The sequence below is a fragment of the Streptomyces sp. SID13726 genome, assembly GCF_010548375.1.
Taxonomy (GTDB): Bacteria; Actinomycetota; Actinomycetes; order Streptomycetales; family Streptomycetaceae; genus Streptomyces.
The window spans coordinates 57,672-115,342 of the sequence record NZ_JAAGLY010000004.1 but is presented as its reverse complement, the minus strand read 5'-3'; the positions used below and the strand labels follow the sequence as shown (position 1 = coordinate 115,342).

Below are 57,671 nucleotides of genomic sequence, written 5' to 3'. Positions count from 1 at the left end.
CGGAGGGGCCGCAGAGCAGCACGACTCGCGTCGGTATGGGCGGTTGGGGACTCACGGGACACCAGTGTGAGGCATTCACCTGCTGTTCATCGACCCCGCGGGTCGGCTTTGAAGCGCGCGTCACACTTCAACTACCCTTCGTGCCGACTCGATTACCCCCTGTACGGATAGGTGGCAGAAACGATGGCCCGATACGAGAACCCGACCGCTCAGCGCGCGCTCGTCGCCCTGGCGACGGCGGGAGTGGCGCTCGGCGCCGGAGCGGTGACGGCGTCCGCCGCGGAACCGGTCGTCGACGTGGTGCGCACCCGGCCCACCTCGCTGGGGAGCGTCGACCCCCAGGCCGGGTTGCAGGGCCTCACGTCGACCGTCGGTTACGTCACCGGGCCGGTCTCCGGTCTCAAGCCGAACCCGCTGGCGGGGACGGGCGTCGACCCGCTGGACAACGGCGTAGGCACGCAGCTCGCCGACTTCCAGCCCCTGGCCACGCAGGCGTTGACGGGTCCGGTGGCTCAGGCGCAGTCGATCGGGTCCATGCCGGTGGTGGGGCAGGTGGCGGGGTTGCTGAACGGTTGATGGCGGGGCGGGTGGAGGGCCGCGCCTTCCGGGTGGCGGAGGTGCGGCCCTCGGTCTCGATCAGGCGGTGCGGCCGAGAGGGGTGGCCATGATGCGGATCACGTCGTCGTCGATGATGTACAGGACTCGGCAGTCGCCCACGTACAGGCGGCGGACATCCCGTGATCCGTACGGCACCGACGTCGCCGGATGCGGATTGTGGGCCAGCTCGTCGATGGCGTCGAGGACCATGGCCAGGCCGCCCGGATCCTCCTTGAGAAACCGCGGCCCCGCGTCCAGGGCTCGCGGCTCGAAGACGATCTCGTAGGTCACTTCTTCTCGAACCCCAGCCGCCGTCGTACCTCGTCCATGGGGATCCCCGGCTCAAGCGTCCCCTCCGCCTTGCGGCGCTGGTGGTCGGCCAGCGCCAGGGCGTCTTCGAGGTCCTCTATCACCTGCGGTGACACGAGAAGCGCGGCCACGTGTCCGTGGTCGGTGAGGGCGATGGTCTCGCGGCCGTGGGCGGCGTGGCGGACCAGGTCGCCGAGCTGGGCACGGGCGGCGCTGATGGCGATCTTGGCCATGCCGGAAGGGTTGCACTAGGTGCATCCAGTGGTCAATTTATCGAACTGGTGAGCCGCGCCCACCCTGAAAGTGGGTGGGCGCGGCTCATGGCCTGCACGGGATCAGTAGGACGAACCCGACGCGCCCAGCGAACCCGTCGGGTGCCACACCGTCTTCGTCTCCAGGAAGGCCGTCATGCGGTCCGTGCCCGGGGTCTCCGTCCAGTTGTCCACAGGCTGTGGACGCAGGACTCGCTTCAGGTTGTCCGCCGCCGCGATCTCCAGTTCCTTGGCGAGGATCTCGTCGGCGCCGGCCAGGTCGATCGCGTTGACGTCCTGGTGGGAGGCGAGCGTGGTGGCGATCTCGGACGTGCGGCCCGAGAGGACGTTGACCACGCCTCCGGGGACGTCCGAGGTGGCCAGGACCTCGCCCAGGGACAGGGCGGGGAGGGGGGACTTCTCCGAGGCCACCAGGACCGCCGTGTTGCCCGTGGCGATGACCGGGGCCAGTACCGAGACCAGGCCGAGGAACGACGACTCCTGTGGGGCCAGGACGGCCACCACGCCGGTCGGTTCGGGGGAGGAGAGGTTGAAGTACGGGCCCGCGACCGGGTTGCCGCCGCCGACCACCTGGGCGATCTTGTCGGTCCAGCCCGCGTACCAGACCCAGCGGTCGATGGTCGCGTCCACCTGCTCGGCGGCCTTCGACTTCGACAGACCCTCCGCGTCGGCGACCTCCGACACGAACTGCGCCCTGCGGCCCTCCAGCATCTCCGCCACGCGGTAGAGGACCTGGCCGCGGTTGTAGGCGGTCGCGCCGGCCCAGCTGCCGAACGCCTTGCGCGCGGCGACGACCGCGTCCCGGGCGTCCTTGCGGCTCGACTGCGGTGCGTTCGCCAGCCACTTGCCCTTTGCGTCGGTCACCTCGTACACCCGGCCGCTCTCGGAACGCGGGAACTTCCCGCCGACGTACAGCTTGTAGGTCTTGAAGACAGACAGGCGATCAGACATCGAGGTATGCCTCCAGGCCGTGGCGACCGCCCTCGCGGCCGAAGCCCGACTCCTTGTAGCCGCCGAAGGGCGAGGTCGGGTCGAACTTGTTGAACGTGTTGGACCAGATCACGCCCGCGCGGAGCTTGTTCGCCACCGCGAGGATCCGTGAGCCCTTCTCGGTCCAGATGCCCGCCGACAGGCCGTACTGGGTGTTGTTGGCCTTGGCGACCGCCTCGTCCGGGGTGCGGAAGGTCAGGACCGACAGCACCGGGCCGAAGATCTCGTCGCGGGCGATGGTGTGCGCCTGGGTGACGTTGGTGAAGAGCGTCGGGGCGAACCAGTAGCCGGAGGAGGGGAGTTCGCACTCCGGGGACCAGGGCTCGGCGCCCTCGGCCGTGCCCTTCTCGACGAGCGAGGTGATCCGCGCGAGCTGCTCGGCGGAGTTGATCGCGCCGATGTCGGTGTTCTTGTCGAGCGGGTCGCCGAGGCGGAGGGTGGCGAGGCGGCGCTTGAGGGAGTCCAGCAGCTCGTCCTGGATCGACTCCTGGACGAGGAGGCGGGAGCCCGCGCAGCAGACCTGGCCCTGGTTGAAGAAGATGCCGGTGACGATCCCCTCGACGGCCTGGTCGATCGGGGCGTCGTCGAAGACGATGTTGGCGCCCTTGCCGCCCAGTTCGAGGGTGAGCTTCTTGCGGGTGCCCGCGACCGTGCGCGCGATCTCCTTGCCGACCGCCGTGGAGCCGGTGAACGCCACCTTGTTGACGTCCGGGTGCGCGACGAGTGCGGCGCCCGAATCGCCGTAGCCCGGAAGGATGTTGACGACACCCTTGGGCAGGCCCGCCTGGCGGCAGATGTCCGCGAAGAACAGGGCGGACAGGGGGGTCGTCTCGGCGGGCTTCAGGACGACGGTGTTGCCCGTCGCGAGCGCCGGGGCGATCTTCCACGCGAGCATCAGCAGCGGGAAGTTCCACGGGATGACCTGGCCGGCCACGCCGAGGGGCTTCGGCGAGGCGCCGAACCCGGCGTGCTCCAGCTTGTCGGCCCAGCCCGCGTAGTAGAAGAAGTGCGCGGCGACCAGGGGGAGGTCGGCGTCGCGGGTCTCCTTGATGGGCTTGCCGTTGTCCAGGGTCTCCAGGACGGCCAGCTCGCGGCTGCGCTCCTGGATGATCCGGGCGATGCGGAACAGGTACTTGGCGCGCTCGGAGCCGGGTAGTGCCGACCACTTCTCGAAGGCCTTGCGGGCGGCCTTCACCGCGCGGTCGACGTCCGCCTCGCCCGCCTGGGCGATCTCGGACAGGACCTCTTCGGTGGACGGGGAGACGGTCTTGAAGACCTTGCCCTCGGCCGCCTCCACGAACTCGCCGTCGATGAACAGGCCGTAGGAGGGGGCGATGTCGACGACCGAGCGGGACTCGGGTGCGGGCGCGTAATCGAATGCCGATGCCATGGTGATCAGTCCACCGTCACGTAGTCGGGGCCGGAGTAGCGGCCGGTGGCCAGCTTCTGACGCTGCATCAGCAGGTCGTTCAGGAGCGAGGAGGCGCCGAAGCGGAACCAGTGGTTGTCCAGCCAGTCCTCGCCGGCGGTCTCGTTGACCAGTACGAGAAACTTGATCGCGTCCTTGGTCGTACGGATGCCGCCGGCCGGCTTCACGCCCACCTGTACGCCGGTCTGGGCGCGGAAGTCACGCACCGCCTCCAGCATGAGGAGGGTGTTCGCCGGGGTGGCGTTCACCGCGACCTTGCCGGTGGACGTCTTGATGAAGTCCGCGCCGGCGAGCATGCCGAGCCAGGAGGCCCGGCGGATGTTGTCGTACGTCGACAGCTCGCCGGTCTCGAAGATGACCTTGAGCCGGGCGGCGGTCCCGCAGGTCTCGCGGACGGCGACGATCTCGTCGTACACCTTCATGTAGTGGCCCGCGAGGAACGCCCCGCGGTCGATGACCATGTCGACCTCGTCGGCACCGGCGGCCACGGCGTCGCGCACGTCGGCCAGCTTCACGTCGAGGGCGGCGCGGCCGGCCGGGAAGGCGGTGGCGACGGAGGCGACCTTGACGGCGGAGCCGGCGACGGCCTCCTTGGCGACGGCCACCATGTCGGGATAGACGCAGACCGCGGCCGTCGCGGGGGTCGTGCGGTCGGTCGGGTCGGGGCGGACCGCCTTGGCGCCGAGCGCCCGGACCTTGCCGGGGGTGTCCGCGCCTTCCAGCGTCGTCAGGTCGACCATCGAGATGGCGAGGTCGATGGCGTACGCCTTCGCGGTGGTCTTGATGGAACGGGTGCCGAGCGAGGCGGCGCGCGCCTCCAGGCCGACCGCGTCCACGCCGGGCAGCCCGTGGAGGAACCGGCGCAGCGAGCTGTCGGACGCGGTCACGTCCGTGAGCGGATGTGCGGCTGATGCAGTGGTGGGCATGGTCACCAGACGAGCATATCTACGCGCGTAGCGGCTGTACAGGGGGCCCGTGCGCCCACATCGGGGGGTGCGGAGCCGCACCCACACGTGAAGGGGGCCCCTGCGGCGCTTAGGATCGCGGGCATGACGTCCGCACCCCCCGAGTCCAGGGACCGCATCTACCGCTCACCCATGGCACTGATCGGCGGCTTCCTCCTCCTCGTCATCATCGGCTGGCTCGGCGTCGACGCAGTCGTCTCCGGCTCCGGGCGCACCCCGTGGCTCGCCCTCGCCGCCCTGATCCTGCTCGTGCCCCTGGTCTCCGCCTTCACCCTGCGCCCGGCCGTCTTCGCGAACAACGACCGCCTGCGCATCCGCAACCCCTTCCGGGTGATCGTGGTGCCCTGGGGCGAGGTCGAGACCCTCCGGTCCGGTTACTCCAACGAGGTGCTCAGCAAGGCCGGCGTCAAGTACCAGCTGTGGGCGATCCCGGTCTCCCTGCGCGGCCGCAAGAAGGCGGCCCGGCAGACGGCCCGGCAGGCCTCGGGCCGCGGGCGGGGGTCCAGCCGGGGGCTCGGGCTGTTCGGCGGCGGGATGCACACCGACGCCCTCGGCGGCCGCACCCCGCTCCCGGAGGGCCCCACCCGGGCCGAGACGGACAAGATCATGGACGATCTGCGCGAACTGCTGGAGGCCCGCACCAAGGCGGAGACCTCTCAGGGCGAGGTGACCGTGCGCTGGGCGTACGAGATCGCCGGGCCCGCGGTGGCCGGTGCGGTGCTGCTGGCGATCCTGCTCGCGGTCGGGTGACGTCCGGCGGGTGCCGCACCTCGCCGTCCGGCGGCCGCGGGCCCGTCGCGGCCGGTCGCGCCCACGCGGCGGTGGCCGCGGACCGGAACGGCCCCGCGGCCCCTGGAGGCTCCTACGGCGGGCCTGTCCATACGAGTGTCATGTAGGCGCCCCAGTACGCCGAGCCCAGTACCGCAGCGGCCAGCGCGAACCTGCGGTAGCGGGCCGTCGCCCTCGTCAGGCGTACGGCGATCGGGAGCAGGAGAGGGAACGCCGGCAGCAGGTAGCGGGCCCGGGGGAAGTAGACGCCCCCGCTGGCCAGCACGATCAGCAGGGTGACGGCCGTGAACACCAGCAGCGGCAAGGGCTGGCGGTCCCGGGCCGACAGGGCCCACAGGGCCGTCGACGCCAGCAGGGTCGCCGTCACCAGGAGCAGGAAGAGTTCCGGTGTCGAGTCGTAGAGCAGCAGGCTCCTGAACTGGCGCAGGGTCTCCAAGCCACCGTCCAACTCGTTCCGCCAGGTCCGCTGTACGGCGAAGTAGCCGTCCCAGCGGCCCAGGCGCAGGCCCACCCAGCCGACGTACGCGCACCAGCCGAGCGGGGCGAGGGCGGCGGCCGCCAGGGCGCGGGGGCGGCGCCAGGACAGCAGGCAGGTGAGGGAGACCGCGGCGGCCACCGCGATGCCCGTCGGGCGGGTCAGGCCGGCCAGGACCGCGAGCCAGGCCGCGGTGAGGGGGCGGTCGGCGAGCAGGGCGTACAGCGCCCAGGCCGCGAGCGCCGTGAACAGGGACTCGGTGTAGCCCATCCACTGGACCAGGCCGACCGGGAGGGCCGCCCACAGGACCGTCAGCAGGACGCCGACGCGCGGGCCGTGCAGCCGGGCGCCGACCGCGTAGACACCCCAGGCCGCGAGCAGGGAGGCGGCGACCGCCAGGCACAGGCCCGTGCTGGCGCGGGTGCCCGGGGTGACGGCGGCGACGGCCTTGACGAGGACCGGGTACAGCGGGAAGAAGACCAGGTTGTTGCCGCCGTCCATGCCGCCGAGGTGGTGCGCGTAGCCGTGGTCGGCGATGCCCAGGTAGTACTCGGCGTCCCACTGGGTGGCCAGAACCGGCCAGACGCCGTGGTGTTGACGGTGGGCCCAGAGCGTGAGGACCACCAGGCCCAGGGCGCGGACGCCGATGTGGGCGAGCAGGGCCCGCGCGAGGGGCGGGACGCGGTGGCGGGGTGCCTCCGGGGCGGTGGCCGCACGGTTCGGTGGCGGCCGGAGGGCGGTCGAGGACACGGTGAGGGGGCTCCAGGGCTGGCTCGGGGGCGCTTCCCGTCCACCGTTGCCCGGGGGCCGGGGCGGGACGCGGAACCAAGGTCAACATCCATCCCTAAATCACCCGATGGGGTGCTCCCGACCAGTACATGGGTCAACCCAGAGGTCCAGTCCAGTCGCCATTCACCGGGCGCTGTCAGTTTTCGGCCATGAACGCACCCCTGAACACCCCGCGCATGGGCATCCCCGCGCGGCTCGCGGACACCCTGAGCATGCCGGAGCGGCACGAATACCTCCGGCGGTCCCTGTCCCGGCGCGGTCTCCTCGCCGCGAGCGCGGTCGCCGGCGCGGCCGGCCTCGCCGCGAGCGGTACGGCCGCGGCGGCGACCCCCGACCTCGTCACCCGCTCGGCCACCGAGCACGTCGACGGCGCGCTCGTCGCCCCGTTCGGCCGCCACCTCGCCTACGGCGCCGACCCGCGCACCCAGATGCGGGTGTCCTGGCAGGTGCCGCTGCCCGTCCGCAACCCCTTCCTGCGGATCGGCCTGAGCCCGCTGGACCTCGGACACCGCGTCCACGCCGAGATCCGCGACCTGTTCACCCCGGCCGGGGTCGGCAAGAGCGCCGACATCGACCAGTACTACGTGCACGCGGCCCTCGACAACCTGCGGCCCGGGACGACGTACTACTACGGCGTCGGCCACGACGGCTTCGACCCGGCCCACGCCGGTGCCGCGCACACCGTCTACTCCTTCACCACCGCCCCCGACACCCACACCCGCAGGCCCTTCGCCTTCACCGCGTTCGGCGACCAGAACCCGAGCTACACCTCCATCGGGCTCAACGCCCTTGTCCAGGCCCAGAATCCGGCCTTCCACCTGCACGCGGGCGACATCTGCTACGCCGAGGAGACCGGCCACGGCCTGCCCGCCGACAGCAGCAACTACGACGCCCGGCAGTGGGACCAGTTCCTCGCCCAGATCGAACCGACGGCCAGCCGGGTGCCGTGGATGGTGGCGTTCGGCAACCACGACATGGAGGCCTGGTACTCGCCCAACGGGTACGGCGGCAACGAGGCCCGCTTCACGCTGCCGGGCAACGGGTTCGATCCGGAGAAGGCACCGGGTGTGTACTCGTTCGTGCACGGCAACGTGGCCGTCGTCTCGGTCGACGCCAACGACGTGTCGTACGAGATCCCCGCGAACCGCGGTTACACGGACGGTCGTCAGACCGCCTGGCTCGACAAGCGGCTGGGTCAGCTGCGGCGGACGCCCGGGGTCGATTTCATCGTGGTGTTCCACCACCACTGCGCCTACTCCACCACCAGCTCGCACGCCTCCGAGGGCGGGGTGCGCGAGCAGTGGGTGCCGCTGTACGAGAAGCACCAGGTGGATCTCGTCGTCAACGGGCACAACCACGTCTACGAGCGCACCGACCCGGTGGTGCGGGACAAGGCCGTGCGCGAACTGCCCATCGGGGGCACGCACGAGCCGGCCCGGGGCGGTGTCGTGTACGTGACCGCGGGGGCGGGCGGGGAGAGCGTGTACAGCTTCCCCGTGGCCGACAGCTACGAGGGGCACGAGGACGAGGTCGGTCCGGTGCCGACGTACTACACGGGGGCGAGCGGTCAGGTCACCGAGAGCGTGGACTGGTCGCGGGTGCGGTACACCGGGTACTCGTTCATCCGCGTCGATGTGAAGCCGGCTTCCGCGGGGCGGACTTCGACGCTGACCGTGCGGGCGCTGGCGGCGACCGGGGTCGAGGTGGACCGGTTCGTCGTGGCGCGGAAGGCGCGCTGAGGAGAGTTGAGGAGAGGGGTGAGGGGCGGCCCGGACGGGGGCCGCCCCTCGGTTCTGGTGCCGGTTCGGGTCAGGTGCCGGTTCGGTCAGATGCCTGCCGCCGTCGACAGGTCGTGCTTGAGGGCGGTCAGCAGGCCGGTCGCGGTGATGTGCGCCGCCGGGAGGTCGGCGTGGGTCGCGACCGGGACGACCACCTCCAGGTAGCACTTCAGCTTCGGCTCGGTGCCGCTCGGGCGGACGATGACCCGGGCGCCGGTGAGGGTGTAGCGCAGGCCGTCGGTGGGGGGCAGCCTGTCGGTGCCCCGCGTCAGGTCCTCCGCCTTGGTGATGGGCAGTCCCGCGAGCTCCGTCGGGGGGTGCTCGCGCAGCCGCTCCATCGCCCTCGCGATGACCGACAGGTCCTCCACGCGGACCGAGAGCTGGTCCGTCGCGTGCAGACCGTGCTCCACGGCCAGGTCGTCGAGGAGGTCGAGGAGCGTGCGGTTCTCCTCCTTGAGCGCGGAGGCGAGTTCCGTGATGAGGAGGGCCGCGGTGATGCCGTCCTTGTCGCGCACGCCCTCGGGGTCCACGCAGTAGCCGAGGGCCTCCTCGTAGCCGTAGCGCAGGCCCTCGACGCGGGCGATCCACTTGAAGCCGGTGAGGGTCTCCTCGTAGGGCAGACCCGCCTTCTCGGCGATCCGGCCGAGGAGGGAGGAGGAGACGATCGACTCGGCGAACGTGCCCTGTGCTCCGCGGGTCACCAGGTGGGCGGCGAGGAGGGCGCCCACCTCGTCGCCACGGAGCATGTGCCAGTCGCCGTTCTCGGGTACGGCCACCGCGCAGCGGTCCGCGTCCGGGTCGTTCGCGATGATCAGGTCGGGGTGCGTCTCCCGGGCCTTCGCGAAGGCCAGGTCCATCGCGCCGGGCTCCTCCGGGTTGGGGAAGGCGACGGTCGGGAAGTCCGGGTCGGGCTCGGCCTGTTCCGCGACGAGGTCGGGCGTCGGGAAGCCGGCCCTCGCGAAGGCCGCCAGGAGGGTGTCCTTGCCCACTCCGTGCATCGCCGTGTACACCGTGCGGGCGGTGCGGGGGGAGTTCTTCGCGAGTACGGCGTCCGTGCGGGCCAGGTAGGCGTCGAGGACGCTGTCGTCGAGGGTCCGCCAGCCGGTGGTGGGGCGGGGGACGTCGTGCAGGGAGACGATCGCGTCGATCTCCGCGGCGATGTCCGCGTCGGCGGGCGGGACGATCTGGGAGCCGTCGCCGAGGTACACCTTGTAGCCGTTGTCCCGGGGCGGGTTGTGGCTGGCGGTGACCTCCACGCCGGCCACCGCGCCCAAGTGCCTTATCGCGTACGCGAGTACGGGGGTGGGGAGGGGGGGGGGGAGGACGGCCGCGGTGAGGCCGGCGCCGGTCATCACCGCGGCGGTGTCGCGGGCGAAGTCCTCGGACTTGTGGCGGGCGTCGTAGCCGATCACCACGAGGCCGTCGGTGCTGCCGTGCTTCTTCAGGTACGCGGCCAGGCCGGCGGCGGCGCGGATGACCACGGCGCGGTTCATGCGCAGGGGGCCGGCGCCGAGTTCACCGCGGAGGCCTGCGGTGCCGAACTGGAGTGTGCCGCTGAAGCGGGCGGTGATTTCTGTGGTGTCTTCGGCTTCGATCAGCTGCGCGAGTTCGGTGCGGGTGTCTGGGTCGGGGTCCTCGGCGAGCCAGGTCCTGGCACGGGCGATGAGGTCGTCGTGCACGGTTGCGTCAGCCTCTCGTTGTCGGTCGGGTGCGTGTCTGCGTCTGCGGCTGCGGGTTCGGTGGGGGCGGGCGTTTTGCGCAGTTCCCCGCGCCCCTGAGGCCTGCGGCGGCCCGCTCGGCCTCGGTGGGGGCTTGTGTAGCGCGTTGCGTTCGGTGGGTGGGTCGGGGCCGGGGTGGGGGGTATCCGTCCTCGGTCCGGCGGCTCGGTCGATCTGAGAAGGGCCCTGTAACGGACGCCGGCCGCTGCGGGCGGACACCCCCCACCCCGTCCCCTGCGCGCCGTCGGCGGCTGACAGCCCGTCGTGGTGCAGGTCCGCTGCAGGTAGTCAGGGGCGCGGGGAACTGCGCGACCAGCCACGACGCACCCGCAGCCGCCATCCAACCGAACCCGGCACCCCCTACCGCGTTCCCTCAGAGGCGGTCGAGGACCTGGCCCAGTAGGGAACCCATTCGGGTCGCGCTGTCTCGGCCGGCCTGGAGGACCTCTTCGTGGTTCAGGGGCTCGCCCGTCATGCCTGCCGCGAGGTTCGTGACCAGGGAGATGCCCAGGACCTCGGCGCCGGCCTCGCGGGCGGCGATCGCTTCGAGGACTGTGGACATGCCGACCAGGTCCGCTCCGATGACGCGGGCCATACGGATCTCGGCCGGGGTCTCGTAGTGGGGGCCGGGGAACTGGGCGTAGACGCCCTCCTCCAGGGAAGGGTCGATCTCCTTGCAGAGGGCGCGGAGGCGGGGGGAGTAGAGGTCGGTGAGGTCGACGAAGTTCGCGCCGACGATCGGGGACGTGGCCGTGAGGTTGATGTGGTCGCTGATCAGGACCGGCTGGCCGGGACGCATGCCTTCGCGGAGACCGCCGCAGCCGTTGGTGAGGACGATGGTCTTGCAGCCGGCGGCCACGGCGGTGCGGACGCCGTGGGCGACGGCGGCGACACCGCGGCCCTCGTAGTAGTGCGTGCGGCCCAGGAAGACCAGTGCCCGCTTCTCGCCGATCTTGTACGAGCGGATCTTGCCGCCGTGTCCCTCCACCGCCGGCGGCGGGAAGCCGGGCAGCTCGGTGACCTGGAACTCGGCGTCCGGGGCGCCGAGGGCGTCCACGGCCGGTGCCCAGCCGGAGCCCATCACGAGGGCGACGTCGTGGGTCTCGGCGCCGGTCAGTTCGCGCAGGCGCGCGGCGGCGGCGTCGGCGGCGCCGTGCGGGTCGCCCTGGATGTCGTCCGGAAGAAGAGATGCGTTCACGCGGATGAGCGTAGCCGGTCGGAGCCTACGCGCGTAGATGACGGAGCTGACGGGATGGCGATCGTTGTCTTGTCGTTTCCAACCAATCGCGCCGTCGGCGCCTTTCTCAGCAGGGGCGCTTGCGCAGTTCCATCACGTAGTCGTGGGGCGCGCCCGCCGATTCCGCCGCGTCGGCCACCTCGCCCAGGTAGCGAGCCGAGGGGAGGCCGCCCTCGTAGCCGTTCAGGACGTACGTCCAGGCCTGCTCCTCGCCCTCCAGGGTGTGGACCCGGACACGGGTGCGGCGGTAGATGTCGAGCCCTACGCCCTCCCAGCGGTCCAGTGAGTCGTCGTCGGCCGGAGCGATGTCGTAGAGCGCCACGAAGACCTGGGAGAGCGGGTCCTCGACGAGCGTCGCCAGTGCCCCTTCCCAGCCCATGTGCTCGCCCCCGAAGGTCAGCCGCCACCCGTTCAGCCACCCCGTGGCGCGCATCGGCGAGTGCGGGGCACGGCGGGTCATCAGCCGCGCGTCGAGGTTGCCGGCGTAGGCGGCGTAGAGCGACATGCGTCGAGGGTACGGCAGGCTTCTCCGGTGTCTCTCCCGTAACAGAGGTATCTCGGGGCGGCCCCCAGGCCGTGGCACGCCGGGGCGTGCGGGACAATGGAGCATGTGACTCGGATCGTGATCATCGGTGGCGGACCCGGCGGATACGAGGCGGCCCTGGTGGCCGCCCAGCTCGGCGCGGAGGTGACCGTCGTCGACTGCGACGGTCTGGGCGGGGCGTCGGTGCTGACCGACTGCGTGCCGTCGAAGACCCTTATCGCGACGGCTGAGGTCATGACGACCTTCGACTCGTCCTATGAGGAGCTGGGGATCATCGTCGCCGACGACACCCCGCCGCTGGAGCAGGCCGCCCGGGTGGTGGGCGTCGATCTGGGGAAGGTCAACCGGCGTGTGAAGCGGCTCGCCCTTGCCCAGTCGCATGACATCACCGCCTCCGTGACGCGGGCCGGCGCCCGGGTGCTGCGGGGGCGTGGGCGGCTTGAGGGGATGCAGGCTCTCGACGGGTCGCGGAAGGTCGTGGTGCGGGCCGCCGACGGGAGTGAGGAGACCCTCGTCGCGGATGCCGTGCTCATTGCCACCGGCGGGCATCCGCGTGAGCTGGCCGACGCCCAGCCCGACGGGGAGCGCATCCTCAACTGGACCCAGGTCTACGACCTCACCGAGCTGCCCGAAGAGCTCATCGTCGTCGGGTCCGGTGTCACCGGTGCCGAGTTCGCCGGTGCCTATCAGGCGCTCGGGTCCAAGGTGACGCTCGTGTCGTCCCGGGACCGGGTGCTGCCCGGGGAGGACCCGGACGCGGCCGCGGTGCTGGAGGACGTCTTCCGGCGGCGTGGCATGAACGTCATGGCCCGGTCCCGTGCCCAGTCCGCCAAGCGGGTCGGCGACCGGGTCGAGGTCACGCTCGCGGACGGTCGTGTCATCAGCGGGTCGCACTGTCTGATGGCCGTCGGTGCCATTCCCAACAGCGAGGGGATGGGGCTTGAGGAGGCCGGCGTCCGGGTGCGGGAGTCCGGGCACATCTGGACCGACAAGGTGTCCAGGACCTCGGCTCCCGGTGTGTACGCCGCCGGTGACGTGACCGGGGTGTTCGCGCTCGCCTCGGTCGCCGCCATGCAGGGGCGTATCGCCATGTACCACTTCCTCGGGGACGCGGTCGCTCCGCTGAACCTGAAGACGGTGTCGTCGAACGTCTTCACCGACCCCGAGATCGCCACCGTCGGGTACTCCCAGGCCGATGTCGACGGCGGCAAGATCGACGCCCGGGTCGTGAAGCTGCCGTTGCTCCGGAATCCGCGCGCCAAGATGCAGGGCATCCGCGACGGCTTCGTCAAGATCTTCTGCCGGCCCGGTACCGGAATCGTCGTCGGCGGTGTCGTGGTGGCGCCCCGTGCCTCGGAACTGATCCATCCGATCTCGATCGCCGTCGACAACAATCTGACCGTCGAACAGATCGCGAACGCGTTCACCGTTTACCCGTCCCTTTCGGGGTCGATCGCCGAGGTCGCACGGCAGTTGCACACGCGCAAGGAGACCGGCGAAGCCTGACGGCCGAAAGCGATTCCTGCCTGGTCACGGGGAGTTGTCGACCATTCGTGCGGCATAGGCGGGGAGATTAGGCCCTATACCACTTCCCGTCCTACTGTGCGAACAACTTCGGTAATTCGGCGCAAACTGCTGAAACCAGACGGTCGTTGGGGTTACTGTCAGTTTCGTGTTCGCTGCAGAACGTCGCCAATTGATCCTCGAAATGGTGCGGGCCAACGGAGCCGTGTCGCTCCGTGAGCTCGCCCGCGTCGTCCAGACCTCCGAAGTGACCGTACGGCGGGACGTGCGCGCACTGGAGGCAGAAGGACTCCTCGACCGCCGACATGGCGGTGCGGTATTGCCGGGCGGGTTCACGCGGGAGTCCGGCTTTCCGCAGAAATCGCATCTCGCGACCGCCGAGAAGACGGCCATCGCCGATCTCGCCGCGGGACTCGTCGAAGAAGGCGAGGCCATTGTGGTGGGGGCCGGTACCACCACACAGGAACTGGCCCGCCGGCTCGCCCGGGTACCCGGGCTGACCGTCGTGACCAACTCCCTTCTGGTGGCACAGGCGTTGGCCCATGCCAACCGGGTGGAAGTCGTGATGACCGGCGGCACCCTGCGCGGTTCCAACTACGCCCTGGTGGGCTCCGGTGCGGAACAGTCGCTCCAGGGCCTGCGGGTCTCGCGCGCCTTCCTCTCCGGGAGCGGGCTCACCGCCGAGCGCGGGCTCTCCACGTCCAACATGCTGTCGGCGTCCGTCGACCGGGCGCTGGTGCAGGTCGCCGCCGAGGTCGTCGTCCTCGCCGACCACACCAAGCTCGGTACGGACACCATGTTCCAGACCGTGCCCACGGACGTGATCACCCGCCTGGTCACCGACGAGCCCCCGGCCCACGACGACCGGGCCGGCACCGAACTCCAGGCGCTCGCCGACCAGGGGGTGCAGATCGCCGTGGCCGGCGCGTCCGGAGCGCCGGGGGGTGATCAGGTCCCGGCGCGCCGCCAAGAGCGTCGGGACGTGCCCCTTCCCGGGCCCCGCCGCGGTCAGGTCCCGGGCGCGAGCCCGACCCTGCGCACCGCCGCGGTCCTCGGCGATCCCTCGCCGGGCGCGGAGCGGGCACGGGTGGCGGACCTGCGGCGCCGCTGAGGCCTCCGGAGGCTCCGGGGGCTCCGGGGGTGCGTCCCGGACCGGGCTTCGCCGCCCGGTCCCGCGCCCTCGTACGTCGACTCAAGCGAAGGCCCCGACGGACGTCTCTGGCGGGAGCGGCGCCGGGAGAGTGCCAGGGAGATCAGCGGGGCGGACGCGCGTCGTGTGGTGGAGCTGGGGCGGGAACCGGCGGACGCCGTCCGCCCGGAGGAGTTGTGGGAGCGGGCGCTGACGGTGCTGATGGGGCTGGTGCCCGCCGACGCCGGACAGTGGTACCGGCTGCCGCTCGCCGCCGCGTCGCGCCTCGCCGAGGATTACGGCTGCGGAGTCGCGGCCCTCGACGACACCGGCCGCCCCCGACCCCGTACGGCGACCCAGACCGCCCGCCGGATGGGGCTGTCACCCGCGACCGTGCGCGGCTACGTCGCCGCCCCGCACCGCAAGCTGGAGGCGGCCGGACACACCGCGGCCCTGCTGCGTCGGGGCCGTGAACTGGGCCTGCTCATCGACCGGTACGGAGCGAGGCGCCCCGCGGACTGACTGATCCAGTCCGCGGGGCGCCTCGAAATGCCGTACGGCGCAAGGCCGTTCAGAGGTCAGTCCTTGATCTCGCAGATCGCCGCACCGGAGGTGATCGACGCACCGACCTCCGCGGACAGGCCCTTGATGGTGCCGGACTTGTGCGCGTTCAGGGGCTGTTCCATCTTCATGGCCTCCAGGACGACGACGAGGTCGCCCTCCTTGACCTCCTGGCCCTCCTCGACGGCGATCTTGACGATCGTGCCCTGCATCGGGGAGGCGAGGGTGTCGCCGGAGGCCACCGGGCCGGACTTCTTGGCCGCGCGGCGCTTGGGCTTGGCGCCCGCCGCGAGACCGGTGCGGGCCAGCGACATGCCGAGCGAGGACGGGAGGGAGACCTCCAGGCGCTTGCCGCCGACCTCGACGACGATCGTCTCGCGGTCCGCGTCGTCCTCGGCCTCGGTGTCGGCCGGGGCCGCGAAGGCCGGGATGTCGTTGACGAACTCGGTCTCGATCCAGCGGGTGTGGACCGTGAACGGGTCGGCGCTGCCGGTCAGTTCGGGGGCGAACGCCGGGTCCTTGACCACCGCGCGGTGGAAGGGGATCGCGGTGGCCATGCCCTCGACCTGGAACTCCGCCAGGGCCCGCGCGGCCCGCTGGAGGGCCTGCTCGCGGGTGGCGCCGGTGACGATCAGCTTGGCCAGCAGGGAGTCCCAGGCCGGGCCGATGACCGAGCCGGACTCGACGCCCGCGTCCAGGCGGACGCCCGGTCCCGACGGGGGCGCGAAGGTGGTCACCGTGCCCGGGGCGGGCAGGAAGTTGCGGCCCGGGTCCTCGCCGTTGATGCGGAACTCGAAGGAGTGGCCGCGCAGTTCGGGGTCGCCGTAGCCGAGCTCCTCGCCGTCGGCGATGCGGAACATCTCGCGCACCAGGTCGATGCCGGCGACCTCCTCGGTGACCGGGTGCTCCACCTGGAGACGGGTGTTGACCTCCAGGAAGGAGATCGTGCCGTCCATGCCGACGAGGAACTCGACGGTGCCGGCGCCGACGTAGCCGGCCTCCTTGAGGATGGCCTTCGAGGAGGCGTACAGCTCGGCGACCTGCTCGTCGGAGAGGAACGGCGCCGGGGCCTCCTCGACCAGCTTCTGGTGGCGGCGCTGGAGCGAGCAGTCACGGGTCGAGACGACCACGACATTGCCGTGGGTGTCGGCCAGGCACTGGGTCTCCACATGCCGCGGCTTGTCCAGGTAGCGCTCGACGAAGCACTCGCCCCGGCCGAAGGCGGCGACCGCCTCGCGGACCGCGGAGTCGTAGAGCTCGGGCACCTCTTCGAGATTCCGGGCGACCTTCAGACCGCGGCCACCGCCACCGAAGGCGGCCTTGATGGCGATCGGCAGGCCGTGCTGCTCGGCGAAGGCGACGACCTCCTCGGCACCGGAGACCGGGTCGGGCGTACCGGCGACCAGGGGCGCGCCCGCGCGCTGGGCGATGTGCCGGGCGGCCACCTTGTCGCCCAGGTCGCGGATGGCCTGCGGCGGCGGGCCGATCCAGATCAGGTCCGCGTCCAGGACCGCCTGCGCGAAGTCGGCGTTCTCGGAGAGGAAGCCGTATCCCGGGTGGACCGCGTCGGCGCCGGACTCCCGCGCGGCGTTCAGCACCTTCTCGATGTCGAGGTAGCTGGTCGCGGGAGTGTCACCGCCCAGGGCGAACGCCTCATCCGCGGCACGGACATGCAGAGCGTCCCGGTCCGGGTCGGCGTACACGGCCACGCTCGCGATACCGGCATCCCGGCAGGCCCGGGCAACGCGGACAGCGATTTCGCCACGGTTGGCGATGAGCACCTTGCGCACGATTGAGGCTCCCTCCTTGAAACAAGCCGAGTTTAGGGACAGCCGACACGACTCATCGACCCGTCCCCTGTGGTGAGCTTGCCCACACGGAGCGTGATACGAGGCTCGCTCGACCCGCGAAATCCCTTGTCGCACCTCGGTACGCAGGACTCCTCCCGAAAACCCTAGCCCTCCTCTGTGGTCAAGGTCTCTGTGAGAGCGTGCTGCGGACCACTCCGTTTCTTTGTGGAGTCCCTACGAATGGCCCAACGATTCTTTGCCTCCGGCCGAACCCTTGTCCCGCGGTTTACCCGTTAGTAGCGTTCGAGTCGTATTGAAGGTACTTCGGGTAACAAGGGCGCGGCTCGAGAGTGGGTGGGGACCGGTGGTGCGCAGACCGGTGGCGTGGATCGTGGCGGTCGTGCTCTTCGTCGAGGCGCTCGGAGTGGCGCTGCTGAACTGGGTGCTGGGCAACCTCGTCGACGCGCAGAACATGTCCCTGGCCGGTCTGGACCCGGACGCGATGTCGCTGGGCTCGAAGATCGGCGGGATCGTCTTCGGCCTCTACTTCGCGCTGTGCGCGCTGGTCGCCCTGCTGGTGGCGATACGCGACCGGCAGCCCGCCGGGCTCGGCCGGGTCCTGCTGATCAGCGCGGCCGTGGTGCACGGCCTGCTGGGCGCGGTCGCCTGGTCGTTGATCGGCCGGGGCCAGTTCCTCTTCATGATGGTGATGCTCGCGCTGCTCGTGGTGCTGCTGGTCAGCTACGACAGCCCGCGCGGTCCGGCCGCGGCGGGACCGCGGGACACCGGGGGCCCGGAAGGACCCGAGGAGCCCGCGGACTCCGAGCGGCCGAAGGAGCCCCAGGGCAACGGCGGTTCGCCGCTCACGCCTCCGCCGGCGCCCACAACTCCGTGATGCCGACGCCGAGTTCGGCCAGCAGCCGGCGCAGCAGGGGCAGGCTGAGGCCGATCACATTGCCGTGGTCGCCGTCGATGCCCTCGATGAACGGGGCGGAACGGCCGTCCAGGGTGAACGCCCCGGCGACGTAGAGGGGTTCACCGGAGGCGACGTACGCGGCGATCTCCGCGTCGGTCGGCTCGCCGAAGCGCACGACCGTCGAGGCGACGCCGGAGACATACCGGCCGCTCGTGGTGTCGTAGACGCAGTGGCCGGTCTGGAGCGTCCCCGCGCGTCCGCGCATGGCCTTCCAGCGGGCCGTCGCCTCCTCGGCGTCGGCGGGCTTGCCGAGCGCCTGGCCGTCCAGGTCGAGGACCGAGTCGCAGCCGATCACCAGGGCGGGGGCCGCCTGCGGCAGCGCGGCGACCACTGATGCCTTGGCCTCCGCGAGGGCGAGGGCCAGTTCGGCGGGGGTGGGGGCGGTGACGGCGTCCTCGTCGACCCCGCTGACGATGACCTCGGGGGCCAGGCCCGCCTGGCGCAGGAGGTTCAGCCGGGCGGGGGACTGGGAGGCGAGGATGAGGCGGCGGCGCGGCTGATCGGTCATGCGGTCAGCGTAGTCCGACCACAATCATCGCGAGCACCATGGCCAGGGCCATGAAGATGCCCAGCCGCCGAAGCATCTCCTGCATGTCGCGCAGTTCCTTCGGCGGTTCGTTCTCGGGGTCGGACCACAACATGTCACCAGCGTGCGGCTCGGCCGTCGCGGGGCGCCTGAGTACGGGTACTCAAATGGCGCCCTGAGTTGTGGCCGGGGGCGCGGTTCCGCGCCCCCGGGGAGCCTCACCCGGGCCAGTAGGAACGTGCCCAGGACGTCGGGCCAGGCTGGGGGAGGCGGTGGGCGGCGATCCTCGACGGGTCGTTCCACGCGTCCTTCGGCTGTTCCGCGCCGGACGGCTCCGATGCCGTCGCGGCGCGGGCTCGGACCACCGCCAGGGCGGCGGCCAGTTCCTCCGGGGTGGGGTTGCCCCGTACGACCTTGATGTTCACAACGCCTCCTCAGAGGGGGATGTTGCCGTGCTTCTTGGGGGGCAGGGACTCGCGCTTGGTGCGGAGTTGGCGCAGGCCCCGGACCACGTGGCGGCGGGTGTCCGACGGCATGATCACGGAGTCGACGTAGCCGCGTTCGGCCGCGATGTAGGGGTTGAGGAGGGTGTCCTCGTACTCCTGGATCAGACGGGCGCGGACGGCCTCCAGGTCCTCCCCGTTGGCCTCGGCCTCCGCGATCGTGCGGCGGTGCAGGATGTTGACCGCGCCCTGGGCGCCCATCACGGCGATCTGGGCGGTGGGCCAGGCGAGGTTGATGTCCGCGCCGAGGTGCTTGGAGCCCATGACGTCGTACGCGCCGCCGAAGGCCTTGCGGGTGATCACCGTGATCAGCGGGACCGTCGCCTCCGCGTAGGCGTAGATCAGCTTGGCGCCCCTGCGGATGATGCCGTCGTGCTCCTGGTCGACGCCCGGGAGGAAGCCCGGCACGTCCACGAAGGTGAGCACCGGGATGTTGAAGGCGTCGCAGGTGCGGACGAAGCGGGCCGCCTTCTCGGACGCGGTGATGTCGAGGCAACCCGCGAACTGCATCGGCTGGTTGGCGACGATGCCGACCGGGCGGCCCTCCACCCGGCCGTACCCGGTGAGGATGTTGGGCGCGTACAGCGGCTGCGTCTCGAAGAACTCGGCGTCGTCCAGGACGTGTTCGATCACCGTGTGCATGTCGTACGGCTGGTTCGCGCTGTCGGGGACCAGCGTGTCCAGCTCGCGGTCCTCGTCGGTGAGGGCGAGGTCCGCCTCCTCCGGGAAGACCGGCGGCTCGGAGAGGTTGTTGGACGGCAGGTACGACAGCAGCTGCTTGACGTACTCGATGGCGTCCTTCTCGTCCCCGGCCATGTGATGGGCCACGCCGGACACCGCGTTGTGGGTGCGGGCGCCGCCCAGTTCCTCGAAGCCGACGTCCTCGCCGGTGACCGTCTTGATGACGTCCGGGCCGGTGATGAACATGTGCGAGGTCTGGTCGACCATGACCGTGAAGTCGGTGATCGCCGGGGAGTAGACCGCGCCGCCCGCGCACGGGCCGACGACCAGGCTGATCTGCGGGATGACACCGCTCGCGTGGGTGTTGCGGCGGAAGATCTCGCCGTACGCCCCGAGGGAGGCCACGCCTTCCTGGATACGGGCGCCGCCGGAGTCGTTGATGCCGATGACCGGGCAGCCGGTCTTCAGCGCGAAGTCCATCACCTTGACGATCTTCTGGCCGTAGACCTCGCCCAGGGCGCCGCCGAAGACCGTGAAGTCCTGGGAGAACACGGCGATCGGGCGGCCGTCGACCGTGCCGTACCCGGTGACGACGCCGTCGCCGTACGGGCGGTTGTTCTCCAGGCCGAAGTTGGTCGAGCGGTGCCGGGCGAACTCGTCCAGCTCCACGAACGAGCCCTCGTCCAGGAGGAGTTCGATGCGCTCACGGGCCGTCAGCTTGCCCTTGGCGTGCTGCTTCTCGACGGCGCGTGCGGAGCCGGCGTGCGTCGCCTCGTCAATACGACGCTGGAGATCCGCGAGCTTGCCCGCGGTGGTGTGAATGTCGGTCGCTTCCGGCTCGGACATCGGGATCGCGGCTCCCTGCCTGCTCAAAAGGGGGGACGGTTACTCATCCGTAGAGTAGTGGGGCCCCTACGAATCAGCAGTGCGGCGTTTCACACACCTAGGGTGGCTTGCATGACGCCGCGAGATGTTTCAGGAGACAACAGCCGTTGGTCGGACCTGGACCGGCCGCCCCTCAACACCGCCGCGCTGCGCCGCGGGCTGGTGCGGGAGGGCGGGCTGTGGTCCGGGGTCGAGGTGGTGCCCAGTACCGGCTCCACCAACTCCGACCTGGTCGCCCGCGCCACCGCGGGCAAGGCCGCCGAGGGCGCGGTCCTCGTCGCCGAGGAGCAGACCGCGGGCCGGGGCCGCCTGGACCGCCAGTGGACCGCGCCGCCGAGGTCCGGCCTCTTCTTCTCGGTCCTGCTGACCCCCGCCGAGGTCCCCGTGGCCCGCTGGGGCTGGCTGCCGCTGCTCACCGGCGTCGCGGTGGCCACCGGGCTGTCGCGCGCGGCCGGCGTGGACACGGCCCTCAAGTGGCCCAACGACCTCCTGGTGACCGTCGGCGACGAGGAGCGCAAGGCCGGCGGCATCCTCGCCGAGCGGGCCGGCGAGGACGGCGTCCTCGTGGGCGTCGGCATCAACGTCACCCTGCGCGAGGAGGAGCTTCCGGTGCCCGGCGCCGGGTCGCTGATGCTGGCGGGCGCGGTGAGCACCGACCGTGACCCCCTGTTGCGGGCCGTGCTCCGGTCCCTCGAGGAGTGGTACGACCGCTGGCGGGCCGCGGCCGGCGATCCGACGGTGAGCGGGTTGCAGGAGACGTATGCGGCGGGGTGCGCGACGCTGGGTCGTACCGTACGGGCCGAGCTGCCCGGCGACCGGTCGCTGGTCGGCGAGGCGGTGGGTGTGGACGGGGACGGCCGCCTGGTGATCGCGACGAAGGAGGGCGTACAGGAGCCGGTGGGAGCGGGAGACATCGTCCACCTGCGACCGGTGTGACCCCGCGCCGCCCGGTGGTGCGGGGCCGTGGCGAATTGCGGCTCCCACGGAGTGAGCTGGCGCACACCTGCCGTACAGTTGAGGCCGGTCGATACCTGACCGTGACAGATCGGAAGGGCAGCAGGCGTGACCGTCGACGACACGGGCTCCGGTGCGGGCGCGGACGCGGACGGCCGGTTCGATCCGCCGTCCGCCGATCCCGGTGAGAACCCGCTCGCCCTGCGCCTCGAAGGGCTCATCCTCGGTGCCGAGCGGCGCTACACCCCTTTTCAGGCCGCCCGCAGCGCCGGTGTCTCCATGGAGCTGGCCTCCCGCTTCTGGCGGGCCATGGGCTTCGCCGACATCGGGCAGGCCAAGGCGCTGACCGAGGCCGACGTGCTCGCGCTGCGGCGGCTCGCGGGTCTCGTGGAGGCGGGGCTGCTCAGCGAGGCGATGGCCGTACAGGTGGCCCGGTCCACCGGGCAGACCACCGCCCGGCTCGCCGAGTGGCAGATCGACTCCTTCCTTGAGGGCCTGACCGAGCCCCCGGAACCCGGCATGACGCGCACCGAGGTGACGTATCCCCTCATCGAGCTGCTGCTGCCGGAGCTGGAGGAGTTCCTCGTCTACGTCTGGCGCCGCCAGCTCGCCGCCGCGACCGGCCGGGTCGTGCAGGCCGCCGACGACGAGGAGATGGTCGACCGGCGGCTGTGCGTCGGCTTCGCGGACCTCGTCGGGTTCACGCGGCTGACCCGCCGGATGGAGGAGGAGGAGCTCGGCGAGCTCGTCGAGGCCTTCGAGACCACCGCCGCCGACCTCGTCGCCGCGCGCGGCGGGCGGCTCGTCAAGACCCTCGGCGACGAGGTGCTCTACAGCGCCGACGACCCCGGTGTCGCCGCGGAGATCGCGCTGCGGCTGATCGAGACCATGGCGAACGACGAGACCATGCCCGAGCTGCGGGTCGGCATCGCGTTCGGCACGGTGACCACCCGTATGGGTGATGTCTTCGGTACGACCGTGAACCTCGCCTCCCGGCTGACCTCGATAGCTCCCCGGGACGCCGTGCTCGTCGACAGCGCCTTCGCGGAGGAGCTGATCCGCTCGGGCGAGGCGCCGGCCTCCGAGGCGGAGGCGGCGGAGGCGGCGGCCGCGACGGAGAAGGAGGGGGAGGAGCCGCCGGTGTACCGGTTCGCGTTGCAGCCGATGTGGCAGCGGCCGGTGCGGGGGTTGGGGGTTGTGGAGCCCTGGTTGCTCACTCGGCGGGATGGGGTGGCGTTGTAGTTGCGGTTGCGGTTCCGGTTGCAGGGGGTGGGGTGGCCTAGCTGCGCTGTTGTACGCAGAGGCCGATGATCGGGACGCAGAGGCCGGGGTCGGTTGTGGGTTGCGCGGGGTGCGCGGGTTGTGTGGGGGCCGGGGGCTGTGTCGTCGGGGCCGGTTGTGGGTGGGGTGCGGTGGTTGTCGTCGGGGGGTGGGGGGTGGGGGTTGTCGTGGTGGCTGTGGGGGGTGGGGTGTTCGGGGCCTGGGGGATCGTTGTGGGGAGTGCTTCCAGGGGGAATGCCGTCGCTGAACCGGTTGGGGGGAGGGCGGCGGTGGTCGGGGTGGTGGGGGTTGATGAGACTCCGCCCATGGGGGTGGTTGTGGAGGGGGCGGGTGTGGGGGCCGCCTTGAGGGTTGCTGCGGCGTTTGTTGCGCGTTCCGGGCCCGTTCCCGTGCCTGTGCCTGTGCCGTAGTCCGTTGACGGGTCCTGTTGGGGGTCCGCTTCCGTGGTGCCGAAGCCGCCCACTCCTGTGTCGGGGGTCAGGCGTACGAGGCTCAGGGCGCCGGCGGCGAGGGCCAGGCCGCCCGCGGCGAGCATGACCTTGCGGGGGCGGGGCTTGCGGTGACGCCCTCGGGGGGTTCGGGGGGCGAAGAGCCGGGGGCCGCCGGTCTCCGTGATCCCTGCGGTTGCCGCTGCCGCTTGCGTCATCGTGGTCGTCGCCGTCGTCATCCCGAATCCTCCCCTGGGTGCCCGCGCCCCCTGTGCGCCGTGGCGGGGCGCACGTTATGCGCTGCTGTGAGGGGTCGGGTCGGAGTTGGGCGGGATGTCACTCGAACGGGGTGTCGGGGGGTGGGGAGGGAACCTTTCGCGGTGGGGGCGGGGCTGCGATGATCGGGCCGTCGGTTCTGTTAACCCGCGTTAACCGGGAGGGTGTCATGGGTGAGGAGCGGTTCGGGGAGTTCGTGGTGGTGCGGCGGCATGGGGACGGGGAGGGGCATGTTGCCGAGCTGGTTCTTGATCGGCCCAAGGCCATGAACGCCGTTTCCACCGAGATGGCTCGGTCCATCGGGGCTGCCTGTTCCGCGTTGGGGGCGGATGGGGGTGTGCGGGTGGTTGTGGTCACCTCCACGCATGAGAGGGCCTTCTGTGTGGGGGCCGATCTGAAGGAGCGGAACTCCTTCAGCGACGCGGAGTTGGTGCGGCAGCGGCCGGTGGCTCGGGGGGCGTACACGGGGGTGCTGGAGCTGCCCATGCCGACGGTCGCTGCCGTGCACGGGTTCGCGCTGGGTGGGGGGTTCGAACTGGCGCTGTCGTGCGACCTGATCGTGGCGGACCGTACGGCCGTGGTGGGGTTGCCCGAGGTGTCGGTGGGGGTGATTCCGGGGGGCGGGGGGACGCAGTTGCTGCCTCGGCGGGTGGGGGCGGCTCGGGCCGCGGAGCTGATCTTCACCGCGCGGCGGGTCGCTGCGGAGGAGGCGTACGGGTTGGGGCTGGTGGATCAGCTGGTGGGAGAGGGGGAGGACCGGTCTGCGGCGCTGGAACTGGCGTCTCGGATCGCGGCGAACTCTCCCGTGGGGTTGCGGGCGGCGAAGCGGGCGTTGCGGTTGGGGCAGGGGTTGGATCTGCGGGCGGGGTTGGAGGTGGAGGACGCGGCGTGGCGGGCTGTGGCGTTTTCGGGGGATCGGGTGGAGGGGGTGGCGGCGTTCAATGAGGGGCGGGCGGCTGTTTGGCCGGGGCGGTGACATGGCGTGCGGGTGCGGTGGTTGTCGGTCGGGTGCGTGTCTGCGTCTGCGGGTTCGGTGGGGGCGGGCGTTTTGCGCAGTTCCCCGCGCCCCTGGATGCCTGCGGCGGCCCGTTGCGGTCCGGTGGGGGCGTGTGTAGCGCGTGCGGGTGTGTTGTGGGTCGGGGCCGGGGTGGGGGGTATCCGTCCTCGGTCCGGCGGCTCGGTCTCTTGAGTTGTGCTCGGTTATGGACGCCGGCCGCTGCGGGCGGACACCCCCCACCCCGTCCCCTGCGCGCCGTACGCGGCGAACGGCCCGTCGTGGTGCAGGTCCGCTGCAACTAGTCAGGGGCGCGGGGAACTGCGCGACCAGCCCCCACTCGCCCGCAGCCGCCCCACAACCGAACCCGGCACCCCCATAGGCGCGCCCCACTCACCCGAACGTCCCATCCACACCCCGACCCCCACCCAAATCCTCCCTAGCCTGGAGTGATGGGTGAGGACACTCGGCTGGTCGCGGTCGTTGCGCTGGCTCAGGGCATGGCTGCCGCTCACGGCTCCAGGGAGGCGTGGCGGGCCGCTGCTGTGGGGGCCTGTCGGGCGCTCGGTGGGAGTTTCGCGGCGTTGTCGGTGTGGGAGCGGGAGCTGGGGCGGTTGCGGGTGTTGGTGAATGTGGGGGAGCGGGTGGTGGGGGAGGAGGAGTTTCCGGAGGGGGAGGCGTATCCGGTGCATCAGTTTCCGGAGATCACCGAGTTTCTGCATGAGCGGTGGGCCGGGGGCGGGGAGCCCAACGCGTGGGTGGAGACGGCGGAGGGGCCCGCCGCGGGGCGCAGGCCCGGGTATGTGCACCAGCGGGTGGCCGCGCTGCGCAGACGGGGCCGTGGGTGTTGTGTCGTCGCGCCGATCGTGCTGAACGGGCGGGCCTGGGGGGAGCTGTATGTCGCCCGGCCCGCCGGTGCCGCGGTGTTCGGGAGGGAGGACGCCGACTTCGCCACCGTGCTGGCCGCTGTCGTCGCCGCCGGGATCGCTCAGGCGGAGCGGTTGGAGGAGGCCCGGAGGCTGGCGTTCACCGACGCGCTGACCGGGCTCGCCAACCGTCGGGCCGTCGATGTGCGGCTGGACGAGGCCGTGGAGCGGCACAAGCGGGACGGTGTCGTCGTCAGCCTTGTGGTGTGTGATCTCAATGGGCTGAAGAAGGTCAATGACTCTTGTGGGCATGCCGTCGGGGATCGGCTGCTGGAACGTTTCGGGTCGGTGCTCTCGCTGTGCGGGGCCATGCTGCCGGGGGCGCTCGCCGCGCGGCTCGGTGGGGACGAGTTCTGTCTGCTCGCCGTCGGGCCCTCCGCCGATGAAGTGGTGCGGGCCGCCGATGAACTCTGCCGTCGGGCCGGGGAGTTGGAGCTGGGGGAGGGCGTGGCCTGCGGGGTCGCCTCGACCGGGGACGCGATCGGGCCCGTGCGGTCCGCCCGGCGGCTCTTCCGGCTCGCCGATGCCGCGCAGTACCGGGCCAAGGCCGAGCGTGCCGTGCGGCCGGTCGTCGCGGGGCGGGCGGGGGCCGACGACCCCGTCGTACGGCTGGCGGACACCGCGACTTCCGGGGCGTCGGCCGAGCGGCGGCGGTTCCGGGGGCGGCGGCCCTGAGGCGGGCCGGGGTGTAAGGGGCGTAACCCCGAACCAGTAGTGACATCCTGGAATTCAGTGCGTACGCTCCTGAATATGGATATGCACACTGTGGTGGTGGGGACGTCCGGGGTCACCGCGTCCGACGTCCTGGCCGTGGCCCGGGGCGGTGCTCGTGTCGAGCTGTCCGAGGAGGCGGTCTCGGCGCTGGCCGCCGCCCGCGGGATCGTGGACGCCCTCGCGGCCAAGCCCGAGCCCGTCTACGGCGTCAGCACCGGCTTCGGCGCCCTCGCGACCCGGCACATCAGCCAGGAACTCCGGGCCCAGTTGCAGCGGAACATCGTCCGCTCGCATGCCGCGGGAATGGGGCCGAGGGTGGAGCGGGAGGTCGTACGGGCGTTGATGTTCCTGCGGCTGAAGACCGTCTGCTCGGGGCACACGGGGGTGCGGCCCGAGGTCGCGCAGACCATGGCCGATGTGCTCAACGCCGGGATCACGCCCGTGGTGCACGAGTACGGGTCGCTCGGGTGCTCCGGGGATCTCGCGCCGCTCTCGCACTGTGCCCTCACCTTGATGGGGGAGGGGGACGCCGAGGGGCCCGACGGTGTGGTGCGGGCCGCCGGTGAGTTGCTCGCGGAGCACGGGATCGCGCCCGTCGAACTGCGGGAGAAGGAAGGGCTCGCCCTTCTCAACGGCACCGACGGCATGCTCGGGATGCTGGTCATGGCGCTCGCCGATCTGGACATGCTCTACAAGTCCGCTGACGTCACGGCCGCGTTGAGTCTTGAGGCGCTGCTCGGTACCGACCGGGTGCTCGCTCCCGAGCTGCACGCCATCCGGCCGCATCCGGGGCAGGGGGACTCCGCCGCCAACATGCTTGCCGTGCTGGAGGGTTCGGAGCTCACCGGGCATCACCAGGACGACGCTCCCCGGGTGCAGGACGCCTACTCCGTGCGCTGCGCCCCGCAGGTCGCCGGGGCCGGGCGGGACACCTTGGCGCACGCGCGGCTGGTGGCGGAGCGGGAGTTGGCGTCCGCGGTCGACAACCCCGTTGTGCTGCCTGATGGGAGGGTGGAGTCCAACGGCAACTTCCATGGGGCGCCTGTCGCTTATGTGCTTGATTTCCTCGCCATCGCCGTCGCCGATCTCGCGTCCATCGCCGAGCGGCGGACCGACCGGCTGCTCGACAAGAACCGGTCGCACGGGCTGCCGCCGTTCCTCGCCGACGACGCCGGTGTGGACTCGGGGTTGATGATCGCGCAGTACACCCAGGCCGCGCTGGTCAGCGAGTTGAAGCGGCTGGCCGTGCCGGCTTCGGCGGACTCGATCCCCTCCTCCGCGATGCAGGAGGACCACGTGTCGATGGGGTGGTCCGCCGCGCGCAAGCTGCGTACCGCCGTCGACAACCTCACGCGGGTGCTCGCCGTCGAGCTCTACGCCGCCTCGCGCGCCGTCGAGTTGAGGGAGGGGCTGAGTCCCGCGCCGGCGACCCGGGCCGCCATCACCGCCGTACGGAAGGCGGGGGTCGAGGGTCCCGGGCCCGACCGGTTCCTGTCGCCCGACCTCGCCGCGGCCGACGTGTTCGTGCGTGAGGGGCGGCTGGTCGCGGCGGTGGAGGCCGTCACCGGGCCACTGCGGTAGTAGGCGTTCGCCGGGTTGGTCGAGGGCTCTGCCGTACGACGACGGCGGGGCCCTCGGTGTCACTTCAGCTTGGCCACCTGCGCGTCGAGCACGGCGAGCGGCACGGTGGAGGCCTTGCCGCCCTCGATGGAGGCGGAGTCGACCGAGTAGTAGGTGGAGACGGTGCTGCCGACGCGCACCACCTGGACGGTGAAGCTGCCCGTGCCCTCGCCGTCCATGTCGGCGTCCAGGACGAAGGCCACCGACGCGTCACCCTGGCCCGAGGCCTTGCCCGCAGCGACCTTGGTGATCTTCATCTCCTCGCCCTGGGCGGTGATGCCGAACCCCCCGGCGCAGGCCGCGATCCCGGCGGAGACGGCCGCGAGAGCCCGCTCGGCGCCGTCGCCGTCGTACGAGGAGAGGCCGACGCTGGTCATGGTGACGGCGAAGGAGTCCCCGACGCGCTCTTCCGAGGTGACGGTGTTGCTCGCGCCCGCGTCGGTGTCGCCCGGCGGGAGGGCGGCCAGGGCGTGGCCGAGCGGGGCGCAGGCGTCCTTGTCCGTCTTCAGCTCGCTCCGGGACTTCGGCAGGGTGTCGTCGCCGTCGGCGACCTTGTCCCTGGGGAGGTCGCTCGGGACGAGCAGCAGCTTCTCCAACTCGGCGGCGGTGAGTGCCTTCGCCGTGGTGCTCGCATTCGCGGTCGTGCTCGCGCTCGTGCCCGGCTTGGAGGCGGCGGCGGGCTCCTTGGAGTCGTCGTCCGAGCCCCCGCCGCACCCTGTGACGAGGGCGAGCGACAGCACGCTCACGGTCGCCGTGGCGCCCATGCGCGCCCTCGATGATCTCTTCATGCGCGGACTATGAACGTTGGTCCAAGAAATCGTCAAGCGCGTTTAAAAACCGAGGCGTTCCCGGCGTACCGAATAGACGACGAAGCCCGCACCCAGAGTGAGGAAGAGGGTGCCGCCGACGACGTACGGCGTGGTGTCGAAGCTGCCGGTGTCGGCGAGCCGCGTGTCGTCCGTAACGGTGTCCGCGCTCGTGGTCGTGGCCCGCGCCTGTGCCGTGGCCTGCACGGACGGCTCTGTTCTCGCCGGCGCGTCCTGGGACGCGTTGGCGGACGGGACGAACCACAGGGCACCCAGGAGGGTCCCCGCGGCGGTGGCGGTCAGCAACGGACGGCGAGCGGATGACACGGAATATCGATCCCCTTGTGGCGCTGGCGAATTGGCCGTGTGGGCCGATGTTAGTGAAAGGCGCGGGTCACGGGAAAGTCACGGGAGGGATGGGCTTTACGCTCCCCGCATGAGCACTCCAGAGACATCACGTTTTGTACGACTTCGGGTGGAACTGGTCGTCGAGGTGGACGACCAGGACGCCGTGACTCGGGCCGCGCTCGCCCGGATCGCGGACGATCCGGACATGCCGGACGACGAGCGCGCGCACGCCGAGGGTGCTGTGACGGAAGACACTGCGGAGGCCCTCGCCTACCTCGTGGACCCGTTCGACCTGGTGGGGGAGGTTCCGGGGGTCGAACTGGCCCAGGCATCCTGGAGCAGCGAGCAGATCGACTACGACCCGGATTCGCCGGACTGGGACCTCGACGAGGATGATGTCGAGGAGGACGAGGAAGAAGAAGCCGTCGGCTGAGCGTGCCCGGGAAATTCGTGACCCCGGGTGGCAACCGCCGTCCGGGGTTTCGTCGTCTCAGGGGTCGCACGGGCCGACAGACGCACCCCCCGCCCCGGTGGGCGTGGTGTGCCCCACACCTTCGCGGAAGGTGGAACGGGACGAACCGGTCGTAGCGTTTAGTTTTTATTGACGGGGACTCTCGGGGTTTCTGGGAATCGGCGACGATGGAGAAGCGTGTGATGACGGTCAGTAAGCGGCGCAGGGGCCTGACGGTCGCGTCCGCTCTGCTCGGCGGTGTGCTGGTGCTCTCGGCGTGTTCGAGCAGCGACGACAGCTCATCGAACGGCAGCGGGGACACCTCGCAGGCCAAGGCCGACGAGGCGGCGGCCAAGAAGAGCTCACAGGCCGAGATCAAGATCACGCCCAAGGACGGCTCGGACAACGCCTCCATCAACAACTCCGCCGCCGTCGTGGTGAGCAAGGGCACGCTCACCGACGTGACGATGACGACGGCCGACGGCTCCAAGGTCGCGGGCGCGCTGTCCGCCGACAAGACGAGCTGGAAGCCCGAGGCGCAGCTGGAGCGCTCCACGACCTACAAGGTCGCCGCGGAGGCCAAGGACTCGGACGGTCTCGTCGCGCACGAGAACGCCTCGTTCACGACCGTCTCCCCGGCCAACAGCTTCATAGGCAACTTCACGCCGGAGGACGGCTCGACCGTCGGCGTGGGCATGCCGGTGTCGATCAACTTCAACAAGGCGATCACCAACAAGGCGGCCGTCCAGAAGGGCATCACCGTCTCCACGACCAGCGGTCAGGAAGTCGTCTGCCACTGGTTCAGCACCCAGCGCATGGACTGCCGCCCCGACGAGTACTGGAAGGAGAACTCCACCGTCACGCTGAAGCTCGCGCTCGACGGTGTCGAGGGCGCCTCCGGTGTCTACGGCGTCCAGCAGAAGACGGTCTCCTTCAAGATCGGCCGCAACCAGGTCTCGTACGTCGACGCCAAGACCAAGCAGATGAAGATCACGCACAACGGCGCGACGATCAAGACCATCCCGATCTCGGCCGGTTCGCCGGAGAACAAGACGTACGAAGGCATCATGGTGATGTCCGAGAAGTTCAAGGAGACGCGCATGAACGGCGCGACCGTGGGCTTCACCGACGACGACGGCAAGGGCGAGTACGACATCAAGGACGTACCGCACGCCATCCGCCTCACCAACTCCGGCACCTTCGTGCACGGCAACTACTGGGGCGCCAAGTCCATCTTCGGCAGCGTCAACACCAGCCACGGCTGCGTGGGCCTCTCGGACACCAAGGGCGCCAACGACACCGGCACGGCGGGCTACTGGTTCTACACCAACTCCATCGTCGGCGACGTGGTGGTCGTGAAGAACACCGGCGACAAGACGGTGGCCCCGGACAACGGCCTCAACGGCTGGAACCTGAGCTGGGCGGACTGGAAGGCGGGGTCGGCGGTCTGAGGGACGCCGGCTGATTGACGGATTCACGGATTGACGGATACGGGAAGGCGGCTGCCCCTTTGGGGGTGGCCGCCTTCTGGGTTGTGCGGTGGGGGTTCGCCGTTGGGGTCCTTCTATGCGTCCGGGCCGAGTGAGGCGAGGTCGTAGGTGTCGCTGATCGCGCTGTATCCGTCGGACGTGAGGTTGACGTGGTCACCGGCGTCGAAGTCCGCCGGGGCGGTGTCGCTGCCCAGCTTCAGCGCCTGCGGGTCCGCCGTGCTCGCGGTGTCCGTGACCCCTACGACCGCTTCCGCGTCGACGTAGCTAACGGTCGGTGTGGTGAAGTCGAGTTGGTCGGTGATCCAGGTGTTGGAGTCGATGCGGTTCTGGTCGACGGCCGCGGTGCAGGGGCCGTAGCCGTCGCAGGGGGTCAGAGTGGTGAAGACGACCTTGATGCCCCAGCCCTTGAGCTGATCTCGCAGGAGCCCGAGTGCGTTGTCGATGTCGACGTCGTCATGGCCCGCGACGATGTCCTCCAGGCCCTGGGTGACCACGACCGTGCGGATGCCGGGGACGGACAGGACGTCCCGGTCCAGGCGCGTGAGTGCGGCCCGGCCGCCTGCCCCTGCTCCCTGGTCGGTGCCGAGGTAGTTGTTCTCTATGCCGGAGGCGACCACGCCGTAGACAGGGACGCCGTCGGTGTTGTTGACCAGCCGGTACGCGAGCCACTGGTTGAAGCGTGAGCCGTTGTAGGCCGCCGTGGTGCCGGTGGTGCGAGTGTCCACGAGACCGTCGCCCAGCACGGAGACCGTCGGCCGGTGATCCGTGGTCGTGACGTCGACCCCGGTGAGGATGTCCGCGAAACGGCCCGCTGAGATCGTGCCCGTGCCCGTGAACGCCGTACTGGCGGTGTCGGTGGTGTGGTCGCCGCTGCCGGTGGCACTGACGTAGCTGAGCGTGTCCCCGGCCGCCCACGGATGCATGACCAGGTAGTTGACCTGGTTCACCAGATGGATGCTGGTGGTGATCACCCCGCGTGGGGCCACGGTCATGGGGATCGGGTCGCTGTAGAGCTCGCCGCCCTCCGGGATCACCACCGACTTCGCCCCGCCGAAGGTGACGTCGACCGGTGGGGAGGTCAGGGTGGCGCCGTTGCCGTACGGGGCGACGGTGACATGGTCCAGGGTGAGCGGGTCGGTACCGAGGGCGTTGGACAGGCGCAGCCGTACCGAGTCGCCGCCCGCGCTGGCCATGGTGACCTCACGGAAGGTCTGGTTGCTGAAGGCCCCCATGTCCGAGAAGTGGAACCGCTCTTCGCTGGGCGCACTCCAACTGCCGGTCCAGGAAGCTCCGTTCGCAGCCGTGGCGGTGTCTCGGACCGACATGCCGATGATGTGCAGGCCCGGCACGTACTTGCGAGCGGCGTCGGCCAGGTCGGGCAGCCTTACCGAGTCGACGGTGGCGCCCGCCTTCAACGGCACCGCGAAGGCGTAGATGTTGGTGCTCCGGGTCTCCTGGGCGCTCGGTGTGTTGCGATGGAGCAGGGTCACGGCTGCCAGGGTGTCGGAGCCGTACACCCAGTCGGGCATGGTCAGGTAGTACGGCTGCGTGGTGCCGTCGCCGTAGCTGATGGCGCCCTTGGGGGTGACGCAGTCCTCGTAAGTGCCGTTGCCCAGGCTGCAGTTGGTGGCCGAGGTGTTGGTGCTGTCCGGCACCACGGGGCTGGCGGTGTCGCCGCCCTGGTGCTGGGATCCTACGAAGCCGTAGGTGGAGAACCCGAGGAAGACGAGGGCCTGGCCGCTGGTTCCGTTCATCTGGATGGTCTGGTTGGCCGCCATCACGTTGTCGCCGCTTGCGGAGCCCCAGTTGGGCAGGGTGAAGGCGGCACCGTCCACGGTGATCTTCCCGCCGGGCTGCCAGCCCGCCGCCTTGAGGCTCTGGAGGGAGAGCGTGGCTCCCACTCCGTCGGCGTCGGCGGTGGCGCGGTCGCTGTCGTCGGTGGTGGCGGTGTTGTCGAAGGCCGCCTGGAGGCCGGCGTAGGTCTTCGTGGCGTGCCCAAGGGCTGTGAACTCGTACTGCTGCTGCGAGGAGACGTTGCCGGCCGAATCGACCGCGTAGGCGTAGAGAGTGTGCGTGCCGGGCGCCACCGGGGTCACGGTGACGGTGGCCTTGTTGCCGGCGGCCGTCTTGGTCTGCGCGGCCGGGGTGTTGGAGGTCGGAGGGGCCGCGTCGAGGCCGTAGAGGAACTTGGCCGCGTTGTTGCCGTTGGCGCCGGGGTCCACCGAGATGGTGAAGGTGCCCGGGGTGCCTGCCGTGGTCGTGCCGGACTGGTCCTCGGGGTAGAGGCCGTCCGCGCTGGTGACGGTCGGCTGGGCGGGGCTGTGCAGATCGACGGTGAAGTGACAGGTCGCCGAGACCGCGGAGGTGTCCTCGCCATCACTGGAGGTGACCTTCCAGCTCACCACGCTGCCGTCGGCCAGTCCGCTCATGAACGCGGAGGGCAGCTGCTTCGGCGCGTTCGCTCCGCTCGCGACGGTGGCACTGGTGGTCGTGGTGGCCGAACTGCTGCCCACCCAGTACGAGTAGGTCGCGGCGAGCGCGTCCTTGTCGGTGTCGCTGACCGTGGCATTGAGGGTGGGCGGGGTGGTGGCGAGAGTCTTGCCGACGATCGGGTACGGGGTCGCGGTGCCGCAGCCGAGCGAGGTGGAGCCGACCTTGGTGGCCAGTGTGCCGGGCTTGTTGGGCACGTGGTTGTACTCGATCGACATCGACGGGTTGTTGTCGAACCGCTTGAAGTAGTTGCCGTCACCGCTGCCGTTCTGGCTGTTGACCAGGGCGAAGGTCCAGCTCTTCCAGTGTGCGGCAGCGCCCTTGGCGATGGTCGAGGTCACCGAGAAGCCGCCGGAGGGCTCGCTGGTGCAGGCGGGGCCGAAGCTCTTGGTGGCGAGCTTGCCGGTCAGCGACGGCTTGCTGTTCCAGGTGGTGGAGGAGCTGATCGCACCGGACCAGTAGAGGTAGACGTCCGAGGACAGGCTGCAACTGGCGGAGTAGTTCTCCTTGGCGTTCACCGTGGCGGAGACGACGTGGGCATCGTAGATGGCTGAGGGCACCGCGAGTTGGAAGTACGAGCGCTCGCCGCCGATGCAGCCCGACCAGCTGTTGTAGCCGACACCGGGGTCGCCGTACTGGGTGGAGTCGTAGTTCTTCGCGGTGGGGCAGCCCTGCTGGGTCTCCACGTAGTGCTGTTTGGCGCCACTGGCGTAGTGCGGGTTCCAGGTGGGGTCGATGTACACCGGGAACTTGGTACGTGCGTCTTCGAGTAGATGGGTGTCGGGCGTCAGGGAGAGCATGTGGCCTCGCAACTGCCCCTTGACGCGGGCTACATGGGCCTGGGGAGCGGGGGCCGTGACCGTGTCCTTCGGGGCGCCGGTCGAGTCCCACATCGCGGGCTGCGGGGCGCTGAACAGCACCTGCCCGTCGGGGGTGGTCGCGGCGAGGTTGCCGTGGCCGTCGTCGACGACGGAGACGCCCTTGGCCCGGGTGGTCAGGGCGAGTTGGGCAAGCCCTGGGTCGGTCGCGGCCTGTGCGTTCTTGACGACGAGGACTTCGGACCAGCCGCCCTGGGTGTCCGCGGTGACCTTGAGGTCCACGTCGGGCAGTACGTCGGGGTAGGTCAGGCTCGCGCCGGACGCCTGCGGGGTGGGCAGTGCGTGCGGCCAGGAGAGGGCGAGAGAGGCTTTTCCCTCGGTCATGGTGGCGAGCGGAGCAGTTCCTCCGCCGGAGAGGGCGAGGGGTTCGGCGGCGGCCTTCGGACTCCAGGAACCGTCGGCGTTGTGCTGGAGCGTCGCGTCCACCGGAACCCACCGGTGGGCTTTGCGCACCCGAACAGGCAGCAGGCTGGAGTCGTAGGTGAGCGTGCCGGACGGGTTTGCCGTCGTGGTCGTCGTCTCTGTGGTCAGGGCAGCCACCTGGACGGGTTCGCCCGTGACCGCGGCCTGCTTCTGGGCGGCCGCCACCGCGGTCTGTTCGGTGGTCGTCAGGTCGCCGTCGTCGGACGGCCGCAGCGAGCCGGTCGGCGCCGGTGGATCTGTGTCGTCCGTCGGGGCCGGGGTGAGGTCCGGTTGCCCGGCGTTCACGTCCGCGACGGAGCCCGGCGGGGAATCGGCCGCAGTATCGGCTGAGGCCTGCTGAGCGGCGAGCGGAGTCATGCAGAGTGCGCTGACGGTGGCGAGGACCAGGAATCTTCCCGGCGTTCGCCCTTTCCATGTACCGCCGAATGAAAGCCGACGGAATCGGTCGGACATCTGACCCCCAGTTCGAGTCCGAGTGGAAAGCCCATGGAGTAGGCGCGAGGGAGGCTACTCGTATCTGTGTCAAGCCGACAACAGATATGTGAATGAGGTGTACAACTTTGCTTTCCCGTGGGGTGGATGGTGATGTTGCCGAGCAATAGGGCGTGTTCGTGGGGAAGTTGACTGATTCGCCCGCCAAGTTTGGTCGAACAAGGGGCGATGCGTGGTGATCTCCATACCTTTTCTAGGTGTGGATTTGCTGTGAAGGGTGGGGGACCGTCTGGTCGAATATCCATCGACAACCGTGCTGAAATGGGGGGCAGCAGTGCGTCGTAATTATCAGTGGCGGATTTACAGAAAGACCATGAGGGTGCGAAGGTCGCCCGCTCTGTGGATCGTCGCTATCGGCGCCCTGGGTCTGCTCGTCGGAATTCTCTCGCCGACGAACGCGGCTGCCTCAGGACAACGGGTGGACTATCTAGCCAAGGCCGAGAAGGAGCGTTCGGTACCCGTCTCCCCGGTCAAGGGCAAGAGGGTCGCGATACCTTCCATGGCCCGCTGGAACGCCGACAACGCGCACCGGACCTGGCCTGCCAAGGGCGCGGCCGACGTGGCGGTTCCCGCATCGGGCGTCGCTTCCGCGGGGGCCGACGGTGTTCCGGTGACCGTCGCCGCCGCGAAGGGGGCGCACCGAGCAGCCGCGGGCACGCGCGTGCATGTGTCGCTGCCGGGGCAGACGGCGGCGCGGAAGCTCGGGGTGCGGGGTGTGGTCTTCACCGTCCGGCCGGACAGGACAGGCACCGCCCAAGTGGGCCTGGACTACTCGGCGTTCAAGGACGCCTACGGTGGTGACTGGGCCGGCCGGCTGCGCCTCGTACAGCTTCCGGCCTGCGCCCTGACGACCCCTCAAGCCGCCTCCTGCCGCAAGCAGACTCCGCTGAGCTCGACCGACGACACAAAGACCCGGACGGTCTCGGCCGCCGTCCCACTGACCGCCGCTACCACCGCACAGCCCATGGTGCTCGCGGCGGAAGCGACCGCGTCGGGCGGCGGCGGCACCTATGCGGCCACCTCCCTGGCCGCGTCCGGCCAGTGGTCGGCCGGCGGTTCGAGCGGCGCCTTCACGTACTCGTACCCCATCTCCGTGCCCGACGTCCCCGGCAGCCTGACCCCGAGCGTGTCCCTGGGATACAGCTCACAGGCCGTCGACGGCCGTACCTCCTCGACCAACGCCCAGTCCTCCTGGATCGGCGACGGCTGGGACTACTCGCCCGGATTCGTCGAGCGCGGCTACGCCTCCTGCTCCGACGACACCGCGAGCGGTTCACCGAAGACCTCGGACGAATGCTGGTCGGACGACGTCGACACACTGACCCTGTCGCTCAACGGCTCGTCCAACACGCTCGTCCACGACTCCAAGACCGGCGCCTGGCGTCCGCAGGGTGACAACGGCGAGAAGATCGAGATCAAGACCGACACGGTCAACGGCGACAACGACAACGAGTACTTCGTCGTCACCACCGCCGACGGCACCAAGTACTACTTCGGCCTGAACCGCCTGCCGGGCTGGACCACCGGGGCCGCGACCACCAACTCGGTGTTCACGGCACCGGTCTACGGCAACGACACGGGCGAACCGTGCCACGCGTCCGCCTTCGCCGACTCCTGGTGCCAGCAGGGCTACCGGTGGAACCTCGACTACACCGTCGACCCGCACGGCAACGCCATCAGCTACTGGTACACGCCGACGACCGGCTACTACGGGCGGGACAACTCCACGACCCCGACGCCGTACACCCGTGACGGTTACCTCTCCAAGATCCAGTACGGGCAGCTGGCCGGAAAGGTCTACGACAGCACCGCGCCGGCCGCCGCCCAGGTCTTCTTCGACACCTCCGAACGCTGTCTGGCCGACTCCGCCTTCGACTGCGCGTCCGCCAAGATGACGACGGCCAACGCCTCGCACTGGCCGGACGTCCCCGTCGACCAGACCTGCCCGTCCACGGGTACCTGTGACAACCACGGCCCGGCCTTCTTCACCACCAAGCGGCTGACGGGTATCCGTACCCAGATCCTGGTCGGCACCGCTTACAAGGACGTCGACGCCTGGACGCTCAGCCACACCTTCCCCGCCACGGGAGACACCACTACTCCCTCGCTCTGGCTGAGCCAGATCGTGCACACCGGCAAGGACGGCGGCAGCCTGGACCTGCCGCCGGTGCAGTTCGCCGGACAGGCGCTGGCCAACCGCGTCGACGGTCTGGACGGCTACCAGCCGATCACCCGTTACCGGATCACCACGGTCACCACCGAGTCCGGTGAGGTGATCACGGTCAACTACTCCGCGCCGCAGTGCCATCGCACGGGCACTGCCGTCCTGCCGCCCAGCCCGGACGCCAACGCCTACCGCTGCTACCCGCAGTACTGGACCCCGCCGGGCCAGACCTCGCCCCAGCTGGACTGGTTCAACAAGTTCGTCGTCAACTCCGTGACGGCACAGGACTCCACGGCCCACGGGCTGCCCGTCCAGACGTCGTACAAGTACCTCGGCGACCCCGCCTGGCACTTCGGAGACGACCCGCTGACCCAGGCCAAGTACCGCACCTGGAACCAGTGGCGCGGCTACGGCACGGTCGAGACCCGCACCGGTACGTCCCCCGGAACGACCACCCTGTCCCGGGAGACGTTCTTCCGGGGCATGGACGGTGACAAGACGTCCTCCGGCACTCGCAGCGTCACCCTCGACGACACCGCCAACGACGATCCGCAGAAGGACTCCGACTGGCTGGCCGGACAGTCCTTCGAGGCCCTGACGTACAACGGCGACGGCGGTGCCCTGTTGTCCGACGGTGTCACCGACCCATGGAGTTCGGCGACGACGGCCACCCAGACCCGTACGAACGCGGGTCTCGACCCGCTGGTGGCGCACCGCACCAACATCGGGCGAGCCAGGACGGTGACGACCAAGGCGGACGGCACCAAGCGCACCACGGAGGTCGACTACACGATCGACGGCGCCACCGGACTGCCCACGGCCGTCGACGACCTGGGCGACACCTCGACGTCCACCGACGACAAGTGCACTCGCACCTGGTACGACACCGACGCGGACGGCGGCCTCCTGCCGGTGCCGCGCCGGGTCCAGGAGCTCTCGGTCAAGTGCTCGGCGACACCGGACTACACGAAGGACCTGCTCAGCGACGACCTGACGTTCTTCGACGGCTCCACGGACAACACCACCGCACCCACCAAGGGTGACGTCACGATGGTCCAGAAGGCCGACTCGGTCGCCGCCGACGGAACCGTCCACCACATCACGGCGCTGAAGAACACCTACGACACCTACGGTCGCGAGCTCACCGAGACCGACGCGGACGGACGTACCACCACCACGGCCTACACCCCCACCACCGGCGCGTCCCCGACCTCCCTCACGGTCACCAAACCGAAGGTCACCGGCCAGACGACCGCCTTCACCACCACGACGACCCTGGACCCGGCCCGAGGACTCGACCTCAAGACCACGGATGCGGCCGGCTACTCCACCACCAGCACCTATGACCCGCTGGGCCGGCTGACCGCCGTGTGGAACCCCGGCTTCCCGACCGACGACAACCCCAACACCAAGTACAGCTACAGTCTCTCGGCGTCGGTGCCGTCCACGGTCACCACGCAGACGCTGACCGGCGGCAACGCCTATCGCACCAGCGTCTCGATCTACGACGCGATGCTGCGCCCGCGGGAGACGCAGACCGCCACCGTCGACGGCGGCCGGACGATCACCGACACCGTCTACGACTCGCACGGCTGGCCGGTGAGCAGCTCCGACTCCTACTACAACTCCGGTGGTCCCACCGGGACGCTGGTGGACGCGCCCGACGACAAGACCCCGTCCCAGACCGGCACGGTCTACGACGGCGCGGGCCGGGTGACGGCCTCGATCGCCTACACCTTCGCCTCGGAGACCTGGCGCACCACCACCGCCTACCCGGGCTCCGACCGCGTCGACGTCACGCCGCCCGCGGGTGCCACACCCACCACCACGTACACCGACGGCCGCGACCAGCTGGTCAAGCTGCTGCGCTACCACGGCACCACGCCCACCGGCGCCGCGGACACCGCCACCTACTCCTACGACGACGCCGGCCACCAGACCGGCCAGGACGACGGCCAGGGCCACACCTGGAGCAGCCACTACGACCTCCTCGGCCGCCGCACCTCCCAGACCGACCCCGACACCGGCACCTCGTCCTCCACCTACGACGACGCCGGCCAGCTGCTGACCGCGACCGACGCACGTGGCAAGACCATCAGTTACAAGTACGACGAACTGGGCCGCAAGACAGCCGAGTTCGACACGACGGGCGGCGTCCCTCAGGCGGCCGGCAACGAACTCGCGGCCTGGACGTACGACACGCTGAAGAAGGAACGGCCCACCACTTCCGTCCGCTACGTGGGAGGCACCGCCGGCGCCGCCTACACCGAGAAGGTTCTCGGCTACGACAGCCACGGCTGGGCGCAGGCCACCGAAGACGTCGTCCCGTCTGCCGAGGGCGCGTTGGCGGGCACCTACATCCACCAGAACACGTACAACCTCACCGGAACGCTGCGCAGTTACACCGACCAGGACCCGGCCGCCGTCAAATTGCCGGGGGAGACGGTCGGTTACACCTACGACGCCTTCGACCGCCCCACGGCAGTCGGTGGCGGCACGAACAGCTGGTCCTACGTCGACAAGCTCACCTACACGGAGTTCGACGAGCCGTACCAGTTCACCTACGGCATCTCCGGCAACTTCGTCCAGCAGACCCTGAACTACGACGACCAGACCCACCGCCTGACCGACTCCTCCACCGTCACACAGTCCGGCACGGCCATCGCCGACAAGACGACGTACTCCTACCAGCCGTCCGGCAACGTCACGAAGATCGCCGACAAGCTGGAGACCGGCCAGACCGACACCCAGTGCTTCTCCTACGACTGGGCGCAGCGACTGAAGTCAGCGTGGACCGCGACCGACGACTGCGCGGCCACACCGGCGCCGGGCACGTCCTCGACGGTGGGCGGTCCGTCGCCGTACTGGCAGTCGTGGAGCTACGACGCGACGGGCGCCCGCGCGAGCCAGGTGGACCACGACACCTCGGGCAACACGTCCAAGGACGCCACTTCCTCGTACACACCGGTCGCGGCGGGCGCGGGCCCGGCTCACGCGGTGTCCCAGGTGGACACGGTCGTACCGGGCGACGCGACGGCGAACACCACCGACTCCTACACCTACGACGCGGACGGCAACGCCCTTACCCGCACCACCCGTTCGGGCACCGACACCCTCACCTACGACGACGAGGGCGACCTCTCCGAACTGTCCTCGACGGGGTCTGCGGGTGACACGAAGTACCTGTACGACGCGGACGGCGGCCTACTGCTGCGCCGCAGCCCTGACGCGACCACGCTCTACACCGGCGACGAGGAGATCACGCTCAAGTCCGGCGCCACCAGCGCCGACGGGGTGCGCTACATCTCCATGGCCGGCGAGACGGTGGCCATGCACTCCTCCGACGGCAAGTACACGTACCTCGTCCCCGACCGCCAGGGGACCGGCACCCTGCAGATCGACTCGCAGACCCAGCAGGTCGTCCGCCGCCAGTACAAACCCTTCGGTGAGACGCGCGACCAGTCGGGGACATGGATCGGCCAACAGGGCTACGTCGGTGGGGTCCAGGACGACAACACGGGTCTGACCAACCTGGGGGCCCGCGAGTACGACCCGACGATCGGCCGGTTCCTCAGCGCCGACCCCGTGCTGGACCCCGGGTCACCGCAGACCTGGAACGCCTACGACTACGCCGGTGACTCCCCGGTCACCGAGTCCGACCCGTCGGGCCTGTGCATGGCCGACCAGTGCGGTGTCGGCTACCCGATCGGCGGCACCGGCGGCAGCAAGAGCAACCCGACCCGGTACGTGACGACCGGCCCGGTCGACCCGGGCGGCAGCAACACCGCGTACTGCCACCACGGCAACTGCACCGACGGCCACAAGCTCGGCGAGGGTACGGGTACGGGCGGCGGGAACATCAACAGCAAGACCTACGACCGGCAGGCCGAGGTCAAGGCGGCGGAGCGGGCCAAGGCCACGGCGAACGCGGCAGCCGCCGCGGCGAAGAAGCAGGTCTCCGGTTTCAAGCATCAGCTACTGAGCCTGGTCGCGGACGTCATTGGCCTGACCGACGCCTACAACTGCTTCACCAAGGGCGATGTCATGGGCTGCGTCAACACGGCCCTGACGGCGGTCCCTTGGGGCAAGGTCTTCAAAGCGATCAAGGTCGGGGTGGAGGCCTTCAAGATCTGGCGGGCGCTGGATCGTGCCTATACGGCGGTGAAGGACGCGGAAGAGGCCACGAGGGTGGCCGAGGACGCGGTGCGGGCGGAGCGGGCCTTCGCGGAAGCGGAGAACGCCGGGGCGGATGCGGTCGAGGGAGCCGGCTGCCCAGTTCACAGCTTTGTCCCCGGTACCGGGGTCGAGATGGCGGACGGCACGTCGAAGCCGATCAGCAGGGTGAAGGCCGGCGACACGGTCTTGGCGACAGATCCGCAGACGGGCGTGACGGCTCCGGAAAAGATCCAGCAGGTCATCGTCACGAAGACGGACAAGGACTTCACGGCGCTGACGGTGGAGGCGGCCCCGAGCCGAGGCTCGCCGCAGCGGTCTCAGGCGACACCCCGCCAGAGCCTCACCACCACCTGGCACCACCCGTTCTGGGACGTGACCCACCACCGCTGGACCGACGCGCACGACCTGACTCCGGGTACGAAGCTCCGCACGGCGGCCGGTGCCACGGTCACTTTGGTCGGCGTCCGGAATTTCCACCGGCACGAGACCACGTACGACCTGACGGTCGCCACCCTGCATACGTACTACGTGCTCGCAGGGGCTACCCCGATCCTTGTCCACAACTGCAGGGTATTCGCGGTGGATTCTGCCGGGGAAGCAACTGTGCTTCCTGTGCACGAGATCGATTCGGCTGCTCACGGGCCGCAAGCAGCCAACTTCCTCAAGGCTGTGAGCAATGGCGCTCCGGCGATCGTTACCAGGCGGGGCGGAGGTGAAGCAGCCGCCAGAGCCGCCAGGCGTCAAGCACAAGCACATGCCCCAAGGCCTCGGCAGTTCGCTTCGAATGCAACCTGGGAGGAGTATCCTTTCGCTTCGACCGTTGAGGGCGGATCGGGAGCAACGCTCACACTTTCTCCAGGGTCGATAAATTCCAGCCATGGTTGGGCTCTCAAGGAGTTCTATCGGACTGCGGGTGTCGGTCCCGGAGACCAATTCGCGGTCAAGGTTCGTTGAGGAGGATGGGCATGCTTGAGGAACTGATCAGGGAGCTCTGGGGTGAAGCGGAACGGCTGCATCTTCCCGTCGTGACCCATGGGAACCCTGGGGCAACCGTCGAGTTCCTTGAGCAGGTTTTCGGTCGGCCAGTCCCCTCGCATGTTGCCACCTGGTTCAGTTGGCGTGACGGTGTCGCTTATCTTCCCGGACAAACCCAGAACGACGCTGCTCTCGTTCCTGGGTATGAGCCGCTGTCCGCCACCGAATCCGCCGCGATGAGACGCGACAGTCCACGTGATCCGCTCCTGCTGTCGAACTTCTTCCCGCTGCTCGGTACAGGTGGGGGGGATTTTTACGCGGCATCGTACGATCTGGAAACAGCGCGATCGCATGTCGTCAGTGTCGTGGTCGGCGAGGATTCGAGAGTCGCCTACGGGAGCATCGAGCAAATGGTCGAGACTCTCGTCGGGTGTTACCGGGACGGGATTTTCTTCGTCGATGAAGACGGTGTACTTCAAGCGGACGACGAGCGCTGGATCCAGAGAGAGATAGAAGCGGTTGGTCGAATTTCTGACCAGTAGACGGACAGAACAAATGCGGGCTGTGATCGTGACCGGCTTGGTGCTTCTGACTTCGGGATGAGGGGTCCACGGCTCCTGAGCGGCCAAGCACAGGGCGTCGGCTGGGTCGTTTGGGTACGGGTCGTGTGCGGCGGCGTTGTTTGTCCATCCGGCGGGGCGGGCGAGGCTGATCGTCAGGCTGCGGAAGGTGGCGAGGACTCGGGGAAGGCTGCCGGTGCGGGCCCGGCCGGCGTCTTCGCCGGAGGTCACATCTCTGATGAAATGCTGGGATTTGATGGCCCATTGGCCTCTCGCTCAGCGGGCGAGGGTGGCTTCGTCGGCGGCCTGGACAGGTGCAGTGGTGATCAGGGTTTCAAGCGGGCGATGCCGCGTTCGGCTGGCGTTCGTGCCGCGGCCAGTGCCCGGTTGAGGGTTTCTCGGCGGGGGTGGGTTCCTGTAGGGCTTGTGTTTGATGCCGGTGGTCAGCCAGGGGCCGCCGCCCTGGTAGGCGAGATCGGCCAGGAGGGGAACGCCCTGGCGCTCGTAGATGCGGATGATCCGGTGAGTGCGGGCCGTGGTCAGGTCGTGCGTGTGGTCTGGCGGGGCGGGCGAGAGCTACAGCAGCTCGCCGCCGGGGTCGGTGACGAACTGCACGTTCACGCCGTGGCGTCGGTGTTTGTGGGAATAGTCGGCCCGGCCGTCGCCGGCCCGGTCGCACTCGGCGAAGGTTCCGTCCCGCAGGACGAAGTCCGCCTCGGTCTCGCGCAGGACCTTCAGCAGGCCCGGTGCCCGTTCGGTGAGCAGGTCGATGACCTGGCTGGTGTAGGCGTGGGCGGTGGACTCGCTGATCCCGAACCCAGCGGCGATCTTGCCAGGATGGCGTGTTCGCGCAGGTACACCAGTGCCACCATCGCGCGTCGGGACTGACAGAGTTTGCAGCGGCGGTCACCATCACGGGTGACGATCAGCATGGTGACCCACTCCACGAGTGCATGTGGCAGGTCGAGTGCAGCAGGATGGACGACCAACGAGGCCCCCGAGCAACGGGATTGAGATGTCAGACATCTCGATCAACAGCCGGGAGCCTCGTTCGTTGCGCTTCATCCACCGTCACTTGACCGGCGGCCAACTCGAAGAAGCTCATTGAGACGGAGGCTCACGAACGTACAGTGCATACAGGAGGGTTTTCCGGAGGTGGGTAGCGATGAGTGAAGTGTTTGAGGACGGTGACTTGTATGCAGGTCTTGAGGCGGCGATGCTTCCCGACTGAATTCTCGACGTCCTGGGCTGCCGATCACTTCGAGATTCGAGCTCTTCTCGGGATCGGTGGCAAGTGGGGGATTGATTCTTGTTCTGGTCTTGGGAGCGTCGATATGATCGCTGAGTGGGGCTATCCGGATATCGGGGTGGTCATTTGTGACATGCCTTCTGGCGGGCATGATGCTGTGATGCATGACTACTCCGCATCAGGACCCTTTGCGGAGCCGACGGGTTCCTGTGTTGACGAGGATAAAATTCCTCGGCGTGTGGCGAGTTCATTCGAAGAGTTCTTGAGCCGATTGGTTTTTTGTGGCTCGATTGGATGAGTTTCGGTACCGTCGGTTTCGTCCTTTGCGGTGCTAAGAGCTGTCCCGCAAATGGTCGGCAGTGCGGCGGCAACCAGGTGCTGAGCGGATACTCGCGAGACTCCGGCGTCGCAGCTGTGGCAGCCTGCGGGCATGCCAGAGCTGCGCGTTCATGCAGGCCGCCACTACGCCGTCCAGTTCCACTACGCGTTGCCGGACGACGCCTGGTGTGTGGAGCTGAGCGAGGCCGTGCCGGCGCCAGCTGCATGGGCTGAGATTCCCAACACAGAGACGCACCTGCCCGGAGCTGCCTTCATGGTGGCGGTGATACCCGACGAGGACCCGAGCTTGGAGCCGGCCGTCCATATCCACAGCCACGACGAGCGCGTCATCCCCTACGAGATCATGCGCTGGTTCATGGAGCAGGTGGCCGAGCAGGTCGAGCGCTGCCGCCTCGCGTTTGAGCAGGGAGCTCCTGAAGCGGTGGAATGATCATGCAGTGACTGGTGTGATCACGGCGTTACGACGCGAGGGTACAGACCCCGTGCGCAAGGGCCGGCCGTGGAGCCTGCCGTTGGAAGACCGGGTCCTGCTGGTCGACGCGTACTGGCGCACCAACCTCACGCTGCGGCAACTGGCACCGCTGTTCGGGATATCGAAGTCGGCTGCCGATCGCATCATCGACCACCTCGGGCCCTCGCTTGCGCTCCAGCAGCGCAAGCGGTTCCGCAAGGACACCGTGCTGATCGTGGACGGCACTCTGGTCCCCACCCGCGATCACACCATCGCCGAGCAGTCGAAAAACTACCGGTACTCCACCAACCACCAAGTCGTCATTGACGCCGACACCCGACTGGTTGTCGCCGTCGGCCGAGCTCTACCCGGCAACCACAACGACTGCAAGGCATGGCTACTGTCCGGGGCGAAAGCCGCCGTCGGCAAGACCACCGTCATCGCGGACGGCGGCTACCGCGGCACTGGCCTGGTCATCCCGCATCGCCGAGAGAAAGGCCAGAGCGAACTACCGGCCTGGAAAGAGGAACACAACGCCTCCCACCGCAAAGTCCGCGCTCGCGTCGAGCACGCCTTCGCCCGTATGAAGACCTGGAAGATCCTCCGCGACTGCCGCCTGAAAGGCGACGGGGTTCACCACGCCGTGCTCGGCGTCGCCCGCCTCCACAACCTCACCCTTGCTGGATGACCGGGAAACAACACTGGTCAACCAGCATGACGTAGATCATTTACGGGACAAGGCTTAAAGGGTGTTGCACAAGGCCGTGTTCGGGCAGGTCAGAGTCTGCGATCGCGGTCTTCTGGTCATGATGCGAGGGCGAGGTTGTGCATGTGGGCGACAGCCTGGACCGCGTGGTGGAGGCCGTCGCCGCGCTGCCGGCAGTCACGGAGGATCTTGTAGTTCTTCATCCGGCCGATCACATGCTCCACCCGGGCACGCACCTTGCGGTGGGCGGCGTTGTCGTCTTCCTCGCCCGGCAGCAGGGGCCGATGCGGGCGTTTGCGGTGCGGCACGACCATCCCGCAATTGAGGTAGGCGCCGTCGCCCAGGACCGTCACGCCCTGGCAGTGCTCGCTCAGCCCGGTGGCCCGCCAGGCATGCGCGTCCGCGGTGGTGCCCGGCACCGGGCGAGCGGCGGCGATCACAAGGCGAGTGTCGGCATCGACGATGACCTGCACGTTCGCGGAGAACCGGTAGTTGCGTGACGACGAGCCGACCTTGCGGTCGCGGACCGGGACCAGAGTGCCGTCAACGATCCACAACCTCTCCGCCGCATCGGCCGGGCGGGAGACGGGCTCCACCGCCAGCAACGGACCGAGCCGCTGGATGACCCGGCACACGGTGGACGAGGAGACACCGAACAACGGGCCCAGCTGCCGCATCGTCAGATTCGTCCGGTAGTACACGGCAACCATCAGCACCCGCTCAGCCAACGGCAACGACCACGGCCGGCCCCGCAGCGTGCCGTTGCCGCCCCGCTCCCGCACCACCTTCAACAGACCCGAGAACTGCGTCATCCGCAGTCCCGTGAACGTCTCCACCCACACCCGCTCAGCACGTAAAACCCCGGCCATGCACGGGAGATGCCCAGTTCAGAGCCTTGTGCAACACCCTTTAGGGACAGTGTCGATGGGTGGCCGCGTGAAACTGGTTCGAGCCAAGCCTTCGGCCTCGTCGAGTGGCACGACTGCTGCCGCACAGGCTGGTCTCTCTGCTGGGAAGGCCGCATTGACGCGTGCGCAGTTGGAGGACGCCGTGCTCAAGAAGGGCGACGTGCCGGGGTGGGAGGTGAGCGTTCCCAAGGCTGCGGACGGGGCTGTTGGTGGGGCACTGATGGTGGCCGGCGAGGTGGCGTGTCAGCCCGTTGCCGATGCGTTGGGTGAGAGCGGGGCCGTCAAGTCGGTGGCTGCCGTGGAGCGCAGTGCGGTGGCCGAGGACCGGTCGGGCGTCATGGTGCGGGTGCGGCTTGCCTCATATGCCGACGGGGGAGCCGACAAGGTCATGGCAGGGCTCGCGGACGCGGCCCTGCGGTGCAAGGGTTTCGACGGGTCGGGTAGCGGCGCTGAACAGCACGTCGGGGTGGCCCGGTACAACGGCTACCTGAGAGCCGACAACACCGTCACCCTTCGGCTGACCATGCGGATCGGGAACCAGACTCTGCCCGTCTACCTGGACGTCGGTTCCGTGGGGAGCACGGTGGAGTACTTCGCGACCTTCAATGTCACAGGAGACGACCCCGGAACCGGCTCGACGACGGCGGAACGGATGCAGCATGTCAAGGTCGGTGCCGCGACCCCCTGACCGCCGTTTCAGTCCGACTTGAGCGCCGCGACGAACGGGGCCCACGCGCCTGCGGTGAGGAGCAGAGCCGGGCCGTCGGGCACCTTGGAGTCGCGTACCGGGACGAGACCGGGGATGTTGGCGGCGATTTCGACACAGTTCCCGCCGTCGCCGTTGCTGTAGCTCGACTTGCGCCAGAGAGCGGCGCCGGGGAAGTTGCCTGCGATCTCGACGCAGTCGCCGCCGTCGCCGTTGCTGTAGCTGCTCTTGAACCAGAGCGCGTCACTCAAGTCGGTCCGGTTGCTTGCCATTTCGGTATTCCTCTGCGGCTGCCTTGATCATGTCCAGGGACGTGTCTGGTGACAGCGCAACGGCCCTGAGCCGATCGTATGCCTTGCGGTACTGCTTCACGAGGGCCGGATCGTCGATGGTGTCACCGCTGTAGGAGGCTTCCGTGTAGACCAGCGGCGGGGCGTCGGGAAACGTCATGACCATGATGGAGGCCGCCATCAAGGGATACGCCCCGGCCTTCCGCGGGACGACCTGCGGAACGATCCGGCGCCGCTCGGCCAGCTCCACGATCCGGTCCAGCTGTTCGGCCATCTCCCGCGGAGGCAGGATCGGGTCGGTGAGCAGTGACTCGTGCAGGATCGCCCAGTACTCCGGGGTGGAGTGGTCCTCGTCGAAGAGCCGGGCGCGGGCGAGACGGGCGGTCACCTTCTCCTCGACCCAGTCGTCGGCGGCTGCGGGGTGGGCCGACCGGACCAGGGCCCGCGCGTAAGGGGCGGTCTGGAGCAATCCGGGGAAGGTGCTGGGGCACCACTCCTCGATGGACTCCGCGTGCCGCTCCGCCTCCAGGATCTTCTCGAAGTACGCCGCGTGCGGCCCCCTCCGCGCCTTCCGCACATCCTCACAATGGCGCTCGAAGAACCCGTCCGTCTCCAGCACCCGATCCACATGCCGGGCCAGCTCCACCGGCATGCGCCGTTCCCCGCGCTCGATGTCGCTGAGATACGTCTTGCCGAAGAAGCTTCCTTCGAGCAACGCCTCCAGGGACAGTCCGGCCGCCTCCCGCTTCCACCTCAACTCCTTGCCGTAGAAGGTCGGGACGCTCATCGAGCCGTCGATGTCCTTGCGCTGTGCCATCGCCCACCTTTCGCAGTGCGGGTCGCGAACGCGAACTCCCTTTCACGGTACCCAGTTTCCCGTCAGCCTGTGAGCGATTGGTCACACAGCGCACAGGAGGCCCGGCTCATGCACACCCCGTACGACACGACGCTCTGTCTGGAGGAGCTCCGCGAGGCTCTCGCTCTGCACGGCATCACGCTGCCCTCGCTCCGCGTCGGCGTCCCCTCCCTGATCGCCCTGGGCGACTGCGACGCCGTAACGGCCCGTGAGATCGCTGCCGCCCTCCGCAAGGCGGCCGTACAGTGACTTTCGAACTCGACCTGCTCGCCGTCCCGAGGGCGGTGCCCGAGGTACGCCGTCTCCTTGGCAGCCACAGCGGTGAAGTCCGCCTCTGCGTGAGCGAGTTGCTGGCCAACGTGATCGACCACCTCGGCGAGGGCACTCCGGTGACCGTCCGAGTCCTGGTCACGGAGCACGGCCACACGCGGGTCGAGGTCACCGACCCCGACCCGCGTGCCCTGCCGGTCCTGCTGCGGGCGACCGCGACGGACGAGTCCGGCCGCGGCTTGGCTCTTCTCGATGCGATGGCCCGGCGATGGGGCGTGGACCAGGGTGCCGACCGCAAGACGGTCTGGTGCGAACTGGAAGGGCGCGGGCAGGGAACCGGCACACCGCCGCAGGGTTCCGCCGGTCCATCACGGGCCCGGTGCTGACAGGCTCGTCCAGGGTTGTGCCTGGCTGGTCTACAGGCTTCTCATGCAGCTCTTATTTGGGGCTTATCCAGTCATCACGCGGTGTGCCTAGCTTGCGGCCATGTTCTTCACCTACCTGAGGCGCGAACTGCGCCGCCGCAGAAAGGCGGCGCTCGTCGTCGCCTCCGGGCTCGCGCTCGGGATCGCGCTGGTCATCGTGGTCAGTTCCGTGTCGTCCGGCATGGGGAAGGCCCAGGACAAGGTTCTTCAGTCGCTGTACGGGCTGGGGACCGACATGACGGTCACCAAGGCCGCCCAGCCGCAGGCCAGTTCGTCGGAGCGGCCGCGGTTCCAGTTCGACGCGCAGGCCAACGGCTCCGGCTCGGAGCAGAGCAGCGACCGGGTCATGGTGCAGGGCTTCCAGACCCTGGCCACCTCGACCGTCACCAAGGTCGACCAGCAGACCGGTGTCTCCGACGCCGTCGGCGGGCTGAGCCTCCAGGTCATCAAGGTGAACGGGCAGTTCACCCGCGGCCAGTTCCAGCAGGACCGGAACGGCGGCGGCGACCAGCAGGGCCGCGGCGGCAACGGCGGCGGCACCGGGCAGCCCCAGGGTGAAGTGCGGGGCGGCGGCGCCAACTTCGACGTCAACAACTACTCCGTCTACGGCACCGACGTCACCAAGCCCGCGCTCGGCCCGCTGACCTCCTCCAAGATCAGCAGCGGCCGTACGTTCAAGTCGACCGAGGCCGACGCCAAGGTCGCCGTGCTCGACTCCGCGTACGCCAAGGAGAAGAAGCTCAAGGTCGGGTCCACCGTCACCATCAAGAGCGTCAAGTTCAAGGTGATCGGCGTCGCCACCGCGGACAGCGGGGACGCGGCGGCCAACGTCTACATCCCGCTCACCCAGGCGCAGACCCTCAGCGACTCCAAGAACAAGGTCACCACGATCTACGTCAAGGCGACCGACTCCCAGAAGATCGACTCCGTCAAGTCGTCGATCCAGAAGAACATCTCGGGTACGACGGTCACCACCTCGGCCGACCTCGCGGACACCGTCTCCGGCTCGCTGTCCACGGCCTCCTCTCTCGCCACCAACGTCGGAAAGTGGCTGTCCATCGCGGTGCTCGTCGCGGCCTTCCTGGTCGCCGGTCTGCTGACCTCCTCAGCGGTCTCCCGGCGCGTGCGGGAGTTCGGCACGCTCAAGGCGCTGGGGTGGAAGTCGGGGCGGGTCACCCGGCAGGTCGTCGGTGAGGCGATGGTGAACGGGCTGCTGGGCGGCGTGCTCGGCATCGCGCTCGGCCTCGCGGGGGCGTACGTCGTGACGGCCATCAGCCCCACGTTGCAGGCGCAGTTGGGCGGTGGCGGTGGCGGTGGCGCGGGCGGTCCCGGCGGTGGTGGTGGCGGCTTCGGCGGTCCCGGTCGGCGAGCCGCCGAGAAGACGCTGGATGTCGCACTGACGGCTCCGGTCAGTCTTACGACCGTGGCGATCGCGGTGGGTCTGGCGGTGGCCGGCGGTCTCATCGCCGGTGCCTTCGGCGGGTGGCGGGCGTCGCGGCTGCGGCCGGCGGACGCGCTGCGGCGTGTGGAGTAGCACCGTCAGCCGCGGCTGGGTGAGTGCGGCCGTCGCCCGCTTCGCGCGACGGCCGCACGGACGAGAAGCGTGACCGTACCCACCCAGGGGCGCGGGGAACTGCGCGACCAGCCCCCACCGAGCCCGCGGCCGAACACGATCCGCGCCACCCCGAATCCCACCCAGGAGCTCACCATGTACGAACTCAGAAGCGTCACCAAGCACTACACCCGAGGCAAGGACACCGTCCGCGCCCTCGACGGCGTGGATCTCACCATCGCCGACGGGGACCGTCTCGTCATTCAGGGCCCCACCGGCGGCGGCAAATCCACCCTCCTCCAGATGCTCGGCGGGCTCGACAAGCCGACGCAGGGCGAAGTCGTCCTGGACGGGACCGACTTGGCCAAGCTGTCGGAGGCCCGGCTCACCAAGGTGCGGAGCGAGAACATCGGCTTCGTGTTCCAGAGCTTCAACCTGATCCCCACCCTCACCGCCCAGGAGAACGTCGAGACCGCCCTCGTACCCCTCGGTGTGAAGGGAAAGGAACGGCGGGAACGGGCGGCCGAGGCGCTGACGTCCGTAGGGCTCGGGGAGCGGCTGTCGCATCTGCCCTCCGAGATGTCCGGCGGCCAGCAGCAGCGCGTCGCCATCGCCCGGGCCCTGGTCAAGCAGCCGAAGGTGCTCCTCGCCGACGAACCGACCGGCAACCTCGACGAGTCGATGCGCGACGAGATCATGGACGTACTCGAACGCATGTGGAAGGAGCTGGGGTTGACCTTCATCATGGTCACCCACGACTCCGCCATCGCGAAGAAGGCCCCGCGCGTCGCCACGATCCGCAAGGGCCGGATCACCGTGAAGGAGAACGCCGCCTCCTGAGCAGCCGACCTCAACTACCCCTGAAACCGTCAGTCTTGTAACAGACTTTGCCTGTCAGGGATTGCCTCTTGAAGGTCGTGATCACCCCTCGGCATACTGCGGAAACCGGGGGGTGCACGCATGCGTGTGCGAGACCACCCCCGTCCGGGCGAACGGGGAATTCGCTCGGTTCTTCTGCAAGGGGGAATCTTGCGCAGACAAGTGAAAAAAGCATGCGCGGCCACGATCGCCGCAGCTGCCGCGGTGGCTCTGGCGGCGGGCATGACCAGCCCGGCGTCGGCGGACACGAAGCAGGCGGCGAGCGGGGCGAGCGGGGCGAGCGGAGCAGGGGGTGCGGCGGGGGCCGTCGCCCACTCGGTGCTCACCGTTGACCACCGCATCACCCTGATCACCGGTGACCGGGTCGCCGTCGACTCCAAGGGCCGGGTCGTGAGCCTGGAGCGGGCCGAGGGGCGCGAACACATACCCGTGCAGATCCGCAAGGTCGACGGGCACACGCTCGTCATCCCGGGGGACGCGGTCCGGCTGGTCGCGAGCGGCAAGCTCGACCAGCGGCTCTTCGACATCACCGAGCTCAACAAGGCCGCCACCCGCAAGTCCCAGGCCAAGGGACTGAAGGTCATCGTCGGCTACCAGGGCGCCGCGGCGGGGGCCAAGGCCGACGTCCGCGACGCGGGCACCCTGCGCCGGACCCTCACGACGCTCAACGCGGACGCCGTCCAGACACCGCACCGGGAGACACCCGAACTGTGGGACGCCGTCACCAACGGCGGCAGGACGGCATCCGGCATCGCCCACGTCTGGCTCGACGGCACCCGCAGGGCCAGCCTCGACAAGTCCGTGCCGCAGATCGGCGTCCCCAAGGCATGGGCGGCTGGCTACGACGGCAAGGGCGTCAAGATCGCCGTACTGGACACCGGAGTCGACACGACCCACCCGGACCTCAAGAGCCAGGTGATCGCGTCCAAGAACTTCACCACCGCGGCCGACGCCACCGACAAGTTCGGGCACGGCACGCACGTCGCGTCGATCGCGGCGGGCACCGGCGCCAAGTCCGACGGCAAGTACAAGGGCGTCGCGCCCGGCGCCAAGATCCTCAACGGCAAGGTCCTGGACGACACCGGCTCCGGTGACGACTCCGGCATCCTCGCCGGCATGGACTGGGCGGCCGCGCAGGGCGCCGACGTCGTCAACCTCAGCCTCGGCGGCCAGGACACCCCGGAGATCGACCCGTTGGAGGCGCAGGTCAACAAGCTCTCCGCCGAGAAGGGCATCCTCTTCGCTGTCGCGGCGGGCAACTCCGGTACGGAGTCCGTCGGTTCGCCGGGCAGCGCGGATGCCGCGCTCACCGTCGGCGCCGTCGACGACAAGGACCGGCTGGCCGACTTCTCCAGCACGGGACCGCGCGTCGGCGACGGCGCGGTCAAGCCGGACCTCACCGCGCCCGGCGTGGACATCACGGCCGCCGCGGCCAAGGGCAGCGTCATCGACCTGGAGGTCGGCGAGAAGCCGCCGGGCTACCTGACCATCTCCGGTACGTCGATGGCGACCCCGCATGTCGCGGGCGCCGCGGCCATCCTCAAGCAGGAGCACCCCGACTGGGGTCACGCCGAGCTCAAGGGCGCCCTCACCGGCTCCACGAAGGGCGGCAACTACACGCCGTTCCAGCAGGGTTCGGGCCGTGTCCAGGTCGACAAGGCCATCAAGCAGACCGTGATCGCCGACCCGGTGTCGGTGGGCTTCGGCACCCAGCAGTGGCCGCACTCCGACGACAAGCCGGTCACCAGGAAGCTGACGTACCGCAACCTCGGTACCCAGGACGTCACGCTGAAGCTGACGTCGACGGCCACCGACCCCAAGGGCCAGGCGGCTCCTTCGGGCTTCTTCAAGCTCGCGGCCACCACGGTGACCGTCCCGGCCGGCGGCAGCGCGTCCGTCGATATGACGGTCGACACGAAGCTGGGCGGCACGCTCGACGGTGCCTACTCGGCGTACGTGATCGCGACGGGCGGCGGCCAGAGCGTCCGTACGGCCGCCGCGGTGCAGCGCGAGGTGGAGTCGTACGACGTCACGGTCAAGCACATCGGCCGGGACGGGAAGCCGACCGCCGACTACAACACCGTCCTGCGCGGCTACTCGGGCCTCGCCGAGGGCCGTGGCCACACCGTGACCGTCTCGGAGTCCGGTACGGCGACGATGCGGGTCCCCAAGGGCGACTACCTCCTGGACGCCTGGATCGGGAAGGACTTCGTGAACTTCCGGGGCGGCGTCGACTGGCTGGTCCAGCCGAAGCTGAGCGTCACCAAGAACGTCTCGGTGACGATCGACGCCCGCCGGACCAAGGCGGCCGACATCACCGTCCCCGACGCGCAGGCCAAGCCGAAACGCGGCGCGATCAGCTACATGTACGACAAGGCCGGCATCGGCTTCGTCGTCGAGGCCCAGACCTTCGCGGACGTGCGCGTGGCGGCCCTCGGCGGCGACGTGACCGGTCTGCACCAGACGTGGAGCGGGCAGTGGACCAAGGGTGACAAGGCCGAGTACGACGTGGCCACCACCGCCGACGTCAAGAAGTTCCAGGGCGGCAAGGTCCGCCACTTCAAGGCGAGCGAACTTGCCACGGTCCGCAACGACCTCGGTGCGGGGGCTCCCGGCAAGACCGGGGTGCTCATCGTGTCGGGATACTTCCCCAACGACTCCGTCCTCGGCGTTCCGGTGGAGCTGAAGCTGCCGAACTCCCGCACGGTGTACGTGTCGACGTCCGACAAGGCCAAGTGGGCCTTCGGCTTCGCGCAGCACAAGGGCAAGGACGCGAACGGTCTCCCCGTCATCGAGGCCTACTACTCGATGGACGAGATGCAGACCTTCAAGGCGGGCCAGAAGTACACGAAGACCTTCAACAAGGCGGTCTTCGGCCCGCGTCTGAACGCGTACGACGGGCTCTTCCGCGACGAGAACACCCTCTACGGCGCCGTGCCGCTGTTCGCCGACGGCGACGGGCACGCGGGCGCCTCGGACTTCACGTCGGTCAGCACGAGCCTGTACCGCAACGGCGTCAAGGTCGGCACGAACGACGACCCGCTGTTCGGCGCCAAGCCGTTCACCGTCCCGTCCGGCGACGCGGCGTACAAGCTGACCACCTCGGTCAAGCGCAGCGTCGGTGTCGCCGCCGCCTCCACCCGCATCGACGCGAGCTGGGAGTTCCGCTCGAAGAAGCCGGCCGTCGGCACCGTGCCCAAGCTCCCGGCCTCCACGGCCCGCTTCAACGCCAAGACCGGCCTGGACAACCGCGTCGAGGCCGGCAGGACGGTCAAGATCCCGGTGACCGTCGAAGGCGCCGCCAAGGGCTCCAACCTCAAGTCCCTCACGGTGTACGTCTCCTACGACTACGGCCAGACCTGGAAGAAGACCACCGTCACCGCCGGCAAGATCACCGTCAAGAACCCGGCCAAGGGCAAGGCCATCTCCTTCCACGCCAAGATCGCCGACAAGAAGGGCAACAAGTCGACGGTCTCGATCTACAACGCGTACTACGGCAAGTGACGCGTAGCGCCCAGTAGTTGAGAGGCCCGCCGGAAGCACCGCTTTCGGCGGGCCTTCTCCGTGTCCTAACCCGCCGTCCAGGACCGCAGCTTCTCCGGATTCCTCATCGCCCAGATCCGCCGTACCTGTTCCTCCGCCACCTCGAAGGCGAGGACCGCCTCGACCCGGCCGTCCAGTTCGACGACCAGGCCCGGTTGGCCGTTGACCGTGCGTTCCGTGATGTGGAGGGTCGGGGCGGCGGTGAGCAGGTGGGTGAAGAAGTGGGCGATCTGTTCGGCGCCTTGGAGGGGGTGGGGGAGGGCGGCGACGTGGCCGCCGCCGTCGCTTGTGGCGGTGGCGTTCGGGTCGAGGAGGTGGATGAGGGCGTTGATGTCCTTGGACTGCCAGGCTTCCTTGAAGTCGCGGATCACCGCGGTGTGTCGGGGGCGCGAGGATGGGACGGGCTGGGCCTCGCGGACCCTGCGGCGGGCAGATACCGCCAGTTGGCGGCAGGCCGCAGGGGTGCGGCCGACGATCGCGGCCACGTCGGTGAAGGGGTAGCGGAAGACGTCGTGGAGGACGAAGGCCACCCGCTCGGCCGGGGTCATCGACTCCAGCAGGACGAGGAAGGCCATGGAGAGCGACTCGTCGAGGGTGACCCGGTCGGCCGGGTCCGGCGGGGGCTGCGTCAACTCCGTGCTGTCCGGCAGGGGTTCGGGGAGCCATGCGCCCACGTACCGTTCCCGCCGGGCCCGCGCCGAGCCGAGTACGTCGAGGCAGATCCGCCCGGCGACCGTCGTCAGCCAGGCACCCGGCGACCTGATCGCCGCCTGCTGCCCGGGGGACATCGCGTACCAGCGGACGTACGTCTCCTGCACCACGTCCTCGGCGTCCGCCAGGGACCCGAGGAGCCGGTACGCGAGATTGATCAGCCGGCGCCGCTCACCCATGATCGCGCTCAGGGCCGGCTCGGACGGTGTGTCCATACAGGTCGCCTCCTTCACCGGTACGACGGGACAGCGCCCCGAAAGGTGAGGTCCTCACATTCTGCGGGGCCGGGTCGTCGTGGAGATGAGACCGAGGAGGGTCCATGACCGACCTACAGACCGTTGCCGACCGTATCGAGATCCAGGTACTGCCCGGCGAGTTCAGCGACGCGGGCATGATGCGCGACTACGACCGTCTGGCGGCCCTGTTCACCGAGGACGGCGTCCTGCGGATACCCGCCGCCGACGTCCGGTTCACCGGGCCCGAGGAGATCCGCGAGGGCATCGAACGGCTGCGGAGCCGGTGGGAGTACTTCGTGCAGACCGCGCACCCGGGAGTGGTCCGGGTCGACGGCGACAGCGCGTACGGACGGGCGTACATCGTGGAGTTCGGACGGCTGCGTGACGGCACCTCGCACAGCAACCACTCCCTGTACCACGACCGCTACCGGCGCACCCCGGACGGCTGGAGGTTCACCGAACGCCTCTACGAGATCCGCTACCTCGACACCGGCGCCCTCACCGGCGCCCCACCCGAGCCGACCCGGGCGGGGTGAGCCCACAGCGAACGGGGTGTCGGAGGGGGAGCCTCCGGCAGGGCGTCCGTGTTTGTGTGAGGGCATGACCACACACACCGTCGAGTACATCCGTTACCGCATCCCGGAAGACCGCTCGGCGGAGTTCCTGTCCGCCTACACCCACGCCGCGAACCAGCTGGCGGCCGCCCCGCAGTGCGTCGACTACGAACTGGCGCGCTGCGAGGAGGACTTCGAGCACTACGTCCTGCGCATCACCTGGACCTCGACCACGGACCACCTGGAGGGGTTCCGTGAGTCGGAGCTGTTCCCGGACTTCCTCGCCGAGATCCGGCCGTACATCGCGAACATCGACGAAATGCGCCACTACAAGCCGACGACGGTCCGCGGCCGGGGCGCCGCCCTGCCCACGCTGTACGCCTGGGCGGGCGGCACCGAGGCCTTCGCCAAGCTGACCACGGTGTTCTACGAGAAGGTCCTCGCCGACGACATCCTGGCCCCGGTGTTCGAGGGCCTCGCACCCGAGCACGCCGAGCATGTCGCCCTCTGGCTCGCCGAGGTCTTCGGCGGCCCGTCCGCCTACTCCGAGACCCAGGGTGGCCACGGCCACATGGTCGCCAAGCACATGGGCCGCGGCATCACCGAACCGCAGCGCCGCCGCTGGGTGAACCTCATCCAGGACGCGGCCGACGAGGCGGGCCTGCCCACCGACGCGGAGTTCCGCTCGGCGTTCCTCGCCTACGTGGAGTGGGGCACCCGGCTCGCCGTCCACTTCTCCGGCCCGGATGCCAAGCCGCCCGCCGAGCAGCCGGTACCGAAGTGGAACTGGGGAGCGGCCCCGCCGTATCAGGGGTGAACCGGCCGTCTCACGGTGGGCCGTCTCACGGCCGCGCGGACTCCCCCGCCCGGGTCGCGTCCGCGCCCCAGCTCGCCAGCAGCCGCAGCGCCTCCGCCGACGGCGACCCCGGGTCGGCATGGTAGGTGACCAGGACCTGCTCCGAGCCGTCCGAGAGCGGGAACGACTCGAAGTTCAGGGTCAGCTCACCCACCAGGGGATGGCGCAGCTGCTTGACACCGTGGCTCTTCTCCTTGACGTCGTGCGTGGCCCACAGCCGCCTGAAC

At 69.5% G+C, this 57,671-nt stretch carries 48 protein-coding genes and 2 pseudogenes (2 of these 50 cut by a window edge); 26 read left to right on the top strand and 24 right to left on the bottom strand.

Annotated features, from left to right (window positions below; all coding sequences use genetic code 11):
• Positions 1–79, bottom strand: partial view of a uridine kinase gene (locus tag G3I78_RS11780; protein WP_164423302.1) — the 5' portion only. The gene continues 578 nt to the left of window position 1, outside the view; 79 of the gene's 657 nt are visible here — the first part of the coding sequence; its start codon is at positions 77–79; its stop codon lies off the left edge, out of view.
• Between the two features lie 104 nt (positions 80–183).
• Here G3I78_RS11780 and G3I78_RS11775 point away from each other — a divergent pair, with 104 nt between their 5' ends.
• A complete protein-coding gene (locus G3I78_RS11775; RefSeq protein ID WP_164423300.1) occupies positions 184–576 on the top strand; it encodes a hypothetical protein in 393 nt (130 codons plus the stop codon).
• A 60-nt stretch (positions 577–636) separates the two neighbouring features.
• On the opposite strand, the gene G3I78_RS11770 is transcribed toward G3I78_RS11775, so the two are convergent.
• From G3I78_RS11770 to deoC, 5 genes are all read right to left on the bottom strand, one after another.
• On the bottom strand, positions 637–888 hold the full coding sequence (locus G3I78_RS11770) for a type II toxin-antitoxin system RelE/ParE family toxin (RefSeq protein ID WP_164423297.1): 252 nt from the start codon (positions 886–888) through the stop codon (positions 637–639).
• Positions 885–1,139, bottom strand: a complete 255-nt coding sequence (locus G3I78_RS11765) for a type II toxin-antitoxin system Phd/YefM family antitoxin (protein WP_164423294.1) — start codon at positions 1,137–1,139, stop codon at positions 885–887. Before G3I78_RS11765 ends, G3I78_RS11770 begins: the two co-directional genes overlap by 4 nt.
• A 102-nt stretch (positions 1,140–1,241) precedes the next feature.
• Positions 1,242–2,129 carry an aldehyde dehydrogenase family protein gene (locus G3I78_RS11760; protein ID WP_164423292.1) on the bottom strand — a complete coding sequence of 296 codons (888 nt, stop codon included), beginning with the start codon at positions 2,127–2,129 and terminating at the stop codon, positions 1,242–1,244.
• Positions 2,122–3,558, bottom strand: coding sequence for an aldehyde dehydrogenase family protein (locus G3I78_RS11755; RefSeq protein WP_164423290.1), 1,437 nt, complete (start codon positions 3,556–3,558; stop codon positions 2,122–2,124). The genes G3I78_RS11760 and G3I78_RS11755 overlap by 8 nt, the downstream gene beginning before the upstream one ends.
• A gap of 5 nt (positions 3,559–3,563) precedes the next feature.
• A complete protein-coding gene (gene deoC / locus G3I78_RS11750; RefSeq protein WP_164424149.1) occupies positions 3,564–4,523 on the bottom strand; it encodes a deoxyribose-phosphate aldolase in 960 nt (319 codons plus the stop codon).
• A gap of 123 nt (positions 4,524–4,646) precedes the next feature.
• Between deoC and G3I78_RS11745 the strand changes: the two genes are divergently transcribed.
• Positions 4,647–5,312, top strand: coding sequence for a PH domain-containing protein (locus tag G3I78_RS11745; protein WP_164423288.1), 666 nt, complete (start codon positions 4,647–4,649; stop codon positions 5,310–5,312).
• A gap of 112 nt (positions 5,313–5,424) precedes the next feature.
• Here the strand turns inward: G3I78_RS11745 and G3I78_RS11740 are convergent, their stop codons facing one another.
• The gene (locus G3I78_RS11740) at positions 5,425–6,576 is read right to left on the bottom strand and encodes a hypothetical protein (RefSeq protein ID WP_164423286.1); all 1,152 of its coding nucleotides are present in this window, start codon (positions 6,574–6,576) and stop codon (positions 5,425–5,427) included.
• Positions 6,577–6,791: 215 nt separating this feature from the next.
• Between G3I78_RS11740 and G3I78_RS11735 the strand changes: the two genes are divergently transcribed.
• A complete protein-coding gene (locus G3I78_RS11735; RefSeq protein WP_164424147.1) occupies positions 6,792–8,354 on the top strand; it encodes a metallophosphoesterase family protein in 1,563 nt (520 codons plus the stop codon).
• A gap of 86 nt (positions 8,355–8,440) precedes the next feature.
• Here the strand turns inward: G3I78_RS11735 and G3I78_RS11730 are convergent, their stop codons facing one another.
• From G3I78_RS11730 to G3I78_RS11720, 3 genes are all read right to left on the bottom strand, one after another.
• Positions 8,441–10,072: a phospho-sugar mutase gene (locus G3I78_RS11730; protein WP_164423283.1), complete on the bottom strand. Its 1,632-nt coding sequence runs from the start codon at positions 10,070–10,072 to the stop codon at positions 8,441–8,443.
• Positions 10,073–10,484: 412 nt separating this feature from the next.
• A complete protein-coding gene (locus tag G3I78_RS11725) occupies positions 10,485–11,309 on the bottom strand; it encodes a purine-nucleoside phosphorylase (RefSeq protein ID WP_164423280.1) in 825 nt (274 codons plus the stop codon).
• 106 nt (positions 11,310–11,415) lie between these two features.
• Positions 11,416–11,853 carry a gamma-glutamylcyclotransferase gene (locus tag G3I78_RS11720; RefSeq protein WP_164423277.1) on the bottom strand — a complete coding sequence of 146 codons (438 nt, stop codon included), beginning with the start codon at positions 11,851–11,853 and terminating at the stop codon, positions 11,416–11,418.
• A 96-nt stretch (positions 11,854–11,949) separates the two neighbouring features.
• On the opposite strand from G3I78_RS11720, the gene G3I78_RS11715 reads away from it, so the two are divergent.
• The 3 genes from G3I78_RS11715 to G3I78_RS51165 all read left to right on the top strand — a co-directional run bounded on the left by G3I78_RS11715 (position 11,950) and on the right by G3I78_RS51165 (position 15,067).
• A complete protein-coding gene (locus tag G3I78_RS11715) occupies positions 11,950–13,398 on the top strand; it encodes an NAD(P)H-quinone dehydrogenase (RefSeq protein ID WP_164423275.1) in 1,449 nt (482 codons plus the stop codon).
• 166 nt (positions 13,399–13,564) lie between these two features.
• Positions 13,565–14,527, top strand: a complete 963-nt coding sequence (locus G3I78_RS11710; RefSeq protein WP_164423273.1) for a DeoR/GlpR family DNA-binding transcription regulator — start codon at positions 13,565–13,567, stop codon at positions 14,525–14,527.
• A gap of 165 nt (positions 14,528–14,692) precedes the next feature.
• Positions 14,693–15,067 (top strand): hypothetical protein, encoded by a 375-nt coding sequence (locus G3I78_RS51165; RefSeq protein ID WP_203614851.1) that lies wholly within the window; start codon positions 14,693–14,695, stop codon positions 15,065–15,067.
• Positions 15,068–15,123: 56 nt separating this feature from the next.
• Here G3I78_RS51165 and G3I78_RS11700 read toward each other — a convergent pair whose 3' ends face one another.
• Positions 15,124–16,896 carry a biotin carboxylase N-terminal domain-containing protein gene (locus G3I78_RS11700; protein ID WP_164423269.1) on the bottom strand — a complete coding sequence of 591 codons (1,773 nt, stop codon included), beginning with the start codon at positions 16,894–16,896 and terminating at the stop codon, positions 15,124–15,126.
• A gap of 364 nt (positions 16,897–17,260) precedes the next feature.
• Between G3I78_RS11700 and G3I78_RS11695 the strand changes: the two genes are divergently transcribed.
• Positions 17,261–17,791 carry a hypothetical protein gene (locus G3I78_RS11695; protein ID WP_164423266.1) on the top strand — a complete coding sequence of 177 codons (531 nt, stop codon included), beginning with the start codon at positions 17,261–17,263 and terminating at the stop codon, positions 17,789–17,791.
• Here the strand turns inward: G3I78_RS11695 and G3I78_RS11690 are convergent.
• The 4 genes from G3I78_RS11690 to G3I78_RS11680 form a co-directional block, all read right to left on the bottom strand.
• A complete protein-coding gene (locus G3I78_RS11690) occupies positions 17,760–18,380 on the bottom strand; it encodes a nucleoside triphosphate pyrophosphatase (protein ID WP_164423264.1) in 621 nt (206 codons plus the stop codon). The genes G3I78_RS11695 and G3I78_RS11690 overlap by 32 nt on opposite strands.
• A gap of 4 nt (positions 18,381–18,384) precedes the next feature.
• Positions 18,385–18,513 (bottom strand): hypothetical protein, encoded by a 129-nt coding sequence (locus tag G3I78_RS52820; RefSeq protein WP_275424810.1) that lies wholly within the window; start codon positions 18,511–18,513, stop codon positions 18,385–18,387.
• 103 nt (positions 18,514–18,616) lie between these two features.
• Positions 18,617–18,823 carry an acyl-CoA carboxylase subunit epsilon gene (locus tag G3I78_RS11685; RefSeq protein WP_164423261.1) on the bottom strand — a complete coding sequence of 69 codons (207 nt, stop codon included), beginning with the start codon at positions 18,821–18,823 and terminating at the stop codon, positions 18,617–18,619.
• Positions 18,824–18,832: 9 nt separating this feature from the next.
• A complete protein-coding gene (locus tag G3I78_RS11680) occupies positions 18,833–20,428 on the bottom strand; it encodes an acyl-CoA carboxylase subunit beta (protein WP_164423259.1) in 1,596 nt (531 codons plus the stop codon).
• A 111-nt stretch (positions 20,429–20,539) separates the two neighbouring features.
• On the opposite strand from G3I78_RS11680, the gene G3I78_RS11675 reads away from it, so the two are divergent.
• The 5 genes from G3I78_RS11675 (at position 20,540) to hutH (ending at position 27,621) form a co-directional block, all read left to right on the top strand.
• Positions 20,540–21,403 carry a biotin--[acetyl-CoA-carboxylase] ligase gene (locus tag G3I78_RS11675; protein ID WP_164423257.1) on the top strand — a complete coding sequence of 288 codons (864 nt, stop codon included), beginning with the start codon at positions 20,540–20,542 and terminating at the stop codon, positions 21,401–21,403.
• A 126-nt stretch (positions 21,404–21,529) separates the two neighbouring features.
• A complete protein-coding gene (locus G3I78_RS11670) occupies positions 21,530–22,663 on the top strand; it encodes an adenylate/guanylate cyclase domain-containing protein (protein ID WP_164423254.1) in 1,134 nt (377 codons plus the stop codon).
• Positions 22,664–23,575: 912 nt separating this feature from the next.
• On the top strand, positions 23,576–24,382 hold the full coding sequence (locus G3I78_RS11665) for an enoyl-CoA hydratase-related protein (RefSeq protein WP_164423252.1): 807 nt from the start codon (positions 23,576–23,578) through the stop codon (positions 24,380–24,382).
• 470 nt (positions 24,383–24,852) lie between these two features.
• Positions 24,853–26,001: a GGDEF domain-containing protein gene (locus G3I78_RS11660; protein ID WP_164423250.1), complete on the top strand. Its 1,149-nt coding sequence runs from the start codon at positions 24,853–24,855 to the stop codon at positions 25,999–26,001.
• Between the two features lie 81 nt (positions 26,002–26,082).
• Entirely contained in the window at positions 26,083–27,621 is a 1,539-nt protein-coding gene (gene hutH, locus G3I78_RS11655) for a histidine ammonia-lyase (protein ID WP_164424145.1), read from the top strand.
• Between the two features lie 59 nt (positions 27,622–27,680).
• On the opposite strand, the gene G3I78_RS11650 is transcribed toward hutH, so the two are convergent.
• Positions 27,681–28,448, bottom strand: a complete 768-nt coding sequence (locus G3I78_RS11650) for a hypothetical protein (protein WP_164423248.1) — start codon at positions 28,446–28,448, stop codon at positions 27,681–27,683.
• Positions 28,449–28,490: 42 nt separating this feature from the next.
• The gene (locus G3I78_RS11645; protein WP_343243723.1) at positions 28,491–28,793 is read right to left on the bottom strand and encodes a hypothetical protein; all 303 of its coding nucleotides are present in this window, start codon (positions 28,791–28,793) and stop codon (positions 28,491–28,493) included.
• Between the two features lie 109 nt (positions 28,794–28,902).
• On the opposite strand from G3I78_RS11645, the gene G3I78_RS11640 reads away from it, so the two are divergent.
• Both G3I78_RS11640 and G3I78_RS11635 read left to right on the top strand, forming a co-directional pair.
• Complete coding sequence (locus G3I78_RS11640; RefSeq protein WP_203614849.1) at positions 28,903–29,247, top strand: hypothetical protein; 345 nt, start codon at positions 28,903–28,905, stop codon at positions 29,245–29,247.
• Positions 29,248–29,453: 206 nt separating this feature from the next.
• Complete coding sequence (locus G3I78_RS11635; RefSeq protein ID WP_164423246.1) at positions 29,454–30,716, top strand: Ig-like domain-containing protein; 1,263 nt, start codon at positions 29,454–29,456, stop codon at positions 30,714–30,716.
• A gap of 113 nt (positions 30,717–30,829) precedes the next feature.
• Here the strand turns inward: G3I78_RS11635 and G3I78_RS11630 are convergent, their stop codons facing one another.
• Positions 30,830–34,831 carry a hypothetical protein gene (locus tag G3I78_RS11630; RefSeq protein WP_343243722.1) on the bottom strand — a complete coding sequence of 1,334 codons (4,002 nt, stop codon included), beginning with the start codon at positions 34,829–34,831 and terminating at the stop codon, positions 30,830–30,832.
• 520 nt (positions 34,832–35,351) lie between these two features.
• Here G3I78_RS11630 and G3I78_RS11625 point away from each other — a divergent pair.
• Positions 35,352–42,332 (top strand): RHS repeat-associated core domain-containing protein, encoded by a 6,981-nt coding sequence (locus G3I78_RS11625; protein WP_164423242.1) that lies wholly within the window; start codon positions 35,352–35,354, stop codon positions 42,330–42,332.
• Positions 42,333–42,343: 11 nt separating this feature from the next.
• Complete coding sequence (locus G3I78_RS11620; RefSeq protein ID WP_164423240.1) at positions 42,344–42,895, top strand: hypothetical protein; 552 nt, start codon at positions 42,344–42,346, stop codon at positions 42,893–42,895.
• Positions 42,896–43,245: 350 nt separating this feature from the next.
• Here the strand turns inward: G3I78_RS11620 and G3I78_RS11615 are convergent.
• Positions 43,246–43,902 (bottom strand): annotated as a pseudogene (locus G3I78_RS11615) (transposase family protein); the annotation flags it as partial.
• 690 nt (positions 43,903–44,592) lie between these two features.
• Here G3I78_RS11615 and G3I78_RS11610 point away from each other — a divergent pair.
• The gene (locus G3I78_RS11610) at positions 44,593–44,931 is read left to right on the top strand and encodes a hypothetical protein (protein WP_203614848.1); all 339 of its coding nucleotides are present in this window, start codon (positions 44,593–44,595) and stop codon (positions 44,929–44,931) included.
• Between the two features lie 19 nt (positions 44,932–44,950).
• Positions 44,951–45,640, top strand: a pseudogene (locus G3I78_RS11605) (transposase); the annotation flags it as partial.
• Positions 45,641–45,756: 116 nt separating this feature from the next.
• Here G3I78_RS11605 and G3I78_RS11600 read toward each other — a convergent pair.
• Positions 45,757–46,527, bottom strand: a complete 771-nt coding sequence (locus G3I78_RS11600) for a transposase family protein (RefSeq protein ID WP_164423236.1) — start codon at positions 46,525–46,527, stop codon at positions 45,757–45,759.
• A 181-nt stretch (positions 46,528–46,708) separates the two neighbouring features.
• On the opposite strand from G3I78_RS11600, the gene G3I78_RS11595 reads away from it, so the two are divergent.
• Complete coding sequence (locus G3I78_RS11595) at positions 46,709–47,254, top strand: hypothetical protein (protein WP_164423234.1); 546 nt, start codon at positions 46,709–46,711, stop codon at positions 47,252–47,254.
• A gap of 8 nt (positions 47,255–47,262) precedes the next feature.
• Here the strand turns inward: G3I78_RS11595 and G3I78_RS11590 are convergent, their stop codons facing one another.
• A complete protein-coding gene (locus G3I78_RS11590; protein WP_164423233.1) occupies positions 47,263–47,544 on the bottom strand; it encodes a DUF397 domain-containing protein in 282 nt (93 codons plus the stop codon).
• Positions 47,516–48,379, bottom strand: coding sequence for a helix-turn-helix transcriptional regulator (locus tag G3I78_RS11585; protein WP_203614847.1), 864 nt, complete (start codon positions 48,377–48,379; stop codon positions 47,516–47,518). Before G3I78_RS11585 ends, G3I78_RS11590 begins: the two co-directional genes overlap by 29 nt.
• 108 nt (positions 48,380–48,487) lie before the next feature.
• On the opposite strand from G3I78_RS11585, the gene G3I78_RS11580 reads away from it, so the two are divergent.
• From G3I78_RS11580 to G3I78_RS11560, 5 genes are all read left to right on the top strand, one after another.
• A complete protein-coding gene (locus G3I78_RS11580; protein ID WP_164423231.1) occupies positions 48,488–48,667 on the top strand; it encodes a hypothetical protein in 180 nt (59 codons plus the stop codon).
• The gene (locus G3I78_RS11575; RefSeq protein WP_164423229.1) at positions 48,664–49,074 is read left to right on the top strand and encodes an ATP-binding protein; all 411 of its coding nucleotides are present in this window, start codon (positions 48,664–48,666) and stop codon (positions 49,072–49,074) included. The genes G3I78_RS11580 and G3I78_RS11575 overlap by 4 nt, the downstream gene beginning before the upstream one ends.
• Positions 49,075–49,174: 100 nt before the next feature.
• Positions 49,175–50,647, top strand: a complete 1,473-nt coding sequence (locus tag G3I78_RS11570) for an ABC transporter permease (RefSeq protein ID WP_164423227.1) — start codon at positions 49,175–49,177, stop codon at positions 50,645–50,647.
• A gap of 174 nt (positions 50,648–50,821) precedes the next feature.
• Positions 50,822–51,505 (top strand): ABC transporter ATP-binding protein, encoded by a 684-nt coding sequence (locus tag G3I78_RS11565; RefSeq protein WP_164424135.1) that lies wholly within the window; start codon positions 50,822–50,824, stop codon positions 51,503–51,505.
• A gap of 261 nt (positions 51,506–51,766) precedes the next feature.
• Positions 51,767–55,048, top strand: coding sequence for a S8 family serine peptidase (locus G3I78_RS11560; RefSeq protein ID WP_164424132.1), 3,282 nt, complete (start codon positions 51,767–51,769; stop codon positions 55,046–55,048).
• A 65-nt stretch (positions 55,049–55,113) separates the two neighbouring features.
• Here G3I78_RS11560 and sigJ read toward each other — a convergent pair whose 3' ends face one another.
• The gene (sigJ, locus tag G3I78_RS11555; protein WP_164423225.1) at positions 55,114–56,013 is read right to left on the bottom strand and encodes an RNA polymerase sigma factor SigJ; all 900 of its coding nucleotides are present in this window, start codon (positions 56,011–56,013) and stop codon (positions 55,114–55,116) included.
• A gap of 104 nt (positions 56,014–56,117) precedes the next feature.
• Here sigJ and G3I78_RS11550 point away from each other — a divergent pair, with 104 nt between their 5' ends.
• Together G3I78_RS11550 and G3I78_RS11545 are read left to right on the top strand one after the other, a co-directional pair.
• Positions 56,118–56,570: a nuclear transport factor 2 family protein gene (locus G3I78_RS11550; protein WP_164423223.1), complete on the top strand. Its 453-nt coding sequence runs from the start codon at positions 56,118–56,120 to the stop codon at positions 56,568–56,570.
• Between the two features lie 64 nt (positions 56,571–56,634).
• Entirely contained in the window at positions 56,635–57,405 is a 771-nt protein-coding gene (locus G3I78_RS11545) for an antibiotic biosynthesis monooxygenase (protein WP_164423221.1), read from the top strand.
• A gap of 25 nt (positions 57,406–57,430) precedes the next feature.
• Here the strand turns inward: G3I78_RS11545 and G3I78_RS11540 are convergent, their stop codons facing one another.
• On the bottom strand, positions 57,431–57,671 hold the final stretch of the coding sequence (locus G3I78_RS11540) for a helix-turn-helix transcriptional regulator (RefSeq protein ID WP_164423219.1). 671 nt of this gene lie beyond the right edge of the window; the window shows 241 of its 912 coding nt (coding positions 672–912); its start codon lies beyond the right edge, outside the window — the gene reads right to left on this strand; it ends in the stop codon at positions 57,431–57,433.

Coding starts and splice junctions, on each gene's coding strand:
- G3I78_RS11720 (WP_164423277.1), bottom strand. CDS start 11,853: ATGTCGCTCTACGCCGCCTACGCCGGCAACCTCGACGCGCGGCTGATG.
- G3I78_RS11650 (WP_164423248.1), bottom strand. CDS start 28,448: ATGAAGAGATCATCGAGGGCGCGCATGGGCGCCACGGCGACCGTGAGC.
- G3I78_RS11760 (WP_164423292.1), bottom strand. CDS start 2,129: ATGTCTGATCGCCTGTCTGTCTTCAAGACCTACAAGCTGTACGTCGGC.
- G3I78_RS11775 (WP_164423300.1), top strand. CDS start 184: ATGGCCCGATACGAGAACCCGACCGCTCAGCGCGCGCTCGTCGCCCTG.
- G3I78_RS11550 (WP_164423223.1), top strand. CDS start 56,118: ATGACCGACCTACAGACCGTTGCCGACCGTATCGAGATCCAGGTACTG.
- G3I78_RS11745 (WP_164423288.1), top strand. CDS start 4,647: ATGACGTCCGCACCCCCCGAGTCCAGGGACCGCATCTACCGCTCACCC.
- G3I78_RS11585 (WP_203614847.1), bottom strand. CDS start 48,379: ATGGCACAGCGCAAGGACATCGACGGCTCGATGAGCGTCCCGACCTTC.
- hutH (WP_164424145.1), top strand. CDS start 26,083: ATGCACACTGTGGTGGTGGGGACGTCCGGGGTCACCGCGTCCGACGTC.
- G3I78_RS11545 (WP_164423221.1), top strand. CDS start 56,635: ATGACCACACACACCGTCGAGTACATCCGTTACCGCATCCCGGAAGAC.
- G3I78_RS11600 (WP_164423236.1), bottom strand. CDS start 46,527: ATGGCCGGGGTTTTACGTGCTGAGCGGGTGTGGGTGGAGACGTTCACG.
- G3I78_RS11755 (WP_164423290.1), bottom strand. CDS start 3,558: ATGGCATCGGCATTCGATTACGCGCCCGCACCCGAGTCCCGCTCGGTC.
- G3I78_RS11665 (WP_164423252.1), top strand. CDS start 23,576: ATGGGTGAGGAGCGGTTCGGGGAGTTCGTGGTGGTGCGGCGGCATGGG.
- G3I78_RS11640 (WP_203614849.1), top strand. CDS start 28,903: ATGAGCACTCCAGAGACATCACGTTTTGTACGACTTCGGGTGGAACTG.
- G3I78_RS11580 (WP_164423231.1), top strand. CDS start 48,488: ATGCACACCCCGTACGACACGACGCTCTGTCTGGAGGAGCTCCGCGAG.
- sigJ (WP_164423225.1), bottom strand. CDS start 56,013: ATGGACACACCGTCCGAGCCGGCCCTGAGCGCGATCATGGGTGAGCGG.
- G3I78_RS11560 (WP_164424132.1), top strand. CDS start 51,767: ATGACCAGCCCGGCGTCGGCGGACACGAAGCAGGCGGCGAGCGGGGCG.
- G3I78_RS11620 (WP_164423240.1), top strand. CDS start 42,344: ATGCTTGAGGAACTGATCAGGGAGCTCTGGGGTGAAGCGGAACGGCTG.
- G3I78_RS11635 (WP_164423246.1), top strand. CDS start 29,454: ATGGAGAAGCGTGTGATGACGGTCAGTAAGCGGCGCAGGGGCCTGACG.
- G3I78_RS11610 (WP_203614848.1), top strand. CDS start 44,593: ATGCCAGAGCTGCGCGTTCATGCAGGCCGCCACTACGCCGTCCAGTTC.
- G3I78_RS11590 (WP_164423233.1), bottom strand. CDS start 47,544: ATGGCAAGCAACCGGACCGACTTGAGTGACGCGCTCTGGTTCAAGAGC.
- G3I78_RS11565 (WP_164424135.1), top strand. CDS start 50,822: ATGTACGAACTCAGAAGCGTCACCAAGCACTACACCCGAGGCAAGGAC.
- G3I78_RS11765 (WP_164423294.1), bottom strand. CDS start 1,139: ATGGCCAAGATCGCCATCAGCGCCGCCCGTGCCCAGCTCGGCGACCTG.
- G3I78_RS11715 (WP_164423275.1), top strand. CDS start 11,950: ATGGAGCATGTGACTCGGATCGTGATCATCGGTGGCGGACCCGGCGGA.
- G3I78_RS11690 (WP_164423264.1), bottom strand. CDS start 18,380: ATGACCGATCAGCCGCGCCGCCGCCTCATCCTCGCCTCCCAGTCCCCC.
- deoC (WP_164424149.1), bottom strand. CDS start 4,523: ATGCCCACCACTGCATCAGCCGCACATCCGCTCACGGACGTGACCGCG.
- G3I78_RS11625 (WP_164423242.1), top strand. CDS start 35,352: ATGAGGGTGCGAAGGTCGCCCGCTCTGTGGATCGTCGCTATCGGCGCC.
- G3I78_RS11570 (WP_164423227.1), top strand. CDS start 49,175: ATGTTCTTCACCTACCTGAGGCGCGAACTGCGCCGCCGCAGAAAGGCG.
- G3I78_RS52820 (WP_275424810.1), bottom strand. CDS start 18,513: ATGTTGTGGTCCGACCCCGAGAACGAACCGCCGAAGGAACTGCGCGAC.
- G3I78_RS11735 (WP_164424147.1), top strand. CDS start 6,792: ATGGGCATCCCCGCGCGGCTCGCGGACACCCTGAGCATGCCGGAGCGG.
- G3I78_RS11680 (WP_164423259.1), bottom strand. CDS start 20,428: ATGTCCGAGCCGGAAGCGACCGACATTCACACCACCGCGGGCAAGCTC.
- G3I78_RS11660 (WP_164423250.1), top strand. CDS start 24,853: ATGGGTGAGGACACTCGGCTGGTCGCGGTCGTTGCGCTGGCTCAGGGC.
- G3I78_RS11675 (WP_164423257.1), top strand. CDS start 20,540: ATGACGCCGCGAGATGTTTCAGGAGACAACAGCCGTTGGTCGGACCTG.